Consider the following 55,768-nt stretch of genomic DNA (forward strand, 5'->3'; position numbering starts at 1 on the left):
CAACGCCATAGAGGCGCTTGGGGAAAGCTCGCCGCTCTACGAGGCGGCCGTGTTTCTGCAGCAGGGCGAAACGCAATCCGCCTTCGCGCAGCTTGCCGGGGAAATTCATCCCTCGCTTGCCATGGCTTTGATCAACCGCAGCCAACTCACCCGCGATCTCATTCTCAACCGGCTGCGCAGTGCTTTCGAAGGTGTCGATGCGCGCCCGATCCTGCCGGTCGCCTATGCTGAAGGCGGATCAAACCCGTTTGACATTGACGAGGGTTCACTCACGTTCTGGTCCAGTGGTTTCGGCTCTCGCGGCCGCATCGATGGCGATGGAAACGGCGCATCGGCCGAGATGAAGGGCGGCGGCGTCCTCTTTGGTGTTGACGGAGATCTGGCTGATGGCTGGCGTGCCGGGGTGGCCGCCGGTTACGGCCGCGATGTGATCAGCCAGGGTTCTCCTGCTGCATCTGCTGACGTAGACAGCTACTATGTGGCGGGTTATGCGGGCAAAACAATTGGCCCTGCATCCCTGCGTCTTGGTGCAACCCACGCCTTTCAGGATGTCGAAACCCGCCGGGCAGTTTCCTTTTCAACATTGAAGGAGGACCTCACTGCCGGTTACGACGCTTCCACCACGCAGGTCTTTGCCGAAGCCGCCTGGCGGTTCGATTTCGATCTCACCCATATCGAGCCTTACGCCAATATCGCTTACGTGAATACGCGGACGGATGCTTTCCGGGAGATGGGCGGTATCGCCGCCGTCTCTTCGGGTGCCGTCAGCCACGACGAGTTTTATTCGACGCTCGGGGCGCGCATCAGCCGTGACATTGCGTTGGAGGGGATGCTTGGACGCGCGATGCTCGATATCGGGTGGCGTCATGCCTATGGCGATCCGATGATGGAGAGCGCACTGTTCTACGAGGGTGGCAGTGCGTTTTCTGTGACAAGTGCTGCCATGGCGCGCGACGTGGCATTGATCAATCTGGGGCTTAGCTACAATCTCAACCCATCCGCCACCTTGACATTCCGTTACGGCGCGGTTTTTGGCGCGGGTCTTCTGGATCAATCTGCTTCAGCCCAACTTGGAGTTCGTTTCTGATGAAGCGCAGTCAAAACACGCTTTGGAAAACGGCTCTCACGGTGTTCCTGTCCGCCGGTTTGGTGGCAGGCGGTGCTCCCGCGCAAGATGCAGAAAAAAAGGCGGACGCGCCGTTGCGTGAGGTTCACGGGAGTTGGCAGCTTGCTTGCGTCGCGCCTGCGAAAAAAGATGATAATGACGCCAATACGCCGGTGGCGGAGACGGCAAAACCGCTCTGCGGCATCGCTCAGGTCCAGCTTGAGGAGAAGACACGCAAACTGGTCGTCTCCGTCGAGTTCCGGCTGGATGGTGTGGGGACGCCGGGTAAGCTTTCCGGCACCATGGTCATGCCTTTCGGCCTTGCCGTCACAAAGCTGTTTTCGGTAAAATCCGGAAATGTGCGGTTGCAGGAAGTTCAGGTCAGCACGTGTCTGCCCGTGGGCTGCATCGTTTCCTTCACGCCGTTCGTCGAACTTGTAACCGCGCTGAAGGCCGGACAAACCCTGACAATAGAGGCCCCCGATCTGCAGGGCCGAACGGTTTCGTTCCAGTTGCAGGGACAGGGATTTTCCGAGGCACTGGAGCGCCTCGGAAGCTTGCATTAGAGCATTTCCGGTAGAAACCGCATCGCGGTTTGTGTCCGGAGATGCGTATCTACGATCTATGCCGCGACGGAATCGGGTTCGCTGGCACTTTCCGGCTTTTGCGGTTCCGCGTGTTTTTCAGCCGATTTCTTGCGCGAAAACAGCCCGGTGAGGTAGGTACCCAACCTGTCCATTTCCACGAAGATGACCGGGGTGATGAACAGCGTCAGCAATTGCGAGACGATGAGACCACCGACCACGGCAACACCAAGTGGCTGGCGCAGTTCCGAGCTGGCGCCTGAGCCGAGGGCGATGGGCAGGGCGCCCAGCAGCGCGCAGAAGGTCGTCATCATGATCGGCCGGAAACGGCGCACGCAGGCTTCGTGGATGGCGCTGGTGGGCGGTTCGGCCTTTTCGCGGATCAGTTCCACCGCCACGTCGATCATCATGATCGCGTTTTTCTTGACGATGCCGATCAGCATCAACAGCCCGATCAGTGCAATGATCGAGAAATCCATGCCCATCACCTTCAGCGCGACCAGCGCACCAAAAGCCGCCGCCGGCAGACCGGAAAGGATGGTCAGCGGGTGGATGAAGCTTTCGTAAAGCACACCCAGCACCACATAGATGGTCAACACTGCCGCAAGAATGAGGATGCCGGTATTGCCCTGGCTCTGCTGGAATATCGCCGCCGTGCCGCCATAGCTGGTGAACACGTCCTGCGGCAGGCCGATGGTGGTTTTGATCTGGTCAATACGGCTCGTCGCATCCGAAAGCGCCACGCCATCCGGCAGGTTGAAGGAGACGGTCGTAGAAACGAGCTGGCCCGTCTGGTTGATGGTCACCGGCGCCTGCGTGCGAGTGAGGGTGGCGAAGTTGGAAAGCGGAACCAGAACACCCGATTTTGCCGAGAGAATGTTGATGTCGCTCAGGAAATCGTCATTCCACTGTTTCGAGCTGTCGAATTCGACGATCACATCATAGCTATCACCGGTCGACTGGATTTGCGCCGCCGTATAACCGCCGAACGACATTTCCAGCGTCTTGCGCAATTGGTCGTTGGTAATGCCGAAGGCGGCTGCCTTTTCAGGGTCGACCGAAATAGTCGCCGCAATTGCGCCGTTCTGAGCGTCGGAATTGACGGCGGCGAATGTGCGGTCGCGGCGCATCGCCTCCATCAGCTTGTTCGACCATTCATTGGTCGCGTCGGCGTTCAGGCCCTGAATGACGAGCTGGTATTGGCTGGCGGAGCTGCGCCCGCCCAAACGCAAGCTTTGCTGGGGATTGATATAGGTGCGGATGCCCGCCACCTTCGATGTCGCCTGGCCAAGTTCGGCCAATACCTGGCTTAGCGGTGCACGCTCTTCCTTCGGTTTCAGCTCCACGAACATCGAGCCGTTATTCAGCGGGTTGCGGGAGTTGCCACCGACTGTAGAGGTCACATGCACCACGGCCGGGTTCTTGCGGATCTGATCGGCCACCTGGGCCTGAAGATCGCGCATCGCGGTATAGGAAATGTCCTCACGCGCCTGCGTCGACACGGAAAGGCGACCGATATCTTCCTGCGGGAAGAAGCTGGAAGGCAAAGTCTCGAACAGATAAAGCGATGCTGCAACCGATGCCAGGAATGCGCCCAGAACCACGCGGCGATGGGAAAGGCACCAGCCAACCGCCTTGCCGTAGAGGCGAAGCGTGCGCTCGAAGCCGGCGTCGAACCAACGGATGATGGCCGGCGGTCTGGAGGAATGACCCGAAAGCCTTGAGGCGAGCATGGGCGTGACGGTCAGCGAAACCAGCGCCGACGCCATGATCGCCAGCGTGACCACCATGCCGAATTCGTTAAACAGCCTGCCGATCACTCCGCCCATCAGCAGAATGGGAATGAACACTGCGACCAGTGAGATGGACATGGACAGAATGGTGCCGCTGACTTCCGCGGCGCCCTGAAGGGCCGCCTCGCGCATCGTCAGGCCTTTTTCCTCGTGCAGTCGCAGGATGTTTTCCAGCATGACGATCGCATCGTCCACCACAAGTCCAACCGACAATGTCAGTCCGAGTAGCGAGATATTGTCGATACTGTACCCCAGAACATACATGGCGCCGAAGGCGGTAATCAGTGATAGCGGCACGGCAAGGCCCGGAATAATGGTCGCCGTCAGATGCCCGGTGAAGAGATAGATAACCGCAACCACCAGCCCGATTGTGAGGAGCAGCGTGAACTGTACGTCGGCAATCGCGTCCTTGATCGCGGTCGAGGCGTCATTCATGACGTTGATATTGACCGATGGCGGCAATTGCTGGCGCAGCGCCGGTAACTTGGCCCGGATGGCATCCACCACATCAACGGTGTTGGCGTCCGGCTGGCGCTGCACGGCAAGAACAATCGCCTGTTCGCCATCGAACCAACTGCCGGCATTGGGGTTGTCGATACTGTCCGTGACATTGGCGATATCGCCGAGGTGGATGGAAGCACCGTTGCTTGTCGCCACCACCAGCGAGCGGAAGGCCGCCGCATCGGTGCGCTGGGTGTCTGCCTCTATCGTCAGGCGCTGGTTGTCATTCTGCAACGCGCCCACGGGCACCTGATTGTTCGCCTGCGCGATGGCGGTTGTGACGGTATCGACGCCAAGCCCTCTTGCCTGAAGCTGCGAGGGATCGAGGCCAATGCGCACGGCATAGGTCTGCGCGCCGTAGATACTCACCTGCGCGACGCCGGAGATGGTTGAAAGCAGCGGCGAGATGATGTTCTCGGCGATTTCGTCCACCTTGCTGGTCGGCATCTCCTTGCTGTTGATGGCGAGCAGCAGTACCGGCGCATCGGCCGGGTTGGTCTTGCGGTAACTCGGCGTTGTCGTCATGTTGCTTGGCAATTGCCGCTGTGCGCGCGAAATCGCCGCCTGAACATCTGCTGCCGCTGCGTCGATGTCACGGTTGAGATCGAATTGCAGCACGATGGAACTGTTGCCCAGAGTGTTGGTGGCGCTGATTTCGCTGACACCCGGAATGGTCTCGAACTGCTTCACCAGCGGCGTGGTGACCGAGGTCGCCATGGTTTGCGGCGAGGCGCCCGACAGCGACGACGAAACGCTGATCGTCGGAAAATCGACTTTCGGCAGCGCAGCGACAGGCAACAGGCGGAAACCGGCAAGCCCGGCGAGCACGAGGCCGATGGCGAGAAGGGTGGTTGCAACGGGTCGGTTGATGCAGAAATTCGGGATCATGGGTTACCCACCTGTTCCTGCTGCGGAATATTGGCGGCTAGATTGGCGGCCGCGCCGCCCTTGTCCGAGAATTGCTCGACCACCTGTTGACCGTCGGCAAGTCCCGACTGGCCTTCGATGATCACATGCTCGCCGCCGGTGAGGCCGTTGGCAATGGCTGTCATATCGCCGTTGGAGCGGGCAACTTCCACGGTCGTCATATGAACACGGTGGTTGTCATCTACGGTGTAGACGAAATTACCCTTCGGCCCCGGCCGCACGGCAACCGTCGGCACGACGATCATCTCCGCGTCGGAGACGAAATGAGCCGTGACGTTGACGGACTGGCCGGGCCACAACAGCCCGCGATCGTTCTTGAATTCCGCTTTGGCAAGTACGGTACCGGACGTTTGGTCTACGACGTTGTCGTAAAAACGCAGCATGCCGCTCATGGGCTCGCCGCCGGTTGCCGCCGGGTCTACATCGACCGCCGTGTCCTTCTGAACGCCTTCGCGCAATTGCGGCAGGTAGCGCTGCGACAGGCGAAAACTGACAGAGATGGGATCGTATTTCGTGATCGTCACAATATTGATGCCAGCGCTGAGATAGGCACCGGGGCTGACGGTAACATCGCCCAGTCGCCCATCGAAGGGCGCACGGATCTCCATATGTTCGAGCGTTACCTGGTCGGAAGCAAGCGTCGCCTTGTCGGCATCGATCTTTGCGGCGGCGCTGTCCCGGGCTGCCCTTGCCTGATCCAGCACCTGCTGGGACTCTGCGCTCTGCTTGACCAGATTGGCGGCGCGCTGGAAGGCGGCTTCCGTCTGTTCCAGCGTTGCCTGATCGGCAGCGATATTGGCCTTGTCCTTGTCGACGGCTGCGCGGGCGATACGGTCATCCATCTTGAGGATCAGATCACCCGCCTTGATATGCTGGCCGTCCTTCGCGGAGATTTCCGTGACGAGACCGGCCTGAAGCGGCGCTATATTGGTGATGTCGGCGGCAACCGCCCATCCCGTCGCCGTAGCGTCCATTGGCAACGTCGCCTTGTTGACGGCGATGGTGCTGACGGTAGGCGGCCCGCCATTGCGCCGCCCGCCACCTTGCCTCTGGCCTGTCTGCTGGCCGGCTTGACCGTTCTGCGACGTCTGGCCCTTCTTGCCGGCAGATCCATCGGCCGTTGCCGTTTCTGCATGTGGCGAAACGCTGGCGAATTGTTTGAGGTAGGGAATTTGATCAAGGGGCAGGCGATCTTTAAAATACCACGCGCCGGCGGCTGCGATGGCGAGAACGCTGAGGGCGGTCCAGAAACGTTTCATCTGACGGTTCCGCAAAATGAGAGCAATACATGTTTCCCGAACATGTTCGGCAAGCCCTGGGAGCAGCTTTAGCTCCCACAAGACACCCAATGCGCTGCAAAATCACCTTAAACTTTTGTAATGGCGGCGACGATGTCTGCCGCCATGTTGCCTTGCGAAACAAGGGTTGTGGCGGTTTTGGGCATATGCCCGTCGCCGGGCTCGATGCACGGAACTTGACCCCAATCGTGACCAAAATAAAAAGCCGCCTCGTTTCCGGGGCGGCTTTGAACAGGAGCGGCGAGTTGCCGAGGCTTAGAACGCCCGGATGGCGTTGCGCGTCGCAAGTACATCCTCGGAGACGTTGCCGGCCGTTGCGGGAACGGAGCCAACGAGGTCCAGGAACTTGTAAAGTTCGGTTGCCTGCGAGTTGGTGACGTAGATGATATCGCGATCCTGCATAGGGAATTTCGTGGTGGCAAAGAAGGTTGAAGGATCGCGCAGGTTGGCGCGGAAGATGACCGGAACTTCCTGTCCCGGGAACTTGGACATGTCGATGCCAAGCTTCACGAGAAGATCGCGTTTGACGGTACGATAGACATAGACCTGCGCAGGGTCGGCACGGGAGTCAAGCAATCCGCCCGCCTTGCCCAATGCATCCGAGAGCTTCAGCGCGGCGTCCTCAAATTCGAAACGACCATTGAGGCCGGAAGCGCCGAAAGCGAGATAGGTGCGGCGTTCACGCTCCACCATGACCGTGTCGCCCGGAACCACATAGATGTTCTCGGAAGGCGTGCTGACAAGGTGATTGTAGTTGACGCGCGCGGTCTTGCCGCGACGGATCAGCGTGACATAGGATTCGATATTCGGGGCGCTGAGGCCTTTTGCATAGGAGATGACGTCGAGAACGCGGTCACCCGCTTCTGAAAGCTGGACCTTCGTCGGCTCCTTGACGTCGCCAAGCACGGATGCCTGTGCGGAGCGGCTGGAAATCTTGGTGATGAGGACCTGCGGTTCGATGGCCCGGTTGGCCAGACGCTCCTCGATCTCGCTCTGCACATCCTCGACATTGCGGCCTGTTGCGCGGATCTTGCCGGCATAGGGAACGCTGATATTGCCTTCCCGGTCTACCGTCTGGTTCGGCAGGCTGATGAAGTTGCCGGGACGGCTGCCCGCATCGTTTGGAATGAAAAGTCCGCCCGCCTGGCTTTCGAAGATTGCGACCTGCACCACGTCACCAACGCCCATCGGCAACGCCGGAACACCACCCTTGCCGCCGCCGAAACTGCCGAGCAGGGTAGCGGTGGTGGTATCGCCGACATAGTTCAAGACGGAACTGTTGATATCGATAAGAGCGTAGTCAACGCCAGCAGTTTTCTTTTTGTCCTTGGAACTGAATTTCACTGAAGCGTTGGATTCGATTGTTGCCGCATCGGGGCCTGATGCCGCTGTGACGGTGCACCCCGCAAGTGCTGCGGAGGCAAGCAGAATCGAAACATTCAATAAACGCATTTGGTCCTCAAAATAAATTTCGTCCGAAAAAAGAAACAAACCGGACATCGTATAGTTTTATAAAAATTGGCACTTCATATTTGACACCGGTAAATCAAATCTCAACCGGGCATTACATCCGTTCAGCAGAATCGTGTCACGAAATGTCTACGCTTGCATCAGGCTTATTGCCTAACTTAAGGCGATGCTTCAAGTTAAGTCGTCGCTCGATTGCGCCGGAAAATCCGTAACATGCACAATATTCACGACCCCGAATGGCGTCAGTATCATCGTTCTTCTATATTCAATCGGACGGCATAATCACTGCGATTACCGCATAGCGCTAGTGCAGTTTTGTCACGCTTGTCCAGTTTCTTTCATGTTTGACTTAAAAACATGATAATTGGTTGTTTTGCAGTATGTTTTCCCTAAGTCAGCGGCTGATCCTTAGTCCCCGGTTGGTCTGCGGCGCCAGCCGCTCATTGACCCCGAAACGGATAGCGGCCATCATTCCCGTGTGGTCAAAAACGACCAGAATGCCGAGACCCTTGGCTATATCATAGCTGTGATCACGCAACGCCTTATCTTCCATGAAAACACCTAATGTAAATTTTAAAATTATTTATAATTCAGTGAAATATTTATTTGATGTGGATACAAAATTTATTATGAAATACTAATCGTGTATCGGAAGTATTGAATGAGGTTAAAAATCTGTCTATTGTGGCAGCTGTATAAATATGCTTAATATTAAAAACTTGAAGATTCGTATTTGCCGAGTCCCGATCCTGGTGTTGTTATACGCTCCCTGAAGCGTAGCAGAAGTACGGGTAAAATTGCTTCTACCATCTGGACGTCGCGAATGTCCGATATGGTTTTGGCCAGTTCGTTATAAATAAGCGCGGCCTCCGTTATTGTAGACCGTGTAGGCGACTTTTGGCGACACTCCGCGAAGATCGTCTCGACCCGGTCGCTGATTTTTTGCAGCAGGGCAACGTCGTAGGCAAGAGTAGGTGCCGCTGGCGCCGCGTCAAACATGTCGCCCATACCGGCCACGAGCCAACTTATATTGATGCCGAACCGCTCACGATAGAGAGCCAAAACGCCAGCGTCGGGAATACGGTCGCCCCGTTCATAGTAACCAAGCATTGCGACTGTCAGGCCTAGTGCCTCGGCAAATGGCTCACGCTCGTCAAATTTCAGTGCTTCGCGGACCTCGGTCAGCCGTTTTCCCAACGGCGTCTTTGGCTCGACGCGTTTCCTGCTCATAATTCCGCATAAATATCACGATTTGGTATTTACTAGATACCAATTTGTGATATTCCTCTGTTTGTACAAAGACCAAATCACTCATGAGGTAAGGCCGGTCAGGGCCGCCTCGCTCACAACGAGGAATCATTATGCACGGCGACTGCATTGCGGACAAGGCGACGGCGAGCCTGCGCTGGATAAGAGAATGCCGGTGACGCCACTTGCTTGACCTATGAGTGTCTCTGTCGAAGACAACAGAGTATATCCAATATGGATATATTCGACCTTGAAAATTGCATGTCAGGCCCGTTCAGCCAGCGCGAAATTCACGGTATCGGCAAATTCTCGCAGGAAGCGTTCACTTGAAAAGCGGGCGGCGTTGTCGACACAGGCGTTCTTGTCGAAACTGTCGGAGTTATCGACAAACTCCTGCACCGCAGCGCAGATGGCTTCAGGCGTTTGCTCGCGGAAATAAAGCCCGGTTGGCTGATTGGAAGCGCCGAGAGGAACAACGGTCTCTAGTACACCGCCTTTTCCATAGGCGATGACGGGTGTTCCCAGCGCTTGCGATTCAACCGGGACGATGCCGAAATCGTCTTCGGCGGCAAATACGAATGCCTTGGCTTCCGCCATGTATTTGTGAAGCTCGTCATTGCCGACGAAACCGAGGATCTCGACATTGGGAGTGGCGATTTCCTTGATGCGTTTCATGTCCGGGCCGTCGCCGATGACGACCAGTCGTCTATCGGGCATTTTTGCAAAGGCTTCTACGATGAGGTGGACCTTCTTGTAAGGCACCAGCCGCGAAGCAGTGACGAAATAATCGCCTTTCAGGTCGGAAGGGGAGAGATGGGAAGTATCCACGGGCGGATAAATAACCGTGGAGTCGCGTCCGTAGCATTTGCGAACCCGGCTGCGAATGAATTTGGAATTGACCGTCATGAGATCGACGCCATTGGCGGTGCGGATGTCCCACATGCGAATATAGTGAAGAACGGCACGGGCGATCCACGAGGCGAAACCGCGACTAAGCTTCGATTCTTTCAGGTACTGGTGCTGGAGATCCCAGGCGTAACGGATGGGGCTGTGAATATAGGAGACGTGAAACTGGCCGGGTCCGGTGATGACGCCCTTGGCGACGGCGTAGCTTGAGGAAATCACCAGATCGTAGCCGCTGAGATCAAATTGTTCGACGGCCAGCGGCATCAGCGGCAGATAGGAGCGATATTTTTTACGAGCGAAAGGCAGTTTCTGGATGAAGGAGGTGTTGACCGGCCTGCCACCGAGAAAGCCCCGGTCTCGATCGCTCATGAAATCGACAAGGCAATAGAGATCCGCGTCAGGATAGATCTCAAGAAGGTTGTGAAGCACTTTTTCGGCCCCACCTCTGTCGGTGAGCCAGTCATGCACGATTGCCGTCTTCATGATTTCCTCAATAATTTCAACGTAATAAAAATTTATAACCCGCCCCGGAATAAAGCTCGGCGGTTTAGAATATCTGGTCTGTCTGCAGCCCTTAAAAACACGGCTGGGAAGGCGAATAACGTAACGATTAATAAGAATGCGAGATTATGTCTGTCGTAATCTGGTCTTGGTCTGATCCTCAATAGCACTTTGTTCGCAAATGCGAAATATCAAAGCCTCTTAATTCCTCCTCTTCGTTTTCCAGTTGAAAGCCAGCCGTAGTTTCCGCAGTTCCGGCTGGCAGCAGCGGTGTTTGCCGCGCGCCGTGTTTCGGGCGAAATAGCCTGTTTTCCATCGACTTACGTTCCGTTTCCGCCTCTTGCGAAGGCCCGTCTTCCATTTCGCCTGTCTTGGAAACCCTTCCTCGCACCGCATTGTCATTGACAAGGCGTCTTATCGAGTTATTCTGTTATAAAGATTGCTATAACATAATAATGGAACTCATAAGGTCGGAACCAAGAGCTGGGAGCTTAACAATGAGACGTAAACTTGCATTTCTCGCCACTGCTGCTTTGATGCTAGCGCCGGGCGTGATGATGGCTGCGGAAAAGGGCGGTGTCATCAATGTCGCCACGATCGGCGAGCCGCCGACACTCGATCCCATGGCCTCGACGGCCGATCTCGTAGGTATTGTCACGCAACATATTTTCGAAACGCTCTATACCTTCGACAAGGGGTGGAAGGTGACGCCGCTTCTGGCGGAAAGCCTGCCTGACATCAGTGCGGACGGCAAAACCTACACTATCAAGCTGCGGAAGGGCATCAAGTTCCATGACGGCAGCGATATGACCTCGGAAGATGTCGTCGCCTCGCTTGGCCGCTGGATGAAGATCGCATCACGCGGAAAACAGGTCGCCGGTTTCATCGACAATATCTCCGCGCCTGATGCCGAGACGGTGACAATCACCCTCAAGCAGCCCTATGCGCCGCTAACCTCGCTGCTTGCTTTCAACAACTCCGCAGCCATCATTCTGCCCGCTGAAAAGCAGGCTGAGCCGATGACAGAATTTGTCGGCACCGGCCCTTATATGCTGAAGGAACGCAAGGCGGACCAATATATCCAGCTCGTCCGTTTCGACGGCTACAAGTCTCGTGACGGTGAAAGTGACGGATATGGCGGTGCGCGCCATCAGTATCTCGATGAAATCCGTTTCGTTCCGGTTCCCGATCCGAATACCCGTGTCGAGGCCGCTGTTTCCGGCCAGTATGACTACGTCGATTCCATTCCGGTGGAATCCTTCGCCAAGGTGAAGTCCTCCTCGGCCTCGCAGCCGTTGATGCTGAAGCCCTTCGGTTATCCGGTCTTTGTATTCAATACCAAGGAAGGTTTGTCTTCCAAGCTTGAGGTCCGCAAGGCGGTGACCGAAGCGTTGAACATGGAGGACATGCTGGCGGCGGCGTTCGGCAGCACGGATTTCTATGCGCTTGATGGCGCCTACTATCCGTCCAATTTCTCCTGGCATTCGGAAGAGGGCGTCGAAGGCAATTATAATGTCGGCAACCCGGAGGCCGCAGCCGAAAAGCTGAAGGCCGCCGGATATAATGGCGAGCCGTTGCGCATCCTCACCAGCCGTCAGTATGAGTTCCACTACAAAATGGCGCAGGTGGCAGCGGAGTATCTGAAGCTTGCCGGTTTCAAGGTGGATATGCAGGTGGTGGACTGGGCGACGCTGACGCAGCGCCGTGCCGACCCGAAGCTCTGGGATATCTACATCAGCCACAGCCCCTTCCTGCCGGAGCCGGCGCTGATTGGCGCGCTTTCCACAGGTTCGCCGGGCTGGTGGGACACGCCGACGCGCAAGGCGGCGGTGGACGCTTTCACCTCGGAGGCTGATCCGGAGAAGCGCGTTGCTCTCTGGGCCAAGGTGCAGAAGACGATTTATGACGAGCTGCCGCTCATCAAGATCGGCGACTTCAACGCCGTGGCGGCGAAGTCCAACAAGCTTGATGGCGTCGATCCGGCTCCCTGGCCCTATTTCTGGAATGCTTCGGTTACGAAGTAAGACCGCTCCGCACTCCGTGACCCCGGACTGAATCCGGGGTCCAGCGCGATCAAGTCTTTGACCGCAAGAGGACGCCTTCACCACGCAGACGCGCGGTGGCTGGATGCCGGATCGGATCCGGCATGACGGAGGCGGGAGTTTTCCAGCCATGAGCGCCGGGGTTACCGGCACTCGTCGACAACTCTGTTCAACCGCGTGAGAGCGGCCCATCACGCGCTTCGGAGCATTCATACGTGATACGGTATATTTTCCAGAGACTTGCCGGAATGATCGTGGTGATGTTTCTCGTCGTCACCATCGTCTTCCTCATCCTGCGCGTCACGCCCGGTGATCCGGCGGCGGTGATGCTTGGGCCGGATGCCTCGGCACAGGACATCGCGGAATTGCGCACCAGACTTGGCCTAGATCAGTCGCTTGGCGTGCAATATGTCTACTATATCGGGCAATTGCTGCGCGGTGATCTCGGCCAGTCGATCTTCCTCAACATGCCGGTTGGATCGGCGCTTCTGGATCGGGCGGAACCGACCTTCTTCCTGACGATCTTTTCGCTGTTGATCGCCAGTGCCATCGCGCTTCCCATCGGCATCTATGCCGCTTACCGGCGCGGTTCCTTCGTGGATCAGGCAGCGACAACCATTGCGATGCTGGCGGCGAGCATTCCGAGCTTCTGGCTTGGCCTGATCCTCATGCAGTTCTTCGCCGTCCGGCTCGATATGTTCCCGGTGTCGGGATATGGCGGTCCGGGCGCAAGCTTCCTCGAGCGCATGTATCACCTGACCTTGCCAGCCATCGCACTCGGCCTCGTTTCTTCCGCCCTCATTCTGCGCTTTACCCGCGCCTCGATGCTTGATGTTCTCGGCGACGACTATGTCCGTACCGCCAGAGCCAAGGGCGTCAAGGAACGCCGGGTGGTGATGAAACACGCGCTGAAGAACGCACTCATCCCCATCCTCACCGTGCTTGGTCTCACCGCCGCCGTGCTGATTTCCGGCGCGGTCGTTACGGAAACCGTGTTTGGCCTGCCGGGCGTCGGCAATCTCGTCGTGTCAGCCGTCTTGAGGCGCGATTATCCGGTCATTCAGGGCGCGCTTCTCGTCATCGCCGGGCTTTACGTGCTCATCAATTTTGCCATCGACATGCTGTATCTGCTGGTCGATCCGAGGGTTCGTTACTGATGGCCGATATCACCTCCACCGCCCAGCCGGCGCGCAACCCGACCATCCTGTTCATTCGGCGTCTGTTGAAGCGCAAGACGGTCGCAGCCGGTCTGATCGTGCTGCTCGTCTTCGTGCTGCTCGCCGTTTTCGCGCCGATGATCGCGCCTTATTCGCCGTCGAAACTGTCGATCGTCAACCGTCTGAAACCGCCGAGCGAACTCTACTGGTTCGGCACCGACGAGTTCGGCCGTGACGTTTTTTCCCGTACCATCTTTGCGGGAAGGCTGTCGCTTCTGGTGGGGGCCGCCGTGGTGGCGCTCTCGGCGTTGATCGGCATCACGCTCGGCCTGCTTGCAGGTTTCTTCCAGAAGCTGGACACGCCGATCGCGCGGTTGATCGATGCCATGATGGCTTTTCCGGATATTTTGCTGGCTATCGCGCTGGTCGCGGCGCTCGGCCCGTCGCTGACGACTGTCATCATCGCACTTGCCGTCGTTTATTCGCCGCGTCTTGCCCGCATCGTGCGTGCTTCGACGCTGGTGATCCGTGAACTGCCCTATGTGGAGGCGGCCAAGGCGCTCGGCATCTCCACCTTCCACATCATGACGCGGCATGTGCTGCGCAATCTGATCTCGCCGATCCTCGTGCAGTGCACCTTCCTTTTCGCCAGCGCCATGTTGGCCGAGGCCGGCCTTTCATTTCTGGGGCTGGGTGTCAGCCCCGAAATTCCGACCTGGGGAACCATGATCTCTGCCGGCCGCCAATATATCGGCCAGGCGGACTGGATGACCTATTTCCCCGGCTTTGCCATCATTCTTTCCGTGCTCTCGCTGCAAATGGTCGGCGACGGACTGCGGGACATGCTCGACCCAAGACTGCGAAGGGATTTGTAATATGACGTCCGGTGAACAGGCAAAAACGCCTCTTCAAGCTCCCATTCTTCTCTCCAATGTGAAACCCGTCGGCTTCGAAAAGGGGGCGCCACAGGCCCAGACCGATATCCTGATCGGCGGCGATGGCAAGGTCGTGGCGGTTGGGCCTGCCCTTCAGGCGCCGGCGGATGCGCAGCGCATCGACGCAAAGGGCGCATTCGTCTCGCCCGGCTGGGTGGATCTGCACGTGCATATCTGGCATGGCGGCACCGATATCTCCATCCGCCCCTCAGAATGCGGGGCCGAGCGCGGCGTGACGACGCTGGTGGATGCCGGTTCGGCGGGGGAAGCAAATTTCCACGGTTTTCGCGAATATATCATCGAACCATCGAAGGAACGCATCAAGGCCTTCCTCAATCTCGGCTCCATCGGGCTTGTCGCCTGCAACCGGGTGCCGGAACTTCGCGATATCAAGGATATCGACCTCGACCGCATCCTTGAATGTTATGCAGAGAACAGCGAGCATATCGTTGGCCTCAAGGTGCGGGCGAGCCATGTCATTACGGGTTCCTGGGGTGTTACGCCGGTCAAACTCGGCAAGAAGATCGCCAAGATCCTGAAAGTGCCGATGATGGTGCATGTGGGTGAACCGCCTGCGCTCTACGATGAGGTGCTGGAAATTCTTGGTCCCGGCGATGTCGTGACCCATTGCTTCAACGGCAAGTCCGGCTCCAGCATCATGGAAGACGAGGACCTGTTCAACCTCGCGGAGCGCTGCGCGGGGGAAGGCATCCGGCTGGATATCGGCCACGGCGGTGCATCCTTCTCCTTCAAGGTGGCGGAAGCGGCGATCGCGCGCGGCCTTTTGCCCTTCTCGATCTCCACGGATTTGCATGGCCATTCGATGAATTTCCCCGTCTGGGATCTGGCGACGACCATGTCGAAGCTGCTTTCGGTCGATATGCCCTTCGAAAATGTCGTCGAGGCCGTCACCCGCAATCCGGCCTCCATCATCCGCCTCGACATGGAAAACCACCTCGACGTTGGCCAGCGCGCGGATTTCACGGTTTTCGATCTTGTCGATTCCGATCTGGAGGCGACCGATTCCAATGGCGATGTTTCGCGTCTCAAGCGGCTGTTCGAGCCGCGCTATGCGGTGATCGGTGCGGAGGCCATTGCCGCCAGCCGTTATGTCCCAAGAGCGCGCAAGCTCGTGCGCCACAGCCATGGCTATTCCTGGCGCTGAACCGACTGGAGCGGCGGGGAGGGATGCTCTCCGTCTTCCGCAAAGAATAGGGATACCCGTCCCGGTATTATGAGGAATTCGCGTGAAACAGTCTTCGCTTGAGGCAGATGGGCGTCATTCGCCCTACGACCGGCTTGCCGCGCTCGGCATCTCGCTGCCGCCGCCACCGCCGCCGATCGCCAATTTCGTCACGCATGTGGTGGAAGGCAACATGCTCTATCTTTCGGGGCAAGGCCCGAGGGAGGAGAACGGACACCTGTACGCCGGCAAGGTCGGAGCCGAGATCGGGCTGGACGAGGCGTACCAGCATGCGCGTTTAACCGGCATCAATCTTCTTGCCGTCATGCATGAGGCGCTTGGGGATCTGTCGCGGGTGAAGAAGGTGGTCAAGCTGCTGGGCATGGTCAATGCCGTCAGCGATTTCCGCGATCATCCAAGCGTCATCAACGGTTGTTCGGATCTCTTCATCGATGTGTTCGGCGATGCGGGGCAGCACGCCCGCTCCGCCGTGGGGTTCGGTTCGCTGCCGGGCAACATCACCGTCGAGATAGAAGCCATCATAGCCCTTAGGGATTGAGGCCGTTCAATGGTTGCGCCAGCCCATCAGCTTCTCGATCCTTTCGGCCGAAACCCTGACCTGTTCGGTATAGTGGTTTTCGTCCGCCAGCACCTTCTGTTCCGGCAGCACGATGGAGATCGTCGCCACGCATTCTCCATTGGTGTCGCAGATCGGCGAGGCGATGCAGGCAACAGCGTAGTCGGATTCCGCAACCTGTATCGACAGCCGGTCACGGAACGCTGTGCCTGCCGATTGAGAGAGCGCTTCCGGGTTGATTTCCGCACGGCCGGTGGGCGACGTGCGGGCGCAGCGTTTGAAAAGCTCGACGCGCTCCTCTTCCGGCAGATGGCCAACGAGCAGGCGGCCGGATGCCGTCCAGTTCAATGGAACACGGGTGCCGACGCGCGAGGCAACCTGGAAATGGCTGGGGCCATCCGCCATGGCGAGCACCAGCATATGGTCACCGTCGCGACCGCAAAGCTGCACCGTCTCACCCGCATGGCGGCACAGATCATGCATTTCGTGCGTGGCGACACCCATGAAATCCAGCGAGCGGGCATAGGCAAGGCCATAGTGATAAAGCCGTGCGCCGAGCCATATGTTACCTTCGGCGTTGCGCGCCAGCATGTTCTTTTCGACCAGATCGTCAACGATCACATAGACGGTGGAAAGTGGCGCCTTGATCGCCTTGGCAATGGAGTAAGCGCCAGCTGGCGATCCGGTTTCGTAAAGGTAATCAATCACCTGAAGAGCGCGATCAATGCCGCTGACACGCGAGCGCTTGGCCACCTTCGCGTCCGGGTTTTCCTCGGTCGCGGACAAGGCGTTTGAAGACAATTCGTCCAGTTTATGGGCGTCCAATTTCGGGCTCCTCATGAATTTTGAGAAGCTATTACATTATTATGGCATATATGTCGATGCCTATCGCATCGCAAAGACAGGAGAAAGACATGACCGAGGATATCAGAAGCAGGATCGGCCTTCGCCCGGTCATCAACGTCTCGGGCACCATGACGTCGCTCGGTGCTTCCATCGTCGTTCCAGAGGCGGTGGAGGCCATGGCGGCGATCCTGCCGCAATTCGTAGAGATCAACGATCTGCAGCGCAAGGCAAGCGCGATCATCGCGAGACTGACGGGCGGCGAGGCTGGTTTCGTCACTGCTTCCTGCTCTTCCGGCATCAGCCTTGCTGTTGCCGGTGCCATCACCGGCAACAACCTCCTGGCCATCGAAAAGCTGCCTGATATCGCACCGGAAAAGAACGAAGTGCTGGTGCAGATGGGGCATGTGGTGAGCTACGGCGCGCCGGTGGATCAGGCGATCCGGCTTGGCGGCGGCAAGGTGGTGCTGGTCGGGCAGGCCACATCGACCCATCGCTTCCACATGGAAAACGCCATCACCGAAAAGACGGCGGCGGCGATCTATGTCATCTCGCACCATGTCGTGAATTATGGCCTGCTGCATCTTTCCGAATTCGTAGAGATCGCCCATGCCAAGGGTGTTCCGGTTATCGTGGATGCGGCGTCCGAATATGATCTGGAGCTGTTTCTGGCCACCGGCGCAGATATTGTCCTCTATTCCGGCCACAAGTTTCTCGGCGGCCCCACCTCCGGCATCGTGGCCGGAAGTAAGGAACTGGTGCGCAACGCCTTCCTGCAAAATATGGGCATTGGCCGCGGCATGAAGGTCGGCAAGGAAAGCATCTATGGCGTTATGGCGGCACTGGAAGCCTGGGAAAAGCGCGACCATGCCGGCATCCGTGAGCGCGAGACCGGATATCTCAATCTCTGGAAGGAAACGCTGGATGGCCGCCCGGGCGTGACCGCGCTCATCGAGCCGGATCCGACCAATAACCCGCTCGACAGGCTGCGCGTGATCATCGATGCCGAAGAAGCGCATATCACTGCCTGGGACCTGACGACGGCGTTGGCCAGGGGCAATCCTCCCATCATCACCCGCGACCACGAGGTAGAGCATCGCTATTTCTATCTCGACCCATGCAATCTGCATCCCGGACAGGAAACCATCGTGGCGTCTCGTCTGGCCGAGGAACTGGACAAGGCGCGTGCCTCCAACGAGGTGATTGCAACACCTTTCGAAGACCGGAGCCGACACCGCTTCGACGGCATGCTGCGCTGGCCGGACTAGGCTTGACCGCTTGCGCCGCCAAAACCTAACGACAAGAAGGGAACGATCATGACCATGCCGCAGGCCGCACCCGTTGGTGCCGAAGATGCCGTGCTTTCCGTCCGCAATCTCACCACGTCCTTTCACGTGGATGGCGGCTGGAAACCCGTGGTTCGTGATATTTCCTTTGATGTCGGGCCGGGTGAAACGGTCGCGATCGTCGGTGAAAGCGGTTCGGGTAAAAGCGTTACCTCCCTCTCCATCATGCGGCTGCTGGATCGTGAAAGCAGCAGGGTGGAGGGTAAAATCCTGCTTGGAGGGCGCAACCTGCTGTCCCTCTCCGAAGATGCCATGCGGCAGGTGAGGGGAAACGAGGTCGCCATGATCTTTCAGGAGCCTATGACCAGCCTCAATCCGCTGTTCACCATCGGCGACCAGATTTCCGAGGCCTTGTTATGCCACCAGCCGATGTCGAAAACCGACGCGAGGGCGGAGACGGTTCGGCTGCTCGAAAAGGTCCGTATTCCTTCAGCCGCATCGCGTTTCGATGAATATCCGCATCGCTTTTCCGGCGGCATGCGCCAGCGCGTGATGATCGCCATGGCGCTTGCATCCCGGCCGAAGCTGCTGATCGCCGATGAGCCGACGACCGCACTCGACGTGACCATTCAGGGCCAGATCCTTGACCTCATCAAGACGCTTCAGGAGGAGGAAGGCACGTCGGTTCTGTTCATCACCCATGATATGGGCGTGGTGGCTGAGATCGCCGATCGTACCGTTGTCATGTATCGCGGCGAGCAGGTGGAAGTTGGCGCGACCGCTGATATCTTTCATCGCGGCAAGCATCCCTATACCCGCGCGCTTTTGTCCGCCGTTCCGGTTCTGGGTTCCATGACGGGTGAGGAAAGACCGCTCAGGTTTCCCATCGTCAACACCACCACAGGCGAAACGCAGCAGCCGGCGCGGCCGGGCGATACCGTTGACGCGAGTGCCCAGCCGGTGCTCAAGGTAGAAGGGCTGACCAAGCGCTTCGATATTCACTCCGGCCTTTTGGGGCGGCTCAGCGGCCGCGTGCATGCGGTGGAGAATGTGTCCTTTGATCTCAGGGCCGGCGAGACATTGTCGTTGGTCGGCGAAAGCGGTTGCGGCAAATCGACCACCGGGCGCGCCATCATGCGGCTGATCGAGCCGGATGCCGGCTCAGTGATGGTTAATGGCGAGAATATTCTCGCCCTCGACAAATCAGGCATGCGCGAGATGCGCAAAACGGTGCAGATGATCTTTCAGGACCCCTATGCCTCGCTCAACCCGCGCATGACGGTGGGTGCGGCGATTGCCGAACCGTTTCTGGAGCACCGCATGGGAAGCGCCCGCGAGGCGAAGAATGTTGTGGCCGATATGCTGGCGAAGGTCGGCCTTTCGCCCGATATGGCGGCGCGCTACCCTCATGAATTTTCCGGCGGCCAGCGTCAGCGTATTTGTATCGCCCGCGCGCTTGCGCTCCAGCCGAAGGTGATTGTCGCCGATGAGAGCGTTTCGGCGCTGGACGTTTCGATAAAGGCGCAGGTCATCAACCTGATGCTGGATCTGCAGCAAAGCCTCGATCTCGCCTTCCTGTTCATCAGCCATGACATGGCGGTGGTGGAGCGCGTCAGCCACCGGGTAGCGGTAATGTATCTCGGCGAGATCGTTGAAATCGGCCCACGTGCGGCGGTGTTTGACAATCCGCAGCATGATTACACCCGTAAGCTGATGGCCGCCGTGCCGGTGCCGGACCCGGACCGCAGAAACACCCGGCGAAATGCCGCGAATGACGAGCTGAAAAGCCCGATCCGCGCGATCGATTACGTGGTGAAACCGCGTGAGTACCGTGAGGTCTCGCCCGGTCACCTTGTCGCCTGCTAAAGCGGGTTAAAGACCCGGTACATCGGATGTCGCGAAAGGCACGCGGTAACCGCGCCGGAAGGTTTCGCGCTGTCCGAGCTGGCGATACCATTGCTGTACCGCCGGAAAATCGTCGAGGTCAATTTTATGGCGCGCGAAACGCGAGACCCAAGGCCAGATGGCGATATCGGCTATGGAAAAATCACCGGCGATGAATTCCCGGCCCGTCAGGCGCTGGTTCAGTGTGCGGTAGAGGCGCTCCGTATCCGAGGCGAAACGCGCCTCGGCAAAGGGTGCCTGTCCGGCATTGTAGGTCAGGAAATAATGGGCATAACCGAGTGTCGGGCCAAAATTGGCGGCCTGCCACATCAGCCATTCGGTGACTGCCAGCCGCGCAGCAGGGGAGGCAGGCAGAAGACGCCCGGCCTTTTCGGCGAGATAGATCAGAATCGCGTTCGATTCCGTTAGAATTGTGCCGTTATCGCGGTCGATGATTGCCGGTATTTTCGAGCCGGGATTGACGCGGGTATAGTCGGCTGAGAATTGTTCGCCTTTTTCAATGTCGATGGCGTGGCTGATATAGGGCAGCCCGAGTTCCTCCAGCGCAATCGAGATTTTCAGGCCGTTCGGGGTGATCCAGGTGTGGAGGTCGATCATGCTAATCGAACATCGCCTCATCTAGTGGCAAAGCTCGCCTGCCTTTCTTGCCGGTCACATCAGAAAGATCAGTATAAAGACCGCGCAATGTCGCAACGAGTTGGATGATGCGCGGATCGGTGACGCGATAAATCACCTGTTTGCCTTCGCGCGAGCCCTCGATCACACCGGCATCGCGCAATTCGGCAAGCTGCTGGGAAAGTGTCGGCTGCTGAATGCCGAGCTCATATTCCAGTGCGGAAACGGAAGCCTCCGTTTCCATGAGATAACAGACGATGGCCAGGCGATTGGCGTTGGCGACAAGCTTTAAAAGCTCGCTCGCCTCCACCACGCTGCGGCAGATGAGATTGGAAACCGGTTTCGTCACGACTACAGGTCCATTTTTCAAACTATAAAAAAGTAAATTGTATTGCGATAAATTTCAATGGTTTGATTTAGCCGAGTTTGACCGCGCCAGGAAATTTTTTAAAATCTACAGGATTTATAGATTTCTCTTTCGCTTTCCCGCAGAGGATCGCCAAAACGTTCCTCGAAAACATTCTATAAAAAAGTAGATTGATTGAGAAATGAGGTGTCGACATGAAAATCGGGGTCCATCCCAACAATCTGCATTTGCGCCTCGCCCGGCTCTGGCCCGGCGCGTTTGATGAATTCGATCCGGAATTCGTGCCCTACCGCGAGGGGCGCGATACCGCAGCGCTTTTGGAAAAAGGCGAAATTCATTTCGGCGGCACGGGCTCGACGCCGCCAATCGAGGCGGATGCGCGGGGGCTTTCCGCAGCTTATATCGCTGCCTCGGCACCACGCCCCGCAAACGGCGCGATCCTCGTGCGGCGCGACAGCCCCATCCGCTCTGCGGCCGACCTTTCGGGAAAACGCATATCGCTGATTGACGGGTCTTTTCATACCTATCTTCTTGCGCGTAGCCTGGAAGGGGCGGGGCTTGGCCTTGCGGATGTAATACGCATCGAGAGCGGTGACAGCGATAGCCTGCGCGATCTTGTGGAAGGCCGCGTCGATGCCTGGGTGACGATGTCGCCACGGCTCGAAAAAGCCCTGACCCATGACGGGATCAGTCTTCTGGTCCGTTGCGGCTCCACCATTCCCAACCGTTCGCTGTTCTGGACGCTCGCGCGTCACACTGTGGCGCTGGAACAACGCGATGCGATTGCCGCCGAACTGGACCGCGTTGGCCGCGCCGTCATGGCGGATATAGACAGAGCCGCGGCCCTTCTTGCCGCCGAGCCGGGCAGCGAAGGCGATGCGCAGTCCTGGGCAAAGGTGCTGCGCTCACGAGATCTTTCGGTGGTGCCCGCCGCCGAAAATATCCTTGCCGAACAGCAGGAGGAGGCCGATACGCTTTACAGGCACGGCCATTTCTCTCTACCGGTTCTGACCGGGCAGAGACCGGCCCCACAATCAGCCAGCGCGGGAGGCGACAGATGAACGTTTTCTGGTACATGTGCGCGCCCGATGGCGCCTATCCCTGGCAACCGGAAGGATCCCGCAAGGTTGATCTCGGTTATTACAAGCAGCTTGCTCTTGCTTATGATCAGCTTGGTTACACAGGCGCCCTGTTTGCCACCGGCGCGCATGATGTGTGGGTTCTGGCTGGCGCGCTGCTTTCCTATACCGAGCGGCTGAAGTTTCTGGTCGCGATTCATCCGGGTCTTGTCGCGCCAACGCTGCTCGCCAAGATGGCGGCGACGCTTCAGGAATTTTCGCGCGGACGCCTGCTGATCAACGTCGTCTCGGGCGATGCCAAGATGCTCGGTGCATATGGCATGACCATGCCGCATGACGAACGCTACGATATGGCGGATGAATATCTGCAGATCTGGCATCGTCTTTTTGCCGGTGAGACGGTCGATTTCAAGGGCCGCCATTTCCAGACCGAAGGCGCAAAGTTGGCACTGCCGGTGGGGCAAGGCATAGAGCCACCACCGCTATGGTTCGGCGGCTCTTCGGACAAGGCGATCGAGGTTGCCGCCAAACATGTCGAGACCTATCTTTCCTGGGGCGAAACGCCCGACCAGATCGGCGCGAAGGTCGATCTCGTCAAGGCGCGGGCGGAACAGCTTGGCCGCGAACTGGAATATGGCATCCGGCTTTATGTCATCGTGCGTGATACCGATGAAGAGGCATGGGCCGCCGCCGCCGATCTTTACGGGCGCATGGACGAGCGTGCCATTGCAGCCAACCAGCGTTTCGTCGGCAAGACCGATTCCGTCGGCCAGCAGCGCATGACGGCGATGCATGGTGGACAGAGGCCTGAGAACCTGCGTGATCTCGAAATTGCCCCCAATCTCTGGGCCGGCATCGGTCTTGTCCGGCCGGGACCGGGCACCGCAATTGTCGGCTCGCCCGATACGGTGATCCGCACGCTGGAGGCCTATAAAAAGGCGGGCGTGAATACCTTTATTCTGTCCGGCATGCCATTGCTGGAAGAGGCCTTCCGTTTCGGGGAAAAGGTTCTTCCGCGTCTTGATGTATCGCGGGAAGTCTCGTCAGCCAAACAATTCACCTGGTCGACTTTGTTTGACCGCGACCTCTCGGCAAAGGCATCGTAAACATGGCCTTCCGGGAGTGGAGAAAAAAGACATGACGGCTGGTCCGGCAACAACGATTGCACAACGGCGCATCGGCCCTCAGCGTGCGGCGGAGCGGGCGCTTGCCGTTCTGGACAAGGCGCTTGGCGCGGTCGCCGCCGCAATCCTTGCGACTCTTCTCGTGGTGGTGCTGGTCAATGTCACCCTGCGTTATCTGTTTCACACCGGCTTCATCGGTGCGGAAGATCTCGGCATCTGGCTGCATGTGGCGATGATCGCGGTCGGCGCGCCGCTCAGTCTCAAAAGCGCGCTTGCCATGCGGCTCGATGTTTTCGTGCGGTTTTTGCCTGAGCGGTTTCATGCCGCCACCGAAGTTCTGGCGGATGCCTTCTCCTTCATCGCAGCACTGATCCTCGCCTTCGGTGGCGTTGAAATCGCGGCGATGCTGGGTGGTACGTCTCCGACGCTCGGTCTGCCGGAATGGGTGCGTTTTGGCTTTCTGGGTGCAGGCGGCGCGTTGATCCTTCTTTACCTGGCGCTTCAGCGTGTCAGTGAGGGCAAGACATTTGCCGTTCTAGTGTCTCTCACCATTGCAATTGCGGCCTATGTCGGCCTGCCGGAAGTCTTCGTAGATACGAGCCTGCCGCCCAGCCTATTTCTGGCGCTGACGGCGGCGGTGGGGCTGGTGCTGGCAGCACCGCTCGCCCATGCCTTTCTCGCCGCAGCCTATGTGGCGATCGCCTTCGGCAGTACCTTGCCGGAGCCGGCCATCGTTTCCTCAACGGTGACAGGCATGTCGAAATTCCTGCTGCTCGCCATCCCCTTCTTCCTGCTGGCCGGATGCCTGCTGACGGAATCGGGCGTTGCCAACCAGCTGGTTCGGTTCGCCGCCTCCATGGTTGGACACCGCCGGGCAGGGCTGGCGCAGACGACGCTGTTGACCAGCGTGCTGTTTTCCGGCGCATCCGGCTCCTCTGTCGCCAACGCCGCCTTCGGCGCTTCAACCTTCCAGCCGGAACTGGTCAAACACGGCTATCCGCCGGCGCAGGCGGGCGCGATCATTGCTGCAACGTCGGTGCTCGACAATGTCATCCCGCCCTCCATTGCCTTTCTCATCCTCGCAACGGCTACAAACCTGTCGGTGGGCTCGTTGCTGGTCGGCGGCTTTTTCGCCGGTGGGCTGATGGCGATCTGCCTTGCGGTGGCTATCCATTGGAGCGTGCGCAGCGTCGATACGCTGCCGCGCGCCACGGGCACGGAGCGCTGGCGCTCGGCTGTCGCCGCCATACCCGCCTTCGGTCTCGGCGTCATCGTGGTGGTCGGCATCCGCATCGGTGTCGTCACCACCACGGAGGCGGCCGCACTTGCCGCACTCTACACGCTGCTTCTCGGCTTCGGGTACCGGCTGGGCGCGGGGCGTATCTTCGCAACTTTCCGGCAATCAGCCGGTGAGGCGGCGGCCATCGGTCTCCTTATCGGCACGGCAGGCCCCTTCGCCTTTCTTCTGGCGGTCGATAATGTCTCCGGCCTCGTCACGGATTTCGTGACATTGCTTGGCGGCAGCAAGATCGCGGTGCTTCTGCTTTCCAACCTCATCCTGCTCTTGGTGGGGCTGGTGCTGGATATCGGTGCGGCCATCCTGCTGTTTGGACCGATCCTGTTGCCCGCGGCCGTTGCGGCCGGCATCGATCCCATCCATTTCGGCGTCATTCTCGTGGTCAACCTGATGATCCATGGCCTCACACCACCGCTCGGCATGCTGATCTTCGTCGTCAGCGGTGTCACCCGCATTCCGGCGACAGCGCTATTCCAGGCCGTCGTTCCCTATCTCCTATCCCTTCTCGTTTCCCTCGCCATTCTGTGCGCCTGGGCCATTGTCTTCTAAATCCGGGGTTTTATTCATGACTATTATCGATCGTCGCAATCTCCTGAAACTCTCCGCTGCGGGTGCGGCAGCACTTGCCACGCCCGCCTTCGTGCGCAACGCAAATGCCAGGACCCGCAACATTACGGTCGCCTCCCTGTTCGCGGACGACAAGCCGGAGACGAAAATCTGGGTGAAGATCAGCGAGCTGGTGGAGGCAAAGCTGCCCGGCCGTTTCCGCTTCAACATCGTCAAGAGCGGTGCGCTGGGCGGCGAAAAGGAAGTGGCGGAAAATATCCGTCTCGGATCGGTTCAGGCGAGCCTTTCCACGGTCTCTTCGCTCTCCGGCTGGGTGCCGGAACTGCAAATCCTCGATCTGCCCTTCCTGTTCCGCGATGCAGACCATGTGCGCAAGGTGGTGACGGGCGAGACCGGCAGCGAGCTGAAGACCAAGCTCGGCGCGCAGCAATTCGTGGCCGTAGACTTCATCAATTACGGTGCGCGCCATCTCCTGACCAAGGAGCCGGTAACCCGGCCAGAGCAGCTCAACGGCAAGAAGATTCGCGTCATCCAGAGCCCGCTGCACACCAAGCTGTGGAGCGCCTTCGGCACCACGCCGGTCGGCATTCCCATCACCGAGACCTATAATGCACTGTCAACCGGCGTAGCCGACGCCATGGATCTGACGAAGTCCGCTTATGCCGGGTTCAAGCTTTACGAGGTTGTACCCTACATGACCGAGACCGGCCATATCTGGGCATCGGGCGTGGTTTATTATGGTGCGGCTTTCTGGAACCAGCTCGATGACGAAGAGAAGAAGGCCCTGACCGAAGCATCAAGCGAAGGCGCGCTCTATTTCAACCAGTTGATCGTCGAGGACGAGGCGAAATCGGTGGAGCTCGCCGTTTCGAAGGGCGGCAAGGTGTTGCAGCCGGAAGCCTTGGATGAGTGGCGCAAGGGTGCGCAGGGCGTCTGGCAGGATTTTGCCGGCACTGTCGGCGGCTTCGAGAAAATACAGGCGATCCAGTCGGCCTGATACCGATGCACTATTGTGAATGGGGAGGGCGCAGGAGCGCCCTCCCCATTTTTTTGATCAGCGGATATCCTGCGGCAGAACGTCCGAAGGAATATTCTGGTAGGAAACAGGGCGCGTGAAGCGTCGGATCGACATGGTGCCGACCGAGGTCGCGCCGAAGTTCGTGGAAGCCGGGTAGGGGCCGCCGTGAACCATGGCTTCGGAGACTTCAACGCCGGTCGGGAAGCCGTTGGCGAGAACGCGGCCGGCCTTGCGCTCGAGGATCGGCAGCAGCTTGCGGCCGAGTTCGGCGTCACCTGCGTCAAGATGCATGGTCGCCGTCAGCTGGCCTTCGAAGCTCTTTGCCACTTCGATCATTTCTTCAGCGCTGTCGACCGTCACGATCAGGCCGAGCGGTCCGAAGACTTCTTCGGCGAGCGCGTGGTTGGCAACCCAGTCCTTGCCCGAAACGCGGAACAGGTAAGGCGTTGCGTTACGCAGGTCGCAGGTGGTGGTCAAAACGTCGCGCACGCCGTTACCGGCTGCGATGCGGTCGCGACCGTCACGATAGGCAGCGGCGATACCGTCGGTCAGCATGACCTGCGGGCCGACTTCGGAAAGGGCCGCCCGTGCGGTTTCCGACACGGCATCCGCCTGCGAGGCAAGCACCACGGCAATGCCGGGATTGGTGCAGAACTGGCCAGCACCCATGGTGAGCGAACCTGCCCAGCCCTTGGCGATGGCTTCACCGCGCGCGGAAACGGCTTCCGGCAGCAGGAACATCGGGTTGACGGAACCGAGTTCGCCGAAGAACGGGATCGGTTCCGGACGCTGGGCGCAGAGATCGAACAGTGCGCGGCCACCGGCGAGCGAGCCGGTGAAGCCGACTGCCTTGATGCGCGGATGCTGGACGAGCGCGGAACCGACATCGCGGCGGCCGCCCTGGATCAGCGAGAAGACGCCGGGATGCAGATTGTGCTTCTCGACGGCGGCGAGAACGGCCTCGGCAATGATTTCACCGGTGCCGGGATGGGCGGAATGGCCCTTGACCACAACCGGGCAGCCGGCTGCGAGAGCGGCGGCGGTATCACCACCGGCGGTCGAGAAGGCGAGCGGGAAGTTGGAAGCACCGAAGACCGCAACGGGGCCGATCGGACGCTGCATCAGACGGATATCCGGGCGCGGCAGCGGCTGGCGGTCCGGAAGCGCTTCGTCGTGGCGGCGGTCGAGATAGTCGCCCTTGCGGATATGCGATGCGAAAAGGCGAAGCTGTCCGGTGGTGCGGCCGCGTTCACCCTGCAGGCGTCCTGCGGGCAGGCCGGTCTCGGACGTGCCGATCTCAGTGATGGCGTCGGCGCGGGCCTCGATCTCATCGGCGATGGTGTCGAGGAATGCGGCGCGCTCTTCGCGGGTCGTGTAGCCGTAGCTCCAGAAAGCCTCTTCGGCTGCTTCTGCGGCCGCATTCACCAGATCGACGGTGCCGACCGAAAAATCGAAAGCTTCGCCATGTGCAGGCTCGCTGCGGAATTTCGCTTCCGTGGCGACCCATTCTCCTGCAACCAGATGTTTGCCGTGCGGCTTGAAACTCATTGTGCTCTTCCCTGAAAATCTGATCCTGTGTGGAAAATCCACCCGATACCGTAAAACCGGACCGAAGGGCGACAGCCTGAAAGGCCATCAGCCGCGATCCTTGTCCGGTTGCTCTCTGCCTTAGCCCGAGTAAGGCTTCAGCGAAAGCCGGTTTGTGCAGTATCTGTCCAAAAAGTGTGATTTATTGGGCGGTGGAAGAAAAAGACGATCTTCCGTTTATGCGCGCAGCGCTCTATTGTGACGCCATGATGACAAATAGACTTCCGAAATACATCGCCTGGTCGGTTCTGCTGCTGATCGTGATCGTTACAGTTTGCCCGATCGGGCTTCGGCCGCATACGCTGACGACCGTCGGCATCGACCGCGCCGCCGCCTTTGCCTTCTGTTCGGCTGCCTTCGTGCTGGCCTATCCGCGTTACTGGCTTGCCATCATTGTCGCGGGTGTCGTGGCGGCTTTCGGCATCGAGGCGCTGCAATTTCTGTCGCCCACACGGCATCCGCATATGACAGATGCAGTTGTGAAAGCCGTTGGCGCCATTGCCGGTGGGCTTGCCGCCTTTTCGTATCTTCAATTCAGGACGCGATTGACCGCAAGCTAAGAGGCTGCCGGCGGCCAATCGTGACGGCTTAATTCGCCTGCTTCGCCAATCCGAAACGGCCATGCGACAGCGTGCGCTCGATGCCGCGAAGCTCTGCCAGCCCCTTCAATCGGCCGATGGCGGGATAACCCGGCTGCGCCCCTCGCGTCAGGTCATCAAGGATTTCCTGGCCATGGTCGGGCCGCATCGGAATGGTGTGGTCTGCACGGCCCTCCGCACGACGGCGGGATTCTTCTGACAGAAGTGCTGCGATAACGGCGACCATATCCGTTCCACCTTCCAGATGCTCGTCTTCGAAGAAGGAGCAGGGCACGGTGTCCGTGTCGCGCGTGACGTTGCGCAGATGCACGAAATGGATGCGGTCTGCAAAACGGCTGGCGATGAAGGGCAGGTCGTTATCCGCCCGCGCGCCGAGCGAGCCGGTGCAGAGCGTAACGCCATTGGCCCGGCTGTCGACTTGCGAGAGCATCTGGGCGTAGTCGGACTCCGTTGAAAGAATACGCGGCAGGCCGAGCAGCGGCCATGGGGGATCGTCGCCGTGGGCGCAGATGTTAATGCCGACCTCTTCCGCGACCGGCGTCACTTCCGACAGAAAATCGATCAGGTTCTGCTGCAGTTTTTCGCGGTTTATGCCGTGATAGGAGCGCAGCTTTTCGAGAAGCTGGCTGAGCGTGTAACCATCCGCCGAACCCGGCAGGCCCGCGCCGATATTACGTCCGAGTGCGGCGATCTTCGTATCCGGCATGTCGGCGAAACGTTTTGCCGCTTCCTCGATCAGCCACTCCGGATAATCGGCCTTTGCGTCGGGGCGTTTGAGAATGTGAATGTCGAAGGCGGCGAAATCGGAAAGGTCAAAACGCATGGCTTTTGCGCCGTGCTTCGTTTCCCAGCGCAGATCGGTGCGGGTCCAGTCCAGCACCGGCATGAAATTGTAGCAGACGGTGCGAATGCCCGTGGCGGAGAGGCGGCGCAGCGTCTCCTGCCAGTTGGCGATATGGTTTTTCCAGTCGCCCGTCTGGGTTTTGATCTCCTCGGAGACCGGCACGCTTTCCACCACGTCCCAATAGAGCCCACCGGCCTTGATCGCCTCATGCCGCTTGGCGATTTCATCCACCGGCCAGACATCGCCGGTGGCGATGTGGTGCAGCGCGCTTACGATGCCTTCCGCCCCTGCCTGAGCCGCATCCTGAACCGTGACCTTGTCCACCGGGCCGAACCAGCGCCATGTATGTCTCATTTTCTGTCCTCAAATATCATTCTGCGGAAAATGTCAGCTGCACCTTGCAGGCGGCGGAGCGGTCTCCAGCCTGCTCGAATGCGGATTTCGCTTCTTCAAGCGGGAAGCTGTGGGAAATGATCGGCCGCACATCGATCCCGCGCGTGGAGATCAGGCGGGCGGCAATGGCGAATTCGTCGTGGAAACGCTGCGAGCCGCGCCAGAGGATTTCCTTGCCCACCAGCGCATTGAGCGGAATGGTTATGTCACCGGTGACGCCCACCTGCACGACAGTACCGCGCGGACGTACACAGGCGAAGGCGGCGCGAAGCGCAGGTGCCGCGGCGGAGCAATCGAAAACGACGTCGAAATACCCCTTATTGTCCTGATAGGGCAAAAGTGCTTCTGCGTTTTTCGCGACATTGATGGTGCGGTCCGCCCCCATGGCGGGCGCGCGCTCCAGCGCCGCATCGGTCAGGTCGGTGGCGAGAATGATGCCGGCACCGGCATGGCGGGCGGCGGCAATCGTCAAGAGGCCGATCGGCCCGGCGCCCGTTACCAGCACCTTGGCGCCGGTCAGATCGCCCGCTTGTGCGACGGCATGCAGGCAGACCGCAAGCGGTTCGGTGCAGGCGGCTTCGGCGGGCGAAGTGGTGTCTGAAAATGTCGCGCATTGTTTTGCGGGAACCACGAGCCGATCGCGGAACATGCCCTGTTCGTGCGGCAGGCGCATGGCGCTGCCCATGAAGCGCATATCGAGGCAATGGATCGGTTGGCCCTTCAGGCAGAAATGGCAATGGCCGCAAGGCTGCGAGGGATTGACGGCGACGAGCTGGCCGAGTGCGAGCCCGTTGACGCCTTCGCCCAGCGCCTCCACCCGCCCCGATGCCTCATGGCCGCAGATGATCGGCTCGCGCACCCGCACAGGCCCGAAGCCGCCGTCCTGATAATAATGTAGATCGGAACCGCAAATGCCGCCCGCCGCCATGGTCAGCAGCACTTCACCGGGGCCGGGCGCCTGCATGTCCTGCGTTTCGACGCGGATATCTTCACGGCCGTATAGACGTGCCACGCGTGTCTGCATCACCGTGCCTCTCATCGTATGTGTATTGGATGAATGAAACCCGCGCGGCTAGCCGCGCGGGCAGTGCGTCGATTAGCGGATCAGGCCCATCTCGGTCGGCAGCCACAAGGTGATTGCCGGGACGAAGGTGATCAGCAGCAGCGCCACGAACAGCGGCACCAGCCATGGCAGAATGGCGACGGTGGTGCGCTCGACGGAGAGTTTCGCCACGCGTGAGAGCACGAACAACACCATGCCGAGCGGCGGATGCAGCAGCCCTATCATCAGGTTGAGGGTGATGATGAGGCCGAAATGCACCGGATCGATATTGAACTGCAGCACCAGCGGCAGCAGGATCGGCACGAGGATGGTGATTGCCGCAATCGTGTCTAGGAAGCAGCCGACGAACAGCATCAGCAGGTTGACCAGCAGGAGGAAAATCCACTTGCTGTCGGTGATCGTCAGGATCGCCGCCGATAGCAACTGTGCTGCCTGGCTGACCGTCAGAAGCCATGCGAAGATTGATGCCGCCGCAACGATGAAGAGAACCGATGCCGTGGTCTCTATCGTGTCGAAGGTCGATTTTGCCAGCGACTTGAACGTCATCGTCCGGTAACGGACAAGCCCGAGGAACAGAGACCACAACACGGCTGCGACAGCCGCCTCCGTCGGCGTGAACCAGCCCATCGTCATGCCGCCGATCAGGATCACTGGCGTCATCAGGGCCATCACGGCAGAGAAGTCGAAATACCAGTCGCAGGCGAGCAAGACCACCAGCACGATCAGGATTGACAGGTTGAGCGACAGGCCAAACAGCGTCAGGAGATAGATGCCGAGCGGCACCATCATGACGATGAGCACTTCAAGCGAAGCGCCGAAGATGGTTCTGAGGTTGAACGGCGTATCGGAACCCCAGCCCTTGACGTAGGCGAAAACTGCAACGGTGATCATCATCAAAAGTGTCATGACGACGCCCGGAACGATGCCGGCCATGAACAGTGCGCCGATCGAGACGTTTGCCATCATGCCATAGATGACGAAGGGCAACGATGGCGGAAAGATCGGCCCGAGCGTTGCGGAAGCGGCGGTGACGCCGACGGCCGCTTCGACCGGATAACCATGATCCTTCATGGCCTTGATTTCGATGGTGCCGATGCCGGCGGCGTCGGCGAGGGCCGTGCCGGACATGCCGGAAAAGATTACCGAGCCGATGATGTTGACCTGTGCCAGACCACCTTTCATCCAGCCGACCAACGCCACGGCAAAGGAATAGATGCGTCCCGTCACCCCCGCCGTGTTCATAAGATTGCCGGCAAGGATGAAGAAGGGAACGGCGAGAAGCGGGAAGCTTTCCACGCCCGCAATCAGACGCTGCGCCGCGATGATATCTGGCGCGACATTATACGAGACGATGTAGAGAAGCGATGCCGTGGCCATTGAAATGGCGACTGGCAGGCCGATCAGCATCAACAGAAGAAACGAGCCGATAAGAATAAGCATATGTTCAATCCCCCGCGCTCTGGAATTCTTCCGGCCGTTCCAGAACGGAATAGCCACGCTGCATGTTGGCGATGAAGACCTGCACCGAACGGAAGAACATGAGGACGAAAGCGGCCAGAACCGTATAGAAAACGATGTTGCGCGGCAGGGCGACGGTGACCATTTCCTCGTCCGCGACGATTTCCAGATACCGCCACATCAGCCACGAGGTGTAGGCGAAGAACACGATGCGCAGCACGTCGACAAGGATCGACATGACGCGGGCAACCTGCGGCGGAACGTAGTGATAAAGCACATCCACCTGAATGTGGCGTGACATGCGCACGCACATGACCGAACCTAGAAACACCACGCCAATCAGGCAGTTGACGGCGATTTCTTCCGTCCAGGCATAGCTGTCGTTAAGCACGTAACGGGTAAAGAATTGAAGGAACACGCAACCTGTCATCAGCCAGAAAAGGCCAAGCGTAACCCAGTCCTCGAAGGCGTAGACCTTCAGGTCGACTTCGGGCGGCGCCTCGTCAAACGTGTGGGCGAGTTCTTCAGGCGTGACCTGAGTATGAATTTCCTGCGACATTGAGATATCCCGTCTGGAGAGAAAGGGCGGTGCGGCAACGGAGGCCGCACCGGATCTTGGCTCACTTGACGGCGCGAATGGCTTCCCAGTCGGCCTTGTCGTAACCGAAGTCCTCGAACTTCACCTTCTCCATGACGTTCTTCTCAAAGTCCGCCTTGTCCACCTCTGCGACGTTCAGGCCACGCTTCTTGAACTCTTCCACGAGGCTTTTTTCGCGTCCTTCGATGGTCTTCGTGGTCCGCACGGCGGCTTCCTGCATGACGTCCGTGAAGATTTTCTTGTCTTCATCGGAAAGCTTCGACCACAGGTTCTTCGAGATCACCGTGTTGAGGTGGTCGACGATGTGGCCGGTCAGCACGATGTTCTTCTGCACTTCGAAGAACTTCTTTGCCTCGATGGTGGTCAGCGGGTTTTCCTGTGCATCGACCGTGCCGTTCTGAAGCGCCAGATAGACTTCTGCGAATGCGATCGGCGTCGTGTTTGCGCCGCAGGCGCGTGGCATGGCGAGATAGGCCGGAACGTCGGGAACACGCATCTTCAGCCCCGCCATGTCGGCGCAGTTGGCAATCGGCTTGTTCGACGTGGTGTGGCGCGTGCCGTAATAGCTGACGGCGGCGATGTGGTTGCCGGTCTTGTCCTCGTAACCCTTGGCAAGACGCTTGAAGATATCACTCTTGGTATAGGCGATCAGATGGCTCGGGTCGCGGAAGATATATGGGAAATAGGTGACGCCGATCGGCTTGAAGTCACGTGCAGCAAAACTGGAGCCGGAGATGATGATATCCACCGTGCCGATCTTCAGGCCCTGGTTGATATCCGCTTCCTTGCCGAGCTGCGAGGCGGGGAATACATCCACCTTGTAGCGGCCGTCGGTGCGCTTGGCGATTTCTTCCGCAGCCCAGACCGAATCCGTGTGGAACGGTTCGGAGGTCTCGTAGACATGCGCCCATTTCAGCGTTGTTTGCGCCTGTGCCGCCAAAGCCGAAAGCAAAATGGCAGCGGTTGCACCCATCAAAGTCGACAATCTGATTTTCATTCTTAACTCCTCCCGAATTAAAGCCAGATTTCTGTTTTTCCCGTCGCCGGTTGCGGCGCGGTCACTCTTCTCCGATCGTTTCCTCCCCGAAACTCTCGGAAAATCTCTTTTGCGACAGCGTCAGATGCTGGCGCATCGCCTCGCGTGCGCCTTCCGGATCGTTCGCCGCGATCGCGTCGCGGATCACCCGGTGTTCCTGAACGGCAAGAATCCATGTGTGAGGACCCTCGAAATAGCTGGCGAGCTTTTCGAAATAGGGCGAAAGGCTGCGCTCGTCATAGATCAGGCCGGTAAAGCGGTTCAGCGCCGAGTTGCCGATGATGTCGGCAATGGCGGTGTGGAAGGCGCGGTCCAGGTTGAGGGCCTGCGGCGAATTGTCGAGCGCCCCGGCCATGCGTTCGATGATGTCGTCCAGCCTGGCGATGCATTCAGACGTGGCAAGCCGCGCGGCCTCCTCGGCAATAGCGCTTTCAATGATGCAGCGCGCCTGCAGGATTTCGAAGGGGCCGTGCGCGTCCGGTGCGGGCGACTTTGCCTTGTTAGCCGTGCGGGACGTGTTCACATAAACGCCCGAACCCATGCGGATATGGATATGGCCTTCCACTTCCAAAACGATCAGTGCTTCCCGCACCGTCGGGCGGGACACGCCAAAACGTTCCGCCAGATCGCGTTCCGCCGGCAGGCGCTGACCGTCCGTCAGTTCCCCGCTCTCGATAAGCAAGCGAATTTGTTCCGCGACCAGCCTGTAGAGGCGGCGCGGCTCCAGAGCCACAAACATGATGTCCTCCCAGCGCGAAAGTCTCCCCCCTTCGCGCAAGCGGTAAGATGGTCTTACCAATTTTATTAGGTAGGATTTATGCGGTGCTGTCAATTGGCCGCTAGAGGAAAACTACACGGCGAAAGACTGGAGACCGGTGCGGCAGGCTCAGCGCAATGGATTGGATTTTACGAAACGTGATTGATCCTCGGGACAGACCCGAGGATGACACCGCATGTTTGGATCGGCTTTTCAGCCCTTGTTACTTGTGAGCTTCAAGCCGCCGTCGTCGCCGATGGTGACGTCCAGCTCACCGTACCCACCGATCGAAAGGTGCGGCGTTTCGATGGGATGCGAATGAGTGGCGTTAATGACCACGACCGTTGCGCCCATGCTTTCCCCCGCCAGAATGCCGGCGGGCGCATCTTCGAAGACGACGCAGTCTTCAGGTGCGACGCCGAGCTTCGCAGCAGCCTTTCTGTAACCCTCCGGGTCAGGCTTGCCGTTCACAACGTCCTCGGCACAGATCATCACTGGAGGCGGTGTGAGGCCTGCCGCAGCCAACCGGAGTTCGGCAAGGGCGCGGGCGGCGGAGGTGACGATGGCCCATTTTCCGGCCGGCAGTTTCCCAAGAAATGCGGCTGCCTGCGGAATCTGGAGGATGCCGTCAACATCGTCCATTTCCTTTTGCAAAAGCATATCCGCCTGTTCCTGGATATCGAGGCCGGGAACTGCCTCGCGACGCACAACCTCGGATGCGCGCATGCCATGGATGCGCTGCAGGAAAGCCTCCGGCTCTATGCCGTTGTCTACGGCCCATTCGCGCCAGACCCGCTCCACCACCGCAATGGAATTCAGCAGCGTTCCATCCATGTCGAACAGGAAGGCGCCATATTCGCGCGAGGAGATCTGGGCGGTCGCCGGGACTTTGCTGTGCATCGCATTCTTCCGTTGGATGTGTCGGGTTGGCCTCGTGTCTATAGCATCGGCAGGCATAACGGAATCGTTTTTCCGCTCATCAAGCAAATGGCGACCCATCCGCCAGTGGCAGACATCGTGCCGGAATCGGGCAGTTTGCACGGACTGCGACTCGGGGCATGGTCAGGCAGGGGAGGCGGCGTCCGCATACGGTCATGCGGGCGTCAGGTTGCAGCAAGGATCAACTGCTATTGTGAGTTTTCGAAAGAAGTCAAAGTTCGCAAAATCAAAAGCTAAACGGAGCTTATGAATGTTGTGCATGAGATTTTTCGCAGCGGAATTCTCTTAACGAAACCGTCGTTTAAGGGGCGTTGTTAACCATTTGTTAACCATATTCGAGGTACCTAATTGTCAACGATTTGTTTACCAAGATGACCAAAGTGCTAACAGACCAGCGTTCGATCCGTATCAAAGGCCGCTCCTTCCTCGCGGTCGTTCTGTCCCCTGAAGCTCCGCTCGATCAATGGCTGGAACGGCTGGATGATCTTGCTGCACGTTCAGCCGGGTTCTTCCTGTCGCGTCCGGTGGTTCTGGATGCGTCTGAGCTGTCGCTGGACAAGGCAGGGCTGAAGGCTCTGCTGGCAGCGCTGACGGAACGTAATGTCGGCATCATGGGGATCGAAGGTGTTCGCCCCTCGATGATCGAGCCGGGCATGCCGCCGTCGCTGAAGGGCGGAAAGCCCGCTTCAGATGTCGAGGTCGAGCCCGTCGCCATTGCCGCCGAATTGCCCGAAGAAAAGCCGCGCGCTTCGGGCGAGGTTCGGGCCGTGGTCCAGTCGCTGGTCATCAACGAGCCGGTGCGCTCCGGCCAGTCGATCATGTTCCCCGAAGGCGATGTGACCGTCATCGGTTCGGTCGCCTCGGGTGCGGAAATCATCGCGGGCGGGTCGGTGCATATTTACGGGGCGTTGCGCGGTCGCGCCATGGCCGGTTCGCTTGGCAATGTTTCGGCGCGCATCTTCTGCCGCAAGCTGGAAGCGGAGCTACTGGCAATCGACGGCGTCTACAAGGTTGCCGAGGACATTGACGACAAGCTGCGCGGCCAGCCCGTTCAGCTGTGGCTGGAAAACGATACGATAAAGGCCGAAAAACTTGGCTGACGACATAGAGAAAACAACACAGGAACAGGAGAGCCGTATGGGGAAGGTAGTCGTTGTTACTTCCGGCAAGGGCGGGGTTGGCAAGACCACCTCGACCGCAGCGCTTGGCGCCGCATTGGCGCAGAACAAGCAGAAGGTCGTGGTTGTCGATTTTGACGTCGGACTGCGTAACCTCGATCTCGTCATGGGTGCTGAACGCCGGGTGGTCTACGATCTCGTCAACGTCATCCAGGGCGATGCCAAGCTGACGCAGGCGCTGATCCGCGACAAGCGCCTCGAGACGCTGTTCCTGCTGCCCGCCTCGCAGACACGCGACAAGGACAATCTGACGCCGGAAGGCGTGGAATGGGTAATCGCCGAGTTGAAGAAACATTTCGACTGGGTCATCTGCGACAGCCCGGCCGGTATCGAACGCGGAGCGACGTTGGCCATGCGCCATGCGGATGTGGCCGTCGTGGTCACCAATCCGGAAGTCTCCTCGGTGCGTGACAGTGACCGCATCATCGGCCTGCTCGATTCCAAGACGCTGAAGGCCGAACGCGGCGAGCGCATGGAAAAGCACCTGCTTCTGACGCGCTACGATTCGGCCCGTGCCGAGCGCGGCGACATGCTGAAGGTCGACGACGTTCTGGAAATCCTCTCCATTCCGCTGCTCGGTATCATTCCCGAAAGCACGGATGTGCTGCGTGCTTCCAACGTCGGTGCACCGGTTACGCTCGCGGATGCCCGTTGTGCACCTGCCATGGCTTACTTCGACGCTGCCCGCCGCCTGTCAGGCGAGGACATTCCGGTGGTCATTCCGGGCGAAAAGCGGGGTATCTTCTCCAAGATCTTTGCTAGGAGGGCTGCATGAGCATTTTCGGCCTATTCCGTAAACAAAAGTCGGCACCGCTTGCGCGCGAGCGACTGCAGGTGCTGCTTGCCCACGAAAGGGCGTCGTCGGGAACCGATCTCGTCGCCGTCCTCCGGGAAGAAATTCTCGCCGTCATCGCCAAGCATGTGCAGATCGATAACGATCGGGTGCATGTGAAGATGGATCGTGACGAGCACGTCTCCATACTGGAGATCGATGTCGAGATACCGTTGAGCGCCGACCTGCGCGCCGCGTGATGTTTTCTCCGAATACCGCCGCCCCTTGCAGGGCGGCGTTTTTCTTTACTCGGCCGTCGTATCGACCGGCATTCTAAATGCCTCGGCCAGATCGTCGGGAAGCGGGCGCTTGAGGTTTATGCCGTTCGGCGGGATCGGCGCGTTGAACCACTTGTCGTAGATCGCGTTGATTTCGCCGCTTGCATAAATTTTCCCAAGGGCTTCGTTGACGGCGTTCTTGAAGGCGGTGTCGCCCCGTCGGAGCATCAGGCCATAGGGTTGTGGTGGGGCGAGATATTCGTTCGAGATGGAATAGTCTTCTGGCTTGCCCGTTTCAGCGACGAAGGACCTCAGAAGAATATCGTCCATGACGAAGGCCGAGGCTCGATCTTCCGTCACCATGTCGAAACTGCCTTCCGTACTGTCATTTTGCAGGACGGCGATGTTCAGTCCCAGTTTGCGGTTAAGCACATTCAGCTGACTGATATTGATCGTTCCCGTCGTCACCACCACGGTTCGTCCGGCAAGATCGCTGACGCTTGTCATGTTGCTTGATTTCAGCGCGACATAACGCGTGCCGGTGATGAAGTGGCTGTAGGAAAACCACACTGCCTTGCGTCTTTCCTCCGTATTCGTGCTCGCCACGCATTCCATGTCGATTGTGCCGTCATTGAGAAGCGTGATGCGGTTGCTGGGGGTGCGCTTGACGAAATCGATTTTCAATTCCGGCAGGCCCAACTTCTTCTTGATGGAATCCGCCACCTTCAGGCACAGTTCGATGCTGTAACCGATCGGCTCCGGACCAATTCCCATATAGGAAAAGGGAAGATTTCTGTCGGCAAAGCCGAGCCGGATGGTGCCGGTTCTGGCAATGGTTTCGAGTGTAGGCGGTTGGGTCTCGTCGGCGGCTGCAATGGTGGGTAAAAGACTAAAAACCCCAAGCATGAGCCACAATGTCGATCTCTGCATCGCGCATCTCCAGCCAAAATTATCTGTCAAAACATTTTCATAAAATAGAGGTGGGGTTTTTACTCCCTCAGTCCCGGTATTCGCTCGGATGGTCATAGGCTTGTTTTAACGAGGCGGTCATCGGCAGGTTCAGGTTCATGCCATTGGGCGGAATGGGTTTGGTGAACCATTTTTCGTAAAGGCCGTGAATGGTGGGACCGGTGAAGATCTGCCGCAGGCTTTCGTTGACCGCCGCCTTGAAGGCCGGGTCGTTGCGCCGAAACACCAGGCCGTACGGTTCGGGTGCGCTCAGCGTTTCGTCCGAGAGCGCGTAGAGGTCGGGATTCTCCGATGTTGCCGCCAGCGCCGCCAGCAATATGCCATCCATGACGAAAGCAGAGGCCTTGCCGGCAACGACGAGTTCGAAGGCTTCCTCGTTGGTTTTTGTGGGCATCACCGAGATATTTAGGTTCTTTTCGCGGTTCACCGCATTCAGCTGCTCGATGTTGACCGTGCCGGAGGCGGATGTGACGGAGCGTCCGGCCAGATCGGCAAGGCTCTTCAGATTGTCCTGTTTACGGGAGAGAAATTGCGTCGCGGTCATGAAATTCGGATAGGAGAAATCTACCATTTTCCGGCGTTCGCTGTTGTTGGTCGTCGCCGCGCATTCAATATCGATCTTGCCGCTACGGACGAGAATGAACCGGGTTGCGGGCGTGGCCTTTACATATTCAATGTCGAGTTTGTCCAGCTTCAGTTGCGTGCGGATGTCCTCGCTGATCGCGCGGCAAAGATCAGTCGAGAAGCCGGTCACTTCTCCATCCGGCAGCTGATAGGAAAACGGCGGTTCGGCCTCACGATAACCGATGCGGATTTTCGCGGTCTTAACAATCTGCCGAAGCGTATCGCCTTCGCCGGCGGCCTGCACCGGAGTTGTGGGGATAAAGCATGTGAGGAAAAGGCAAAATACTGAAATGCGCATTTTATGTCCTTTTGGCTGTCAGCCGCGTTCTCAAATCGCTTTTTGTGGCGGGTAATAGGTTTCCTGCATCGGTCGCCCGACGTCGCTATATTCGTCGTTTCCGGTTTGGGCGATGACGGCACGGTTCTTGAGTATCCGGGCAAGCGGCGCCGGCTCGGCAAAATAATAGCCCTGTGCCTCGTCGCATCCGGAAAGCTTGAGGGCCTCGACCTGTTTCTTGTCTTCCACGCCCTCGGCGGTGACTTTCAGGCCGATCTGTTCTGCCATGTCGATGATGGTGTTGACGATGGCCGAGCACATTGGATTTTCCGGCAGGCCGGAAACGAATTCGCGGTCGATCTTGATCTTGTCGAAGGCAACATGCGTCAGCGTGCTCAACCCGGCATAACCGGTGCCGAAATCATCAAGCACGAGGCGGACGCCCATTTCCTTCAGCAGCTTTAAAGCCCTGGCGCTGTTGTCGCGCTCCAGCATTGCCGTTTCCGTCACTTCAAGCTCGAGCCGCTCGGCCGGGAAGCCGGAGGCTTTCAGCGCGCCGTCAACGATCGGGACAATATCGTCATTGCAAAGCTGCACGGCGGAAAGATTGACGGCAAGTCGGATATCCCTGGGCCAGGTCATGGCGTCCATGCAGGCCTGCGCCAAAACCCATTCGCCCAGAGGTTTGATGAAATTGTTTTCTTCGGCAAGCGTTATGAAGCGATCCGGCGTGATGATGCCAAGCTTGCTGTGCCGCCATCTGGCAAGGGCCTCGTAGGCGACAATGCGGCCGCTCTCCAGATTGACCACGGGCTGGTAATACAGCTCGAATTCGTGGTTTTCGAGCGCGGATTTCATGTCTATTTCGAGCGCGTGCTTGTGCTGCGCCGCCATGTCCATGCCAGGCTCGTAAAAGACAAAAAAGCCGCATCCCATGGATTTCGCCCGGTAGAGACCAAGGTCCGCATGTTGCAGAAGCTGGGTGGCGGAGTTGCCGTGATCGGGCGCGCAGGCGATGCCGATGCTGGTATCGACGCTTATATGGCTACCTTCGAGGCTGAAGCTGCGCGAGACCGCATGGACCACGCGCTTTGCCAGCGCGCCCGCATCCTCGCGACAATTATCGCTCACCGCTTGTATGATCGCAAATTCGTCGCCGCCGAGCCTGCTCACCATGTCGTTTTCACCGAGCACGGAGGAAATCCGCGAGGCCACGGCCACCAGCAAGGCGTCGCCTGCCGCGTGTCCCAACGTATCGTTGACGGCCTTGAAGCGGTCGAGATCGAGCAGCATGACGTTGAACGGCTGGCCTGACGTGGAAAGATGTTCGAGACGGTTCTCCAGCGTCTTCATCAAGAGCACGCGGTTGGGAAGCCCCGTCAGCGCATCGTGATGGGCCATATGTTCCAGTTGCTGCGCCATGTCGCGGATCTGCCTGAGCCGTCCACGTTCCAGAACGGCCTCCCGCAGGGTTTCGATGGCGGTGGCCATGTCGCCGATCTCGTCCCGTCGATCCTGAAACGGCGTGACGACATCGGTTTCCTCACGGGCGATCCTGAGTGTCGCCTGCACCAGCGCCGGAACGGGTTTCAGAAAATGCCTGGCAATCAGCGTCACGAGAACGCCGGTGACGGTCAGAACAACGATCAGGGCGACGAGCGAATTGTAGATGAGCTTGCGCTGCGCGCCATAAAGCGCGTCCGAACCGCCGATGCTGACGGCGACCGCGCCAATCGGCTTTTTCGTTTCCGTGCTGATGATCGGCAACAGGCCGATATAATGGCTGGAATCGCCAATCGTCGCAAAGCCGGTGGCAAAACGCGCGGCGACCGCATCTCTGGAGAAGATGGGATCGGTGGCAATCGGTTTTTCGGCGTCGTCGGTGGCGTTGTCGAAGGCCGCCGCGATTTGACGGAATCCGGAATCGGCCTCATCGTAGCGGAAAAGCCAGACGGCATTCTTGGTCTGCGCACCGATGAGGGCGAGAACGTCGCTGGGGTTGAAGCCGGTAACGAGGATGGAAGCGTCGTCGCCAATCGGCTTGTCGGTCAAGATGCCGTTCACCTGTCCGTCCGTGTCGGCGGTGACGCTGACATAGGTATAGATGCTGCGCAGGGTGGCGCTGGCAATCTGTGAATTGACGCGGGCCTGGTTGAGCCATTGCTCGCTGGCGGCGGCAACGAACATGTACCAGCCGACGAGCGCCCCGATGCTGTAGGAAAAGATCACGCCGCCGAGAAATATCAGGGTTATCTTGCTGGCGAGCGAACGCCGCCGCGAAAAGCGGCCCGGCACCGGCTGCGTCGTTGAGCGAAGCGTGTCACCGGTTTCAGTCTGTCTATCTATCCCCCGATAGGCAGTCTCTTCCATTCGCGATATTCCCCCGCGATGTCGCGTTATGATTGTTTTATGGAATTTTTATAGGGCATGTATTTCAATGGTGTCTGCTAAATAATTCAACAAAGTTTAGATGCGATTAAGAATTAATCCGTCTTTTTATAGTCGCCGCTTATATAAGGCGCCGAAAATATGTACCTCAGGTTGAAATATTCGATGGCTTGTGATGGGACATCGGCGCCAAATACGACGATGCATTGGGGCCTCTTTTCGCGCTCATCAACCGGGCTTTATGGTTGCAAGGGTACCGCGATTGACCTTGCCAAGCTGCCGATAAACGGCATGTTGTGCGTAACATGCCGGTTTCAGGGAACATATCATGGCTCACAAGAGCAAAAACATCGCGCAGCTTTCCATTCTCATCCAGAGCGGCCATCTTGATCCGCGCGCCTTGGCGGAAGAGACCCTTGATGCAATCGGGAAATCGGAAGACCGGGCGATCTTTGTCGGCTTGACGGCGGAGCGGGCCATGGTGGAGGCGGAAGGCGCCTTGAAACGCATTCGCGAGGGTCGATCCTGCGGCGTGCTCGACGGTATTCCGGTCGCCTGGAAGGACCTTTTCGATCTCGAAGGCACTGTGACCACGGCTGGATCGACGGTGCTTTCGAATGATGCGCCTGCGTCCCGTGACGCGGATGTGGTGAGCGCGCTGAAGGAGGCCGGGATGGTCTGCATCGGCCGTACCAATATGAGCGAGTTCGCGTTTTCCGGCCTTGGCATCAACCCGCATTACGGAACGCCGCGCAATCCCGCTTCCACGGATGGCCACCGGCTGCCAGGCGGCTCTTCTTCCGGCGCGGGTGTCGCGGTTGCGGCCGGTCTGGTGCCGGTGGCAATCGGTACGGATACCGGCGGATCGGTGCGCATTCCCGCCGCCTTCAACGGTGTGGTGGGGTACAAGGCGAGCCGCGGCCGTTACTCGATGCGCGGCGTCTATCCGCTGGCTAAAAGTCTCGATTCGCTCGGCCCGCTCACTCGCACTGTGCAGGACGCCGTGTGGGTAGATGCCGCCATGCGTGGCAAGGCGGCTGTTGATGCGGCGCGCACGCCTCTGTCCGGCTTGTCACTCGTCGTGCCGGAAACAGTGTTTTTCGATGGCATCGAGGAGGGCGTCGCGGTCGCTTTCGAGCAGGCAGTGGAACGGCTTTCCCGGGCCGGCGCTTCTGTACGGCGGCAGGCATTCCCGGTCTTTTCGCAATTATTCGATCTTATCAAGGAAAAGGGTGCGCTGGTAACGGCGGAAGCCTTCGCCCTGCACAAGGCGCGGCTGGAAGGTGCTGATGCGGCTCGCATGGACCCGCGCGTGGTTGCGCGAGCAAGACTGGGCGCAAATATCTCCCTGCCGGATTACATCGCCATTATCGAGGCGCGCGAACGCATGACGGCGGCTTTTTCGGGCATGATTGGCAAGAATGAGCTGCTGATATCGCCGACATTGCCTCATGTCGCGGCCAAGGTCGCACCGCTTGTGGAGAATGATGAGACCTTCTTTGCCATGAATGCCAAGACCCTGCGCAACACCCAGATCGGCAACTTCTTCGATCTCTGCGGCGTTTCCATTCCCTGCGGCACGGGTGAGGCGGGCATGCCCGTTGGCCTGCTGCTATCAGGCCTGCACGGCACGGATGACCACGTTCTGGGTGTGGCGATGGCTGCGGAAGAGATTATTCGGGGCTGATGATAAAGAAAAAGGCGGCCTTGTTTGGCCGCCTCTCAATGCACGCTTTAACGTGCCGCCCAGTTGGCGCCGCGGCGGAACATGGTTTTCATCTGCGGCACGGAAAACTCCTTGGCCTGATGGCCGAGCGCCGAATAGAAGACGCGGCCCTTGCCGTATTTGCGTTTCCAGACCACCGGCATCACTACACCGTCGATCCACCAAGCGTGGTCGCCGGTGAATTTTGTCGTCGCCAGCACCTCGTTGGAGGGATCGACATGCATGTAGTATTGCTCCGATGTGTAGGGGAAATCGGAAATCCCCTCCATCAACGGGTCGTCGGGGCGGGTGATGTTGACGTGATAGTCGATGATATTACCAGGATGGGCGACCCATTGGCCGCCGATCATGAACTGGTATTCGACGCAGTCGCGGAAACTGTCGCCTGCACCGCCATGAAAGCCGGCAATGCCGACGCCGTTTTCGACGGCGGCGGTGAGGTTCTTGATCTCTTCCTTCTCGATCTTCGACATTGTCACGATCGGCACGACAAGGCTCAGGTCATGCACGGACGGATCGGCAAAAGCCTCCGTGCTGTGCTCGACATAGACCTTGAAACCATCCTCTTCGAGAATGTCTTTGACGATGGTGGCGCATTCCTGCGGCTCGTGGCCGCTCCAGCCGCCCCAGACGATGAGTGCTTCGCGCATTTATTTCCTCCTCGGGATTATTTGCCGAGCTGGCCGTCGACCAGCGAAGTTTCAAGGGGAGCAGGGCGCTCCACCTCGGTGGTGATGGAAACAGTGGTGCCGCTGTCCGCTGCCGTCTGGAAGGCCTCCATGACCTCCAGCACGTGCAAGGCAAGATCGCCATTGGCGCGGTGCGGGCGGTTTTCGCGGATCGCATGGGCCATGTCGGCCACGCCGATCGAGCGGTAGTTGCCGTCAGCATAGGGCGAAGACAGTGCCTGCGGCTCGAACTGGCCGCCCTTTTTCAGCAATTGCACCTCACCGCCGAAATGATTGGGGTCGGGCACGATCAATGTGCCTTCCGTTCCGTAGATTTCCAGCGGTACATGTTTGTGGCCCGCCACATCGAAGCTCATGCCCACCTGCACCACCGCGCCGTTCTTGAATGCCAGCACGCCGGAAACATGGGTGGCGACATGGACTGGGATTTTCTCGCCATTCTTAGGTTCGCTGGTGATGAGGCGTTCGTTGCGCGGCGCGATGGCGAAACCTGCCACCTTGGCGACCGGGCCGAACAGGTTGACGAGATCGGTGATGTAATAGGGTCCCATATCCAGCATCGGCCCGCCGCCGACTTCGTAATAAAAGGCGGGGTTGGGATGCCAGCGCTCATGGCCGGGGCACATGAAGGTAGCCGTTCCGCCAACCGGCTGGCCGAGCACGCCTTCGTCTATCAGGCGGCGCGCGGTCTGGTGCCCGCCGCCGAGGAAAGTGTCCGGTGCCGAACCGATGCGCAGTCCCTTTGCCTTTGCCGCGTCCGCAAGCCGTTTACCCTCCGCGAAATTGATGCCGAGCGGCTTTTCCGAATAGGCATGTTTTCCCGCCTCAAGTGCGCGTAGGCCCACCTCCACATGCGCCTTGGGAATCGTCAGGTTGACGATGATTTCCACGGAGGGGTCAGACAGAAGTTCGTCGATACTTCTTGCCTGAAGGCCGAACTCGTCTGCCCGCGCTTTTGCTGCCTCCTCGTTCATATCCGCCAGTCCGCGAATGTCGAGAATGGGAAACGACGCCATCGCCTTGAGATAGGCGCTGGAGATGTTGCCGCAGCCGATGATGCCGATGCCGACCTTGTTCATGTGATTTCCTCCCGTAAATCAGAAATGCCTAAGCCCACTCTCAACCTTGCCGGCTAGAGCGCCGGCCCTGTGGTGTTCCATGGCGATTCGTAAAGCTCGTAAAGTGCGACGGCTGCCGCCCCCTGCGCCCACAGTTCGTCGCTTGCAACGTCGAAAACCAGCTCTGCGACGCCTGCCAGCGATGGCGGCACGGCGGCGTTGTAACTGTCGCGGATGCTGGTAATGAAGGGCTCGCCGAGCTCGAGACTGGAGCCGGTGATGATGACCCGTGGCGGCGCAAACAGCGTGACGATATTGGCAAGCGTCAGGCCAAGGGCTGCACCGGCGCGCAAGGCTGCCGCTATAAGATCGTTGTCTTCCGCCGCAATCAGCGCATGGGCATGCTGCATGCCGCGACCAAGCCGGATAGCTTCTGCAAAACGCCCGTCCACTGGGCGGGAACCGAGAATGGCGTTCTCGCCCGCCTGGCTCGCCAGCCGCACGGTTCCTTCACTGGCAAGGCCGATCACGAGGTCACCGAGATTGTGGCTGAGGCCGCCTGCACCACGAAACAGCTGGTTTTGATGCATCACGCCAAGCCCGAGTGTCTGCTCGAGCGAGATCAGCACCATGTCCTCAAGATCGCGCGCATGGCCGAACCAGTGATGGGCAAGCGTGATGGCGTGGGCGTCGCTTTCGATGATGGTGGGGGAATTCAGCCGTGAGGTCATTTCCTCGGCAAAATCGACGTTTACTTCCCGCAGGATAGGGCTGCTGCGGATCCTGCCGGTGCGATGTTCGATGACGCCTGGCAGGCCAAGGCAGACCATGTCCACATCTTCCAGCGACAGTCCGGCATCGACCACGCAACGCCTCACCCCGTCTTCCACCAGATCGGCAATGACGCCGATCGGTTGGCGGTCTACACGGATCGGCAGGGCGAGGGTGGACAGCACGTTGCCGCAAAAATCGGTGACGACGAAGACCATGCGGCTTGCCGCAATCTTGGCGCCCACCACGCGCGCCGCATGCGGGTTCAGCTCCAGCATCACCCGCGGCCTGCCGCGTGCGCCCTCCGTGCGGATATCGCCGATATGGCGGGTAAGGATAAGCCCGTCATCGAGCAGCGATGCGGTGATCGCCGATACGGTGGTGGTGGAAAGCTGCGTTCTTTCGCTGATTTCCACCCGGGAGATCGGTCCGTGGCGGCGGATGCTGTCCAGCACGCTTAGCCGGTTGATCGCGCGCATCAGTTCTGGGTCTGCGGTCTTCATGGGCTCCTGCTGCGATCAATGCCGGTTCGAAAACCAATTTATGTCGGATTGCGGATTAAATAACGGTGTCAGGGAGGGGTGTGTCAAGCCATTCGCTCAAAAAATCAGCATGGCGCCTTGACAATGAGCGAGTGCTAAGGTGAATTAATCCGCATTGGGGAATAAATGAGGAAATCCCCGAGGGAGGATCACGATCATGACGATTAGGCACGCAGGCGCAAGCCTGGGCGGCAGGCTGATAGGCTTTGCCACAACGACAAGCATTGCTCTCATGCTCGGCGCCGCAAGCGCCTCGGCCGCAACGGTCGTTAAATGGATGCATGTGGAGCTGGACCCGAAATCCGTGGCCGTCTGGGAGGAGATTGCCAAGGAATATGAGGCCAAACATCCTGACGTGGACGTGCAACTGCAGTTTCTGGAAAACGAGGCGTTCAAGGCAAAATTGCCTACCCTGCTGCAGTCCAACGACGTTCCCGATTTCTTTTATAGCTGGGGTGGCGGTGTTCTTGAAGAGCAGTCCAAAACCGGTGCGCTGAAGGACCTGACGGAAGTTTTCGACGCCGATGGTGGCAAGCTGCGCCAAGCCTATAGCGCGGCCGCAATCGATGGTCTGTCGTTTGACGGCAAGGTCTGGGCCGTGCCTTACCGCGTCAGCCTCGTCAGTTTCTTTTATAACAAGGAGCTGTTTGCCAAGGCGGGCGTAAAAGCGGAAGACATCAAGACCTGGGACGATCTCGGCGCCACCGTCAAGAAAATCAAGGCAGCGGGCATCGTTCCGATTGCCGGTGGTGGCGGTGAAAAATGGCCGATCCATTTCTACTGGAGCTATCTCGTCATGCGCAATGGCGGACAGACCGTGTTCGACGCCGCCCGCAAGGGCGAGGGTGAAGGCTTCATGGATCCCTCCATCATCAAGGCGGGCGAGCAACTGGCCGAGTTCGGCAAGCTCGAACCCTTCCAGCCCGGCTATCTCGGCTCCACCTGGCCCCAGGCGCTCGGCGTCTTCGGTGACGGCAAGGCCGCGATGATCCTCGGCTTTGACAATACTGAAGCCAACCAGCGCAAGAATGCCGGTGACGGCAAAGGCCTTGCGGCAGACAATATCGGTCGCTTCGCCTTTCCCGCCGTCGAAGGTGGTGCTGGCAAAGTCACCGACACGCTGGGCGGTCTGAATGGTTGGGCAGTCACGAAAAACGCTTCCAAGGAAGCGATCGATTTCGCGGCCTTCCTGACCAGCAAGGAAAGTGAAGAAAAGATGGCGGCTGCGGGCATGATCCTGCCGGTTGCGACGGGTGCGGATGGAGCGGTCAAGAACCCGCTGCTGGCGGATTCGGCCAAGCAGCTTGCAAGCTCTACCTGGCACCAGAACTTCTTCGACCAGACACTGGGCGCGGCCGTTGGCCGCGTGGTCAACGATGTCTCCGTCGAAATCGTTTCCGGCCAGATGAGCGCCGAAGAGGGTGCCAAGCAAATTCAGGATGCTTTCGAGCTTCGCTGATTTCGGTTCCATGACGGCGCCGCGCGGGACGCGGCGCCGCAGTATCTGCCTGAATGAAAGCGGATAGAGATGACGGATATTTCCATGACTTCTGCGTCCATACCGGCGCGCGGCGCGTCGAAGACGAAGCGCAAGCAAAGCTCGGTCGCGCATGACCGTGCGCTGACCCTGCTGGTCTTCCTTCCGCCCGCATTGCTGCTCTTTACCCTGTTCGTCATTCTGCCCATGGGCGAGGCGGCATGGTACAGCCTTTACCGCTGGAACGGTTACGGCACGCCGACCGATTTCGTGGGCTTGAAGAATTTCCAGGTCCTGTTCGGCAATGCCGCCTTTTCGCAGGCTCTGCTCAATAACGGCCTCATCATCCTGATTTCCGTGCTGATCCAGATCCCGCTGGCGATCTGGCTTGCCATGATGCTGGCGCACCGCCTTCCGGGCGTCGTTGCCTTTCGGCTGGTTTTCTTCCTGCCCTATGTCCTTGCGGATGTCGCGGCCGGCCTGATCTGGCGCTTCGTTTATGATGGCGATTACGGCCTTTTCGCTGCCATCTCCAATTTCTTCGGCTTCGCCAATCCTTACGTGCTGGCCGACAAGGATGTGGCGATCTACGCCGTGCTTGGCGTCATCGTCTGGAAGTATTTCGGTTTCCATATGATGCTTTTTATCGCCGGCCTTCAATCCGTCGACAAGAACGTGCTGGAAGCTGCCGAAATCGACGGCGCCTCCGGCTGGCAGAAGTTCCGATACGTCACCTTGCCGATGCTCGGCTCAACGGTGCGCCTGTCCGTCTTTTTTGCGGTGATCGGCTCGCTACAGCTGTTCGACATGATCATGCCGCTCACCGGCGGCGGTCCGTCCAACTCCACGCAAACCATGGTCACCTTTCTCTATACCTACGGCGTCATGCGCATGCAGGTGGGGCTTGGCAGCGCGGTGGGTGTCGTTCTCTTCGTTATCTGCGTGACGCTCGCCTTCGGTTACAAAAGGATTTTCATGCGCCATGACTGAACCATCCACTTCCGTCCGCATGCCGCTGCAAACAAAGCTCTATCTTTATATATCGCTGAGCCTGATAGCGGCCATCGTGCTCATCCCGCTTCTGACGACGGCGCTTGGCGGCTTCAAGACGCTGGGGGATCTGCGCGTCAACCCGTTCGGCTTGCCAGCCGAGTGGCAATGGGCCAATTACGGCGATATCCTCTTTGGCAAACGCTACTGGCTGCAGATATTCAATTCGCTGGTGATTGCGCTGTTGACGGTCTTTTTGACGCTGACCGTCTCGGCCATGGCCGCCTTCACCTTTGCGCATGTGAAGTTCTTCGGCTCTTCTTTCCTGCTGAATTACTTCCTGCTGGGACTGATGTTCCCGGCGGCGACCGCCATCCTGCCGCTGTTCATCCGCATCCGCGATCTCGGTCTGCTCGATACCTATTGGGGCGTGGTTCTGCCTCAGGTGGCTTTCGGGCTCGGCATGAGCATCCTTCTGTTTCGCAATTACTTCCGCAATCTGCCGGAAGAATTGTTTCAGGCCGCTTTCGTGGATGGTTGCGGCTATCTGCGCTTCTTCTGGCACATTTCGATGCCGCTCTCACGACCCATCGTGGCGACGGTGGGGATCGTTTCCTTCGTCGGCAGCTGGAACAGCTACATTCTGCCGCTGATTATGCTGAACTCGGAATCGAAATATCCCTGGCCACTCGGCATCATGGTCTATCGCGGCGAATTCGGCACGGAATGGCAGCTCGTGCTCGCCTTCATCACGCTGACGATCCTGCCGACCGTCATCGTCTTCTTCCTCGCACAGAAACACATCATCGCGGGCCTGACGGCCGGTGCCGTCAAATCGTGACTTGAAAGGAGCAAAACATGGCTTCCGTCGAACTTAGGGATATCCGCAAGTCCTATGCCTCGCTCGATGTCATTCACGGCATCTCGCTCGATATAACCGATGGCGAATTCATTGCGCTGGTCGGGCCTTCGGGCTGCGGCAAATCTACCCTGCTGCGCATGATCGCCGGGCTGGAGGAAATCACCGATGGGGATATCCTCATTGGCGGCACCGTCGTCAATTCCATGACGCCGCGCGAGCGCAATATCGCCATGGTATTCCAGTCCTATGCGCTTTATCCGCATATGACGGTCGCCGAAAACATGGGCTTCAACCTGAAGCTTGCCGGGCAGCCGAAAAACGTCATCGATGAGCGCGTGGCGGAAGCCGCACGCATGCTCGATCTCGGCAAGCTTCTGGACCGCAAGCCCTCGCAGCTTTCTGGTGGCCAGCGCCAGCGCGTCGCCATGGGCCGCGCCGTGGTGCGCAACCCGGCCGTCTTCCTGTTCGATGAGCCGCTGTCAAATCTGGATGCCAAGCTGCGCGTGCAGATGCGTAGCGAAATCAAGGCTCTGCATCAGAAAGTCGGTACGACCTCCATCTACGTCACCCATGATCAGATCGAGGCAATGACGCTGGCCGACCGGGTGGTGGTGCTCAATCACGGCCGTATCGAGCAGCAGGGCACGCCGCTCGAACTTTATAAGACACCTGCCAATCTTTTCGTTGCCGCCTTCATCGGCTCGCCGGCCATGAACCTCATCGAAGGCGTGGTCGACGGCGAGGGCGATCAACCTGCCGCCCGGCTGAAGGACGGGACGGCGATCCGCATTGCCGCCTCAAGAAATGTCAAGCGCGGCCAGTCGGTGACGATCGGATTGAGACCGGAACATATCGGTTCGACCGTCGGCGGCGATATTTCGCTGTCCGGCAGGACGGTGTTGGTCGAGCCGACAGGCGCGCAGACGCATGTGGTCTTCGAACTGGCGGGCGATCAGGTTACGGCGGTGGTGGATGGCGAGCAACTGGTCAAGGTCAACACCCCCTTTGCCGCCACCGTGCATCACGAGCGTGTACATGTGTTCGACAGGGCAAGCGGTCTGGCGCTTTAGACGTGTTTCGTTTTTTAGTGGAATAACGAAATTCTCTCGCTCCCCGGCATTTGGGGCTTGTCTGAAAATTATGAGCGGTTAGCTTGGCAAATTGGGAGCCAAAGCGGTTTTACCGCTGAACTGTATCGATACAGGAGGAGATTTTTATGAAAACGATCAAGGGACCGGGTCTTTTTCTCGGTCAGTTTGCCGGTGATGCTGCGCCTTTCAATACATGGGACGGCATTACCAAATGGGCGGCAGAAAAGGGTTATGCCGGCGTGCAGGTTCCCACCTGGGCCGGGCAGTTGATCGATCTGAAAAAGGCTGCGGAATCCAAGGATTATTGCGATGAATTTGCGGGTGTCGCCCGCCAGAACGGCATCGAGGTAACCGAGCTTTCCACCCATTTGCAGGGCCAGCTGGTTGCCGTTCACCCCGCCTATGACGAAGCCTTCGATGGTTTTGCAGCACCTGAAGTGCGCGGCAATCCCAAGGCTCGCCAGCAATGGGCGGTGGAACAGGTGAAGCTTGCCCTGAAGGCTTCGAGAAATCTCGGCATCAACGCACATGCGACCTTTTCGGGTGCTCTTGCCTGGCCCTTCATCTATCCGTGGCCGCAGCGCCCGGCCGGTCTGGTGGAAACCGCCTTTGACGAGCTGGCAAGACGCTGGACGCCGATCCTTGATTACGCCGATGAGCAGGGCGTGGATGTCTGCTACGAAATCCATCCCGGCGAAGATCTGCATGATGGCGTGACTTTCGAGATGTTCCTGGAGCGTGTGAAGAACCACAAGCGCGCCAACATGCTCTATGACCCGTCGCATTACGTGCTGCAATGCCTTGATTATCTTGACAATATCGACATCTACAAAGACCGCATCAAGATGTTCCATGTCAAGGACGCTGAGTTCAATCCGACCGGCCGCCAGGGCGTGTATGGCGGTTATCAGGGTTGGGTCAACCGTGCGGGCCGCTTCCGCTCGCTGGGTGACGGGCAGGTGGATTTCGGTGCGGTGTTCTCGAAAATGGCTGCCAATGATTTCGACGGATGGGCAGTGGTTGAATGGGAATGCGCGCTGAAACATCCTGAAGACGGTGCCCGGGAAGGGGCCGAGTTCGTCAAGCACCATATCATCCGCGTCACGGAAAAAGCCTTTGATGATTTCGCATCTGCCGGCACCGATGATGCGGCCAACCGGCGCATGCTTGGGCTTTAAAAGCATTTCCAGGAAAAGTGTGAAGCCGTTTTCCGTGTGGGAATGCGCTTAGAAAATGCCGAGGAGACATTATGGCTATTGAAGGAAAGACAACCGACAAGGCGAACACGCGGATTCGCCTGGGCATGGTGGGTGGCGGTTCGGGTGCATTTATCGGCGGCGTTCACCGCATGGCCGCGCGGCTCGACAACCGCTTCGATCTCGTGGCCGGGGCCTTGTCCTCGACACCGGAAAAATCCCTCGCCTCCGGCCGCGAACTCGGGCTTGCTCCAGAGCGTTGCTATGGGTCATTTGAAGAAATGGCAGAGAAGGAAGCGCTTCGCGAGGATGGTATCGAGGCGGTAGCGATCGTCACGCCCAACCACGTACATTATCCTGCGGCGAAGGCGTTTCTGGAACGCGGCATCCATGTCATCTGCGACAAGCCGCTGACCTCCAATCTGGAGGATGCCAAAAAGCTGAAGGACGTGGCGGACAAGGCGGACGCGCTGTTCATCCTCAGCCATAACTACACCGGTTATCCCATGGTGCGGCATGCGCGTGAACTGGTGGAAACCGGTGCGCTCGGGAACATCCGTCTGGTGCAGATGGAATATCCGCAGGATTGGCTGGCTGAGCCGTTGGAGCAGACCGGTGCGAAACAGGCCGTCTGGCGCACCGATCCGGCGCAATCCGGTGTCGGCGGCTCCACAGGGGATATCGGCACCCATGCCTATAATCTCGGCTGCTTCATTTCCGGTCTGGAAGCCGATGAACTGGCAGCGGATGTACATACCTTCGTGGAGGGTCGCCGTCTGGACGACAATGCGCATGTGATGCTGCGCTTCAAGCCAAAGGACGGCAAGCAACCAGCCAAGGGCCTGCTTTGGTGCAGCCAGGTGGCTGTCGGGCATGAAAACGGGCTGAAGGTCCGCGTTTACGGCGACAAGGCAGGCATCGAGTGGACGCAGGCTGATCCGAACTATCTCTGGTTCACGAAGCTTGGCGAGCCGAAACAGCTCATCACCCGCGGCGGTGCTGGCGCCGGTACTGCGGCCGCGCGTGTGACGCGCATTCCCTCGGGCCATCCGGAAGGATATCTCGAAGCCTTCGCGACCATCTATACCGAAGCGGCCCACGCCATCGAAGCCCGCCGCACCGGTTCGGAGCTCGACAAGGCGGTCACCTATCCGACCGTCGATGACGGTGTCAAAGGCGTCGCTTTTGTCACCGCCTGCATCGAATCCGGCAAGAAGAATGGCGGCTGGGTGAAGCTGTAAGATCGACATGGCGTCGCGGCGTATTTCTTCTCCCTGCGGGGGGAGAAGGGCCGGATGAGGGGGCAAGCTCTCGGCTTATCTCTGCCTGCTTTCCCCTCACGACCCACCTGAAGACGTGATCAATTTACGCGTGTCATCTGCTGCTGCATTCGTTCAGTCACGGGGCAACCGTCCTGTATTCTCGTCCAGGATGAGACGTTGAGTTTCATTTCGCAGCGCGCGAGATAGGAGCCGCCATCGACCCTGAGGCAGGATGTCTGGCCGAGTTCGAACATGACACCGCGATTTCGGCATTTGCAATTGTGGGCGTCCGCCAAGGTGGGGATCAGGGCCAGGGCTAGACCAATTACGAGCACTCCAAAACGCATGGCTGAGGCTCCAAAAGACAGGCCACCAGATTATACCTGTCCGACGGTATAGTCAAAACAGCCACCCTCAACGACGCGCACCGCACGGCCATAACAGGCTCGAACTCTCCTGCTTTCACCCGATCAAAATCGCCCTGATATCATTCACATTCGTCAGCGTCGGACCGGTGACGACAAGGTCGCCAACCGCCTTGAAGGCGGTGTAGCTGTCGTGTCCCACCAGCGACTGGCGCGGATCGACACCGGCGTTGCGCATACGCGCAAGCGTATCGGGCGTCACCAGTGCGCCTGCCGCATCCTCAACGCCGTCTATGCCGTCGCTATCGCCGGCGATGGCCCAGATACCGCCTGCACCCTTCAGCGTCAGCGCAAGGCTCAGCAGAAATTCCGTGTTGCGCCCACCCTTGCCGGCCAGCCCTTTGCCGATCGTCACCGTGGTTTCTCCGCCGGAAAGCAGCACGGCCGGGCCTTTGACTGGCAGGCCCTTGCGGCTGGCGGAGAGGGCGATACCCGCCATCACCGCGCCGACATCCTTTGACTCGCCCTCCAGCGAATCCCCGAGGATGAGCGGCGTAAGGCCAAGCTTCACCGCCTCGTCCGCCGCCGCCTGTAGGGCGAGCGAGGGTGTCGCGATCAGCCTGATGTCCTCTTCTATATCGCCTGCCTTCGGCGTTTCCTCGCCCTTTTCCAGCACTTTGCGCACATTCTCGGGAAGATCGAGCTCATAACGGGAGACGATTTCCCGCACATTGTTGATATCGCTCGGATCGGCAACCGTGGGGCCGGAAGCGATTTCGGAGGGATCGTCGCCCGGTACGTCTGAAATCAACAGCGAAACCACTCTGGCCGGTTTGGCGGCCAGCGCAAGTCGCCCGCCTTTGATGCGGGAGAGGTGCTTGCGCACGGCATTCATCTCGGAAATCGTCGCACCGCTGGCAAGAAGTGCGCGGTTGACGGCCATCTTGTCCGCAAGCGTCATGCCTTCGGCAGGTGCGACCATCAGTGCCGAACCGCCGCCGGAAATTAGCGTGATCACCATGTCGTCTGCGGTCAGCCCTTCAACGGCGGCAAGAATGCGTCTTGCCGCTTCAGCACTCATGTCGTCGGGCACGGGATGGGAGGCCTCGATGATTTCGATGCGCCCGGCCGGAACGGCATGACCGTAACGGGTTACGACGATACCGGAGAGGTTCACATCCGCCCAGGCCTTATCAAGCGCTGCGGCCATGGCAGCCGAGGCCTTGCCAGCGCCTACCACCACGCACCTGCCCTTGGGCGGGGAAGGAAGATGATGTTGCAGCACCTTTGCGGGATCTGCACTCGCCACTGCCGCCATAAATATGCGGTTGAGAGCGTCTTTTGCGCGGAGGTCGTTCCATGCGGTCATAGGTTCATACTCCGATCCAGAGGAAGCCGAGCGCAAACAATGCCGGCAAAGCCTGAATGAACAGGATTTTCATATTGGCGGTAATGGCGCCGAAAATGCCGGCTATCAGGACACAGGTGAGGAAGAAGACCTTGAAACTCAGTCCTTCATCGCCCTGCGTGAGCCCATAGATCAATCCGGCTGCCAGAAAACCATTGTAAAGCCCCTGATTGGCGGCAAGCACCTTCGTCTGTCGCGCAAAATCCTCAGAGAGGCCGAAGGCCTTGCGGCCGGCCGGCTTTT

General features: G+C 58.8%; 51 protein-coding genes (2 of these 51 cut by a window edge). 24 read left to right on the plus strand and 27 right to left on the minus strand.

Annotated features, from left to right (window positions below; translation table 11 throughout):
• On the plus strand, positions 1-1,087 hold the 3' end of the coding sequence (locus ACZ5A6_RS17330) for an autotransporter domain-containing protein (RefSeq protein WP_019564642.1). The gene continues 2,882 nt to the left of window position 1, outside the view; only the last 1,087 of its 3,969 coding nucleotides appear in the window; its start codon lies beyond the left edge, outside the window; its stop codon occupies positions 1,085-1,087.
• The gene (locus tag ACZ5A6_RS17335; RefSeq protein WP_112292286.1) at positions 1,087-1,671 is read left to right on the plus strand and encodes an invasion associated locus B family protein; all 585 of its coding nucleotides are present in this window, start codon (positions 1,087-1,089) and stop codon (positions 1,669-1,671) included. Before ACZ5A6_RS17330 ends, ACZ5A6_RS17335 begins: the two co-directional genes overlap by 1 nt.
• A gap of 56 nt (positions 1,672-1,727) precedes the next feature.
• On the opposite strand, the gene ACZ5A6_RS17340 is transcribed toward ACZ5A6_RS17335, so the two are convergent.
• The 7 genes from ACZ5A6_RS17340 to ACZ5A6_RS17370 all read right to left on the minus strand — a co-directional run bounded on the left by ACZ5A6_RS17340 (position 1,728) and on the right by ACZ5A6_RS17370 (position 10,694).
• Entirely contained in the window at positions 1,728-4,871 is a 3,144-nt protein-coding gene (locus tag ACZ5A6_RS17340; protein WP_080801184.1) for an efflux RND transporter permease subunit, read from the minus strand.
• Positions 4,868-6,169, minus strand: a complete 1,302-nt coding sequence (locus ACZ5A6_RS17345) for an efflux RND transporter periplasmic adaptor subunit (RefSeq protein WP_035199423.1) — start codon at positions 6,167-6,169, stop codon at positions 4,868-4,870. Before ACZ5A6_RS17345 ends, ACZ5A6_RS17340 begins: the two co-directional genes overlap by 4 nt.
• 294 nt (positions 6,170-6,463) lie before the next feature.
• The gene (locus ACZ5A6_RS17350) at positions 6,464-7,660 is read right to left on the minus strand and encodes a polysaccharide biosynthesis/export family protein (RefSeq protein WP_013761539.1); all 1,197 of its coding nucleotides are present in this window, start codon (positions 7,658-7,660) and stop codon (positions 6,464-6,466) included.
• A 412-nt stretch (positions 7,661-8,072) separates the two neighbouring features.
• A complete protein-coding gene (locus ACZ5A6_RS17355) occupies positions 8,073-8,231 on the minus strand; it encodes a hypothetical protein (protein ID WP_174050449.1) in 159 nt (52 codons plus the stop codon).
• A gap of 158 nt (positions 8,232-8,389) precedes the next feature.
• Complete coding sequence (locus tag ACZ5A6_RS17360) at positions 8,390-8,908, minus strand: helix-turn-helix domain-containing protein (RefSeq protein WP_019564637.1); 519 nt, start codon at positions 8,906-8,908, stop codon at positions 8,390-8,392.
• A 282-nt stretch (positions 8,909-9,190) separates the two neighbouring features.
• Positions 9,191-10,315, minus strand: coding sequence for a glycosyltransferase family 4 protein (locus tag ACZ5A6_RS17365; RefSeq protein WP_003510798.1), 1,125 nt, complete (start codon positions 10,313-10,315; stop codon positions 9,191-9,193).
• Positions 10,316-10,493: 178 nt separating this feature from the next.
• Positions 10,494-10,694 carry a hypothetical protein gene (locus ACZ5A6_RS17370; protein WP_127966203.1) on the minus strand — a complete coding sequence of 67 codons (201 nt, stop codon included), beginning with the start codon at positions 10,692-10,694 and terminating at the stop codon, positions 10,494-10,496.
• Between the two features lie 136 nt (positions 10,695-10,830).
• Between ACZ5A6_RS17370 and ACZ5A6_RS17375 the strand changes: the two genes are divergently transcribed.
• The 5 genes from ACZ5A6_RS17375 (at position 10,831) to ACZ5A6_RS17395 (ending at position 16,209) form a co-directional block, all read left to right on the plus strand.
• Positions 10,831-12,357: an ABC transporter substrate-binding protein gene (locus tag ACZ5A6_RS17375; protein WP_026330678.1), complete on the plus strand. Its 1,527-nt coding sequence runs from the start codon at positions 10,831-10,833 to the stop codon at positions 12,355-12,357.
• A gap of 233 nt (positions 12,358-12,590) precedes the next feature.
• Positions 12,591-13,532, plus strand: a complete 942-nt coding sequence (locus ACZ5A6_RS17380) for an ABC transporter permease (protein ID WP_026330677.1) — start codon at positions 12,591-12,593, stop codon at positions 13,530-13,532.
• Complete coding sequence (locus ACZ5A6_RS17385) at positions 13,532-14,407, plus strand: ABC transporter permease (protein ID WP_019564634.1); 876 nt, start codon at positions 13,532-13,534, stop codon at positions 14,405-14,407. The genes ACZ5A6_RS17380 and ACZ5A6_RS17385 overlap by 1 nt, the downstream gene beginning before the upstream one ends.
• A 1-nt stretch (position 14,408) precedes the next feature.
• The gene (locus ACZ5A6_RS17390) at positions 14,409-15,632 is read left to right on the plus strand and encodes an amidohydrolase/deacetylase family metallohydrolase (protein WP_019564633.1); all 1,224 of its coding nucleotides are present in this window, start codon (positions 14,409-14,411) and stop codon (positions 15,630-15,632) included.
• An 82-nt stretch (positions 15,633-15,714) separates the two neighbouring features.
• Positions 15,715-16,209, plus strand: a complete 495-nt coding sequence (locus ACZ5A6_RS17395; protein WP_019564632.1) for a RidA family protein — start codon at positions 15,715-15,717, stop codon at positions 16,207-16,209.
• A gap of 6 nt (positions 16,210-16,215) precedes the next feature.
• Here ACZ5A6_RS17395 and ACZ5A6_RS17400 read toward each other — a convergent pair whose 3' ends face one another.
• Positions 16,216-17,052: an IclR family transcriptional regulator gene (locus ACZ5A6_RS17400; protein WP_019564631.1), complete on the minus strand. Its 837-nt coding sequence runs from the start codon at positions 17,050-17,052 to the stop codon at positions 16,216-16,218.
• 89 nt (positions 17,053-17,141) lie between these two features.
• On the opposite strand from ACZ5A6_RS17400, the gene ACZ5A6_RS17405 reads away from it, so the two are divergent.
• On the plus strand, positions 17,142-18,338 hold the full coding sequence (locus tag ACZ5A6_RS17405; protein WP_026330676.1) for an aminotransferase class V-fold PLP-dependent enzyme: 1,197 nt from the start codon (positions 17,142-17,144) through the stop codon (positions 18,336-18,338).
• A 48-nt stretch (positions 18,339-18,386) separates the two neighbouring features.
• Positions 18,387-20,222: an ABC transporter ATP-binding protein gene (locus ACZ5A6_RS17410; RefSeq protein WP_019564629.1), complete on the plus strand. Its 1,836-nt coding sequence runs from the start codon at positions 18,387-18,389 to the stop codon at positions 20,220-20,222.
• Positions 20,223-20,228: 6 nt separating this feature from the next.
• Here the strand turns inward: ACZ5A6_RS17410 and ACZ5A6_RS17415 are convergent, their stop codons facing one another.
• Both ACZ5A6_RS17415 and ACZ5A6_RS17420 read right to left on the minus strand, forming a co-directional pair.
• The gene (locus ACZ5A6_RS17415) at positions 20,229-20,858 is read right to left on the minus strand and encodes a glutathione S-transferase family protein (RefSeq protein WP_019564628.1); all 630 of its coding nucleotides are present in this window, start codon (positions 20,856-20,858) and stop codon (positions 20,229-20,231) included.
• A gap of 1 nt (position 20,859) precedes the next feature.
• Positions 20,860-21,225, minus strand: a complete 366-nt coding sequence (locus ACZ5A6_RS17420; RefSeq protein ID WP_003510774.1) for an ArsR/SmtB family transcription factor — start codon at positions 21,223-21,225, stop codon at positions 20,860-20,862.
• Positions 21,226-21,437: 212 nt separating this feature from the next.
• Here ACZ5A6_RS17420 and ACZ5A6_RS17425 point away from each other — a divergent pair, with 212 nt between their 5' ends.
• From ACZ5A6_RS17425 to ACZ5A6_RS17440, 4 genes are read left to right on the plus strand one after another with little or no spacing between them, the layout of a single operon-like run.
• Complete coding sequence (locus ACZ5A6_RS17425; RefSeq protein WP_013761527.1) at positions 21,438-22,304, plus strand: ABC transporter substrate-binding protein; 867 nt, start codon at positions 21,438-21,440, stop codon at positions 22,302-22,304.
• Positions 22,301-23,428 carry an LLM class flavin-dependent oxidoreductase gene (locus tag ACZ5A6_RS17430; protein WP_019564627.1) on the plus strand — a complete coding sequence of 376 codons (1,128 nt, stop codon included), beginning with the start codon at positions 22,301-22,303 and terminating at the stop codon, positions 23,426-23,428. Before ACZ5A6_RS17425 ends, ACZ5A6_RS17430 begins: the two co-directional genes overlap by 4 nt.
• A gap of 31 nt (positions 23,429-23,459) precedes the next feature.
• Positions 23,460-25,292 (plus strand): TRAP transporter large permease, encoded by a 1,833-nt coding sequence (locus tag ACZ5A6_RS17435; protein ID WP_019564626.1) that lies wholly within the window; start codon positions 23,460-23,462, stop codon positions 25,290-25,292.
• 16 nt (positions 25,293-25,308) lie between these two features.
• Complete coding sequence (locus ACZ5A6_RS17440; RefSeq protein ID WP_019564625.1) at positions 25,309-26,307, plus strand: TRAP transporter substrate-binding protein; 999 nt, start codon at positions 25,309-25,311, stop codon at positions 26,305-26,307.
• 57 nt (positions 26,308-26,364) lie between these two features.
• On the opposite strand, the gene ACZ5A6_RS17445 is transcribed toward ACZ5A6_RS17440, so the two are convergent.
• Positions 26,365-27,876, minus strand: coding sequence for an aldehyde dehydrogenase (NADP(+)) (locus ACZ5A6_RS17445; protein ID WP_019564624.1), 1,512 nt, complete (start codon positions 27,874-27,876; stop codon positions 26,365-26,367).
• A gap of 245 nt (positions 27,877-28,121) precedes the next feature.
• On the opposite strand from ACZ5A6_RS17445, the gene ACZ5A6_RS17450 reads away from it, so the two are divergent.
• Positions 28,122-28,475 carry an antibiotic resistance protein VanZ gene (locus tag ACZ5A6_RS17450; protein ID WP_034501960.1) on the plus strand — a complete coding sequence of 118 codons (354 nt, stop codon included), beginning with the start codon at positions 28,122-28,124 and terminating at the stop codon, positions 28,473-28,475.
• A 28-nt stretch (positions 28,476-28,503) separates the two neighbouring features.
• Here ACZ5A6_RS17450 and uxuA read toward each other — a convergent pair whose 3' ends face one another.
• The 7 genes from uxuA to ACZ5A6_RS17485 all read right to left on the minus strand — a co-directional run bounded on the left by uxuA (position 28,504) and on the right by ACZ5A6_RS17485 (position 35,563).
• Positions 28,504-29,712 (minus strand): mannonate dehydratase, encoded by a 1,209-nt coding sequence (gene uxuA / locus ACZ5A6_RS17455; protein ID WP_019564622.1) that lies wholly within the window; start codon positions 29,710-29,712, stop codon positions 28,504-28,506.
• A gap of 16 nt (positions 29,713-29,728) precedes the next feature.
• Complete coding sequence (locus ACZ5A6_RS17460; protein WP_019564621.1) at positions 29,729-30,775, minus strand: L-idonate 5-dehydrogenase; 1,047 nt, start codon at positions 30,773-30,775, stop codon at positions 29,729-29,731.
• Between the two features lie 72 nt (positions 30,776-30,847).
• Positions 30,848-32,254, minus strand: coding sequence for a TRAP transporter large permease (locus tag ACZ5A6_RS17465; protein ID WP_019564620.1), 1,407 nt, complete (start codon positions 32,252-32,254; stop codon positions 30,848-30,850).
• A 4-nt stretch (positions 32,255-32,258) separates the two neighbouring features.
• The gene (locus tag ACZ5A6_RS17470) at positions 32,259-32,831 is read right to left on the minus strand and encodes a TRAP transporter small permease (RefSeq protein ID WP_013761519.1); all 573 of its coding nucleotides are present in this window, start codon (positions 32,829-32,831) and stop codon (positions 32,259-32,261) included.
• Positions 32,832-32,892: 61 nt separating this feature from the next.
• Positions 32,893-33,867: a sialic acid TRAP transporter substrate-binding protein SiaP gene (locus ACZ5A6_RS17475; protein ID WP_013761518.1), complete on the minus strand. Its 975-nt coding sequence runs from the start codon at positions 33,865-33,867 to the stop codon at positions 32,893-32,895.
• A gap of 61 nt (positions 33,868-33,928) precedes the next feature.
• Complete coding sequence (locus ACZ5A6_RS17480; RefSeq protein ID WP_019564618.1) at positions 33,929-34,645, minus strand: FadR/GntR family transcriptional regulator; 717 nt, start codon at positions 34,643-34,645, stop codon at positions 33,929-33,931.
• 231 nt (positions 34,646-34,876) lie between these two features.
• The gene (locus ACZ5A6_RS17485) at positions 34,877-35,563 is read right to left on the minus strand and encodes an HAD family hydrolase (protein WP_112292287.1); all 687 of its coding nucleotides are present in this window, start codon (positions 35,561-35,563) and stop codon (positions 34,877-34,879) included.
• A 410-nt stretch (positions 35,564-35,973) separates the two neighbouring features.
• Between ACZ5A6_RS17485 and minC the strand changes: the two genes are divergently transcribed.
• The 3 genes from minC to minE are packed head-to-tail and all read left to right on the plus strand — an operon-like array spanning position 35,974 to position 37,812.
• Positions 35,974-36,702, plus strand: a complete 729-nt coding sequence (gene minC, locus ACZ5A6_RS17490) for a septum site-determining protein MinC (protein ID WP_003510754.1) — start codon at positions 35,974-35,976, stop codon at positions 36,700-36,702.
• Positions 36,703-36,739: 37 nt separating this feature from the next.
• The gene (gene minD / locus ACZ5A6_RS17495) at positions 36,740-37,555 is read left to right on the plus strand and encodes a septum site-determining protein MinD (RefSeq protein ID WP_003510752.1); all 816 of its coding nucleotides are present in this window, start codon (positions 36,740-36,742) and stop codon (positions 37,553-37,555) included.
• The gene (gene minE / locus ACZ5A6_RS17500; RefSeq protein WP_003510750.1) at positions 37,552-37,812 is read left to right on the plus strand and encodes a cell division topological specificity factor MinE; all 261 of its coding nucleotides are present in this window, start codon (positions 37,552-37,554) and stop codon (positions 37,810-37,812) included. The genes minD and minE overlap by 4 nt, the downstream gene beginning before the upstream one ends.
• Positions 37,813-37,857: 45 nt before the next feature.
• Here the strand turns inward: minE and ACZ5A6_RS17505 are convergent, their stop codons facing one another.
• The 3 genes from ACZ5A6_RS17505 to ACZ5A6_RS17515 form a co-directional block, all read right to left on the minus strand.
• Entirely contained in the window at positions 37,858-38,760 is a 903-nt protein-coding gene (locus tag ACZ5A6_RS17505; RefSeq protein ID WP_003510747.1) for an amino acid ABC transporter substrate-binding protein, read from the minus strand.
• A gap of 67 nt (positions 38,761-38,827) precedes the next feature.
• A complete protein-coding gene (locus tag ACZ5A6_RS17510) occupies positions 38,828-39,721 on the minus strand; it encodes an amino acid ABC transporter substrate-binding protein (protein ID WP_464111197.1) in 894 nt (297 codons plus the stop codon).
• Positions 39,722-39,751: 30 nt separating this feature from the next.
• Positions 39,752-42,070 carry an EAL domain-containing protein gene (locus tag ACZ5A6_RS17515; protein ID WP_003510743.1) on the minus strand — a complete coding sequence of 773 codons (2,319 nt, stop codon included), beginning with the start codon at positions 42,068-42,070 and terminating at the stop codon, positions 39,752-39,754.
• Positions 42,071-42,416: 346 nt separating this feature from the next.
• Between ACZ5A6_RS17515 and ACZ5A6_RS17520 the strand changes: the two genes are divergently transcribed.
• Positions 42,417-43,775 carry an amidase gene (locus ACZ5A6_RS17520; RefSeq protein WP_112292288.1) on the plus strand — a complete coding sequence of 453 codons (1,359 nt, stop codon included), beginning with the start codon at positions 42,417-42,419 and terminating at the stop codon, positions 43,773-43,775.
• Positions 43,776-43,822: 47 nt separating this feature from the next.
• Here ACZ5A6_RS17520 and ACZ5A6_RS17525 read toward each other — a convergent pair whose 3' ends face one another.
• Genes ACZ5A6_RS17525 through ACZ5A6_RS17535 form a run of 3 tightly spaced genes read right to left on the minus strand, consistent with a single transcriptional unit; the run spans position 43,823 to position 46,835 of the window.
• On the minus strand, positions 43,823-44,464 hold the full coding sequence (locus ACZ5A6_RS17525) for a ThuA domain-containing protein (protein WP_003510737.1): 642 nt from the start codon (positions 44,462-44,464) through the stop codon (positions 43,823-43,825).
• Positions 44,465-44,481: 17 nt separating this feature from the next.
• Positions 44,482-45,582 (minus strand): Gfo/Idh/MocA family protein, encoded by a 1,101-nt coding sequence (locus ACZ5A6_RS17530; RefSeq protein ID WP_112292289.1) that lies wholly within the window; start codon positions 45,580-45,582, stop codon positions 44,482-44,484.
• A gap of 53 nt (positions 45,583-45,635) precedes the next feature.
• Positions 45,636-46,835 (minus strand): ROK family protein, encoded by a 1,200-nt coding sequence (locus ACZ5A6_RS17535; RefSeq protein ID WP_112292290.1) that lies wholly within the window; start codon positions 46,833-46,835, stop codon positions 45,636-45,638.
• A gap of 196 nt (positions 46,836-47,031) precedes the next feature.
• On the opposite strand from ACZ5A6_RS17535, the gene ACZ5A6_RS17540 reads away from it, so the two are divergent.
• The 6 genes from ACZ5A6_RS17540 (at position 47,032) to ACZ5A6_RS17565 (ending at position 53,731) form a co-directional block, all read left to right on the plus strand.
• Complete coding sequence (locus ACZ5A6_RS17540; protein ID WP_013761508.1) at positions 47,032-48,333, plus strand: ABC transporter substrate-binding protein; 1,302 nt, start codon at positions 47,032-47,034, stop codon at positions 48,331-48,333.
• Between the two features lie 69 nt (positions 48,334-48,402).
• Positions 48,403-49,341 carry a carbohydrate ABC transporter permease gene (locus tag ACZ5A6_RS17545; RefSeq protein WP_003510729.1) on the plus strand — a complete coding sequence of 313 codons (939 nt, stop codon included), beginning with the start codon at positions 48,403-48,405 and terminating at the stop codon, positions 49,339-49,341.
• Positions 49,334-50,182 (plus strand): carbohydrate ABC transporter permease, encoded by an 849-nt coding sequence (locus tag ACZ5A6_RS17550; protein ID WP_003510727.1) that lies wholly within the window; start codon positions 49,334-49,336, stop codon positions 50,180-50,182. The genes ACZ5A6_RS17545 and ACZ5A6_RS17550 overlap by 8 nt, the downstream gene beginning before the upstream one ends.
• A 17-nt stretch (positions 50,183-50,199) precedes the next feature.
• Positions 50,200-51,273, plus strand: coding sequence for an ABC transporter ATP-binding protein (locus tag ACZ5A6_RS17555; protein WP_003510725.1), 1,074 nt, complete (start codon positions 50,200-50,202; stop codon positions 51,271-51,273).
• A gap of 146 nt (positions 51,274-51,419) precedes the next feature.
• Complete coding sequence (locus ACZ5A6_RS17560; protein ID WP_013761507.1) at positions 51,420-52,472, plus strand: sugar phosphate isomerase/epimerase family protein; 1,053 nt, start codon at positions 51,420-51,422, stop codon at positions 52,470-52,472.
• A 71-nt stretch (positions 52,473-52,543) separates the two neighbouring features.
• On the plus strand, positions 52,544-53,731 hold the full coding sequence (locus tag ACZ5A6_RS17565; RefSeq protein WP_112292291.1) for a Gfo/Idh/MocA family protein: 1,188 nt from the start codon (positions 52,544-52,546) through the stop codon (positions 53,729-53,731).
• 119 nt (positions 53,732-53,850) lie between these two features.
• Here the strand turns inward: ACZ5A6_RS17565 and ACZ5A6_RS17570 are convergent, their stop codons facing one another.
• From ACZ5A6_RS17570 to ACZ5A6_RS17580, 3 genes are all read right to left on the minus strand, one after another.
• Complete coding sequence (locus ACZ5A6_RS17570; protein ID WP_003510719.1) at positions 53,851-54,099, minus strand: hypothetical protein; 249 nt, start codon at positions 54,097-54,099, stop codon at positions 53,851-53,853.
• A gap of 115 nt (positions 54,100-54,214) precedes the next feature.
• Positions 54,215-55,486: a glycerate kinase type-2 family protein gene (locus ACZ5A6_RS17575; RefSeq protein ID WP_464111198.1), complete on the minus strand. Its 1,272-nt coding sequence runs from the start codon at positions 55,484-55,486 to the stop codon at positions 54,215-54,217.
• A gap of 4 nt (positions 55,487-55,490) precedes the next feature.
• On the minus strand, positions 55,491-55,768 hold the 3' portion of the coding sequence (locus ACZ5A6_RS17580; protein ID WP_013761503.1) for a DUF1304 domain-containing protein. Its footprint extends 76 nt past the window's final position; 278 of the gene's 354 nt are visible here — the last part of the coding sequence; its start codon lies beyond the right edge, outside the window — the gene reads right to left on this strand; it ends in the stop codon at positions 55,491-55,493.

The organism is Agrobacterium sp. 6Ca8, from assembly GCF_055382765.1.

What these genes read in the sequence shown, in the direction of transcription:
- ACZ5A6_RS17425 (WP_013761527.1), top strand. Translation starts at nt 21,438, where the DNA reads ATGAAAATCGGGGTCCATCCCAACAATCTGCATTTGCGCCTCGCCCGG.
- ACZ5A6_RS17535 (WP_112292290.1), bottom strand. Translation starts at nt 46,835, where the DNA reads ATGAAGACCGCAGACCCAGAACTGATGCGCGCGATCAACCGGCTAAGC.
- ACZ5A6_RS17360 (WP_019564637.1), bottom strand. Translation starts at nt 8,908, where the DNA reads ATGAGCAGGAAACGCGTCGAGCCAAAGACGCCGTTGGGAAAACGGCTG.
- ACZ5A6_RS17390 (WP_019564633.1), top strand. Translation starts at nt 14,409, where the DNA reads ATGACGTCCGGTGAACAGGCAAAAACGCCTCTTCAAGCTCCCATTCTT.
- ACZ5A6_RS17505 (WP_003510747.1), bottom strand. Translation starts at nt 38,760, where the DNA reads ATGCAGAGATCGACATTGTGGCTCATGCTTGGGGTTTTTAGTCTTTTA.
- ACZ5A6_RS17470 (WP_013761519.1), bottom strand. Translation starts at nt 32,831, where the DNA reads ATGTCGCAGGAAATTCATACTCAGGTCACGCCTGAAGAACTCGCCCAC.
- ACZ5A6_RS17365 (WP_003510798.1), bottom strand. Translation starts at nt 10,315, where the DNA reads ATGAAGACGGCAATCGTGCATGACTGGCTCACCGACAGAGGTGGGGCC.
- ACZ5A6_RS17405 (WP_026330676.1), top strand. Translation starts at nt 17,142, where the DNA reads ATGACCGAGGATATCAGAAGCAGGATCGGCCTTCGCCCGGTCATCAAC.
- ACZ5A6_RS17385 (WP_019564634.1), top strand. Translation starts at nt 13,532, where the DNA reads ATGGCCGATATCACCTCCACCGCCCAGCCGGCGCGCAACCCGACCATC.
- ACZ5A6_RS17355 (WP_174050449.1), bottom strand. Translation starts at nt 8,231, where the DNA reads ATGGAAGATAAGGCGTTGCGTGATCACAGCTATGATATAGCCAAGGGT.
- ACZ5A6_RS17475 (WP_013761518.1), bottom strand. Translation starts at nt 33,867, where the DNA reads ATGAAAATCAGATTGTCGACTTTGATGGGTGCAACCGCTGCCATTTTG.
- minD (WP_003510752.1), top strand. Translation starts at nt 36,740, where the DNA reads ATGGGGAAGGTAGTCGTTGTTACTTCCGGCAAGGGCGGGGTTGGCAAG.
- ACZ5A6_RS17510 (WP_464111197.1), bottom strand. Translation starts at nt 39,721, where the DNA reads ATGCGCATTTCAGTATTTTGCCTTTTCCTCACATGCTTTATCCCCACA.
- ACZ5A6_RS17445 (WP_019564624.1), bottom strand. Translation starts at nt 27,876, where the DNA reads ATGAGTTTCAAGCCGCACGGCAAACATCTGGTTGCAGGAGAATGGGTC.
- ACZ5A6_RS17340 (WP_080801184.1), bottom strand. Translation starts at nt 4,871, where the DNA reads ATGATCCCGAATTTCTGCATCAACCGACCCGTTGCAACCACCCTTCTC.
- ACZ5A6_RS17345 (WP_035199423.1), bottom strand. Translation starts at nt 6,169, where the DNA reads ATGAAACGTTTCTGGACCGCCCTCAGCGTTCTCGCCATCGCAGCCGCC.
- ACZ5A6_RS17560 (WP_013761507.1), top strand. Translation starts at nt 51,420, where the DNA reads ATGAAAACGATCAAGGGACCGGGTCTTTTTCTCGGTCAGTTTGCCGGT.
- ACZ5A6_RS17545 (WP_003510729.1), top strand. Translation starts at nt 48,403, where the DNA reads ATGACGGATATTTCCATGACTTCTGCGTCCATACCGGCGCGCGGCGCG.
- ACZ5A6_RS17450 (WP_034501960.1), top strand. Translation starts at nt 28,122, where the DNA reads ATGATGACAAATAGACTTCCGAAATACATCGCCTGGTCGGTTCTGCTG.
- ACZ5A6_RS17350 (WP_013761539.1), bottom strand. Translation starts at nt 7,660, where the DNA reads ATGCGTTTATTGAATGTTTCGATTCTGCTTGCCTCCGCAGCACTTGCG.
- ACZ5A6_RS17465 (WP_019564620.1), bottom strand. Translation starts at nt 32,254, where the DNA reads ATGCTTATTCTTATCGGCTCGTTTCTTCTGTTGATGCTGATCGGCCTG.
- ACZ5A6_RS17460 (WP_019564621.1), bottom strand. Translation starts at nt 30,775, where the DNA reads ATGCAGACACGCGTGGCACGTCTATACGGCCGTGAAGATATCCGCGTC.
- ACZ5A6_RS17415 (WP_019564628.1), bottom strand. Translation starts at nt 20,858, where the DNA reads ATGATCGACCTCCACACCTGGATCACCCCGAACGGCCTGAAAATCTCG.
- ACZ5A6_RS17520 (WP_112292288.1), top strand. Translation starts at nt 42,417, where the DNA reads ATGGCTCACAAGAGCAAAAACATCGCGCAGCTTTCCATTCTCATCCAG.
- ACZ5A6_RS17430 (WP_019564627.1), top strand. Translation starts at nt 22,301, where the DNA reads ATGAACGTTTTCTGGTACATGTGCGCGCCCGATGGCGCCTATCCCTGG.
- ACZ5A6_RS17550 (WP_003510727.1), top strand. Translation starts at nt 49,334, where the DNA reads ATGACTGAACCATCCACTTCCGTCCGCATGCCGCTGCAAACAAAGCTC.
- ACZ5A6_RS17555 (WP_003510725.1), top strand. Translation starts at nt 50,200, where the DNA reads ATGGCTTCCGTCGAACTTAGGGATATCCGCAAGTCCTATGCCTCGCTC.
- ACZ5A6_RS17530 (WP_112292289.1), bottom strand. Translation starts at nt 45,582, where the DNA reads ATGAACAAGGTCGGCATCGGCATCATCGGCTGCGGCAACATCTCCAGC.
- minE (WP_003510750.1), top strand. Translation starts at nt 37,552, where the DNA reads ATGAGCATTTTCGGCCTATTCCGTAAACAAAAGTCGGCACCGCTTGCG.
- uxuA (WP_019564622.1), bottom strand. Translation starts at nt 29,712, where the DNA reads ATGAGACATACATGGCGCTGGTTCGGCCCGGTGGACAAGGTCACGGTT.
- ACZ5A6_RS17370 (WP_127966203.1), bottom strand. Translation starts at nt 10,694, where the DNA reads ATGGAAGACGGGCCTTCGCAAGAGGCGGAAACGGAACGTAAGTCGATG.
- ACZ5A6_RS17435 (WP_019564626.1), top strand. Translation starts at nt 23,460, where the DNA reads ATGACGGCTGGTCCGGCAACAACGATTGCACAACGGCGCATCGGCCCT.
- ACZ5A6_RS17575 (WP_464111198.1), bottom strand. Translation starts at nt 55,486, where the DNA reads ATGACCGCATGGAACGACCTCCGCGCAAAAGACGCTCTCAACCGCATA.
- ACZ5A6_RS17335 (WP_112292286.1), top strand. Translation starts at nt 1,087, where the DNA reads ATGAAGCGCAGTCAAAACACGCTTTGGAAAACGGCTCTCACGGTGTTC.
- ACZ5A6_RS17410 (WP_019564629.1), top strand. Translation starts at nt 18,387, where the DNA reads ATGACCATGCCGCAGGCCGCACCCGTTGGTGCCGAAGATGCCGTGCTT.
- minC (WP_003510754.1), top strand. Translation starts at nt 35,974, where the DNA reads ATGACCAAAGTGCTAACAGACCAGCGTTCGATCCGTATCAAAGGCCGC.
- ACZ5A6_RS17440 (WP_019564625.1), top strand. Translation starts at nt 25,309, where the DNA reads ATGACTATTATCGATCGTCGCAATCTCCTGAAACTCTCCGCTGCGGGT.
- ACZ5A6_RS17480 (WP_019564618.1), bottom strand. Translation starts at nt 34,645, where the DNA reads ATGTTTGTGGCTCTGGAGCCGCGCCGCCTCTACAGGCTGGTCGCGGAA.
- ACZ5A6_RS17515 (WP_003510743.1), bottom strand. Translation starts at nt 42,070, where the DNA reads ATGGAAGAGACTGCCTATCGGGGGATAGATAGACAGACTGAAACCGGT.
- ACZ5A6_RS17525 (WP_003510737.1), bottom strand. Translation starts at nt 44,464, where the DNA reads ATGCGCGAAGCACTCATCGTCTGGGGCGGCTGGAGCGGCCACGAGCCG.
- ACZ5A6_RS17570 (WP_003510719.1), bottom strand. Translation starts at nt 54,099, where the DNA reads ATGCGTTTTGGAGTGCTCGTAATTGGTCTAGCCCTGGCCCTGATCCCC.
- ACZ5A6_RS17485 (WP_112292287.1), bottom strand. Translation starts at nt 35,563, where the DNA reads ATGCACAGCAAAGTCCCGGCGACCGCCCAGATCTCCTCGCGCGAATAT.
- ACZ5A6_RS17540 (WP_013761508.1), top strand. Translation starts at nt 47,032, where the DNA reads ATGACGATTAGGCACGCAGGCGCAAGCCTGGGCGGCAGGCTGATAGGC.
- ACZ5A6_RS17565 (WP_112292291.1), top strand. Translation starts at nt 52,544, where the DNA reads ATGGCTATTGAAGGAAAGACAACCGACAAGGCGAACACGCGGATTCGC.
- ACZ5A6_RS17375 (WP_026330678.1), top strand. Translation starts at nt 10,831, where the DNA reads ATGAGACGTAAACTTGCATTTCTCGCCACTGCTGCTTTGATGCTAGCG.